Genomic DNA, 57671 nt, shown 5'->3' with positions numbered 1-57671 from the left:
ACCTCCCGGACGTGCAGGGACGGAATCGAGAGCACGCCGATGAGCGCGCCGGACGTGAACGGCTTCACGCCGGGTCCGGCGTCTGCGGCCGTTCCGGGAGCCGACGGGCCGACGGGCGCGGTGCCGTTGGCGAGGTCGCCGCGGAGTGTGGCGTAGTCGACCTGCCGGTCGCGGGTGTGCCGGACGTCGCTGAGCACGCCGACGTCCGCGACGAATCCGAGGAGCAGCGCCGCGAGGATGCTCAGCGCGGTGGCGGCCACCCGCACGCCGGGCCCGGCCGGGCGCGCGTCGCGCGCCCGGCCGGCCGGTGCCGTGGGGGGCCGGTCCGGGCCGGCGGCGGGAGCCGCGGCCCGGACGGTGGTACCGGTGGGACTGGCGGGACCCGTCATCCCACTCTCACAGCCTTCGACGTCGCGCTCCCGTCGGCGTACCCGGAGCGTTTGGCGGTGACCTTGACCGAGATCAGGTGGCCGTGGTCGGCGGAGGTGAGCAGGTACGTCGAGTGGACGGCGCCGCGGATGGCGTGCCCGTCGCGCAGCCAGACGTAGGTGTACGTGGTGGCCGCCGGGCTCCAGGAGCCGTTGCGGGCGGTGATCCGGTGTCCGGTGCGGACGGTGCCGCTCATCGTCGGGCGGACGGTGTCGTGCAGCGCCGGGCCCAGGGCCACGGTGACGCCGGGGCTGGTCGCGGTGGTCCGGCCGGTGCTGTTGGCCGCGGTCGGCCGGCAGGCCACCTTGTGCCGGTAGTCACTGGCCGTCAGGGCGCGGGTCCTCGCGGTGGAGCCGCTGATCGCGACGCCGTCGCGCAGCCACGCGTACGTCACCGACGCCGCACCGCCGAACGTCACCGAGCAGGTCACGGTCGAGCCGACCCGCACGGTGCCCGTCACCTTCGGTGCGGTGACGATCGCCGGCGGCTTGACCTTGACGGTGTAGGACGCCGTGGCGGACGTCGACGGCAGGAAAGCCGCCGTGTCGGACGGCGTGAACCGCGCGCCGAGGGTGTGGGCGCCGACCGCGAGCGTGCCGGTGGTCAGCTTGGCCGTGCCCGCGGTCACGGGGACCGGAGTGCCGAGCGCCTTGGTGCCGTCCAGGAACTGCACGGAGCCGGCCGCGCCGGCCGGGGCGACCGCCGCGGTGAGCGTGACGGGCGTGCCCTGCACGACGGGGCTCGCCGGGGACACCGCCAGGGCGGTCGTCGTCGCGGCGGCGGGCGCGGTGTTCTGGTACGTGGTGTTCGAGGTGAACCAGATCGACGTGGCGAACGTGCCGAACGTCGCCGAGCCGAACGCCGCACGGCAGGTGAGCGTGAAGTCGTACCGTCCCTGCAGGGTGGTGAAGCCCGCGGTGCCGGCGTAGTCCCGCATCGTCGAGGACAGCGGCACCACGATCCCGCCCTCGGGCGTGGTCCCGTAGGTGGCGATCGGCGAGTTGCCGACCACGTTCTGGCCCGCGGCCGGGAAGCCCGAACCGGCCACCGACACGATGAGGTTGGTGGCGTCCGACGGGCACGGACCCGCGGTGGTCAGCTGCACCCCGCTGGTGTCGGTGCCCGTCGCCGGGGACACCTCCATGGCGCCGGGCGCGTCGGCGCGGGCGGCGGCGCCGAGCGCCACGGTGCCCGCGGCGAGGAGTGCCGCGACGAAGACCGCGAGGGACCGGCGGGCGGCTGTGGGGCGGGCGGCTGTGAGCATCATGCTGGCCTTCCTCCGGTCAGTCGTCGAGCGCGATGTCGGCGGTCTGGGTGCGGCGCCGGCGGGTCTGCCACACGGCGCCGCCGCCGGCCAGCAGCAGCACCGCCGCGACCGAGCCGATCACGGCGGCGTCGGAACCGGTGGACGCCAGCGAGCCCTTGCCGCCGACCGTGGTGGACACGCCCTGGGACGAGCCGCCGCCGGTGGAACCGCCGGTGGAGCCGCCGGAGGCCGTCGCGGTGTCGGTGGGCGCGGGCGTGTCCGTGCCGGTCGGCGTGGGGGTGCCGGTGTCGGTGGGCGTGTCCGTGGGCGTGTCCGTGTCGGTGGGCGTGCCGGTCGGGGTCGGCGTACCGGTGTCCGTCGGCGTGCCGGTCGGCGTCGGCGTGCCCGTGTCCGTCGGCGTACCGGTCGGGGTGGGCGTACCGGTGTCGGTCGGCGTACCGGTCGGCGTCGGCGTGCCCGTGTCGGTGGGCGTACCGGTCGGCAGGCTCGGGTCGGTGTTCTGGTACGCGGTGTTGGACGTGAACCAGACCGAGGTGCTGAAGTCGCCGAACGTCGCGGAACCGAAGGCGGACCGGCAGGTGAGCGTGAAGTCGTACCGGCCCTGGAGGACGGTGAAGCCCGCGGTGCTGGCGTAGTCCCGCATCGTCGAGGACAGCGGCACCACGATCCCGCCCTCGGGCGTGGTCCCGTAGGTGGCGATCGGCGAGTTGCCGACCACGTTCTGGCCCGCGGCCGGGAAGCCGGAACCGGCCACCGACACGATGAGGTTGGTGGCGTCCGACGGGCAGGCCGCGGACGTCGTCAGCGTCATGCCGCTGGTGTCCGCGCCCTTCGCCGGGTCGACGGTCATGGTGCCGAGCGCGTCGGCGTGGGCGGTGGAGGCGGCCATGACGCCGGCCGCCGCGCCGCCGGCCAGCACGATGGAACCGAGTCCGGCCGCGGCCGGGCGTGACAAGCGTGGGAACAACACGATGGGTCTCTCCTCCTGCGATGCGGTCTCGGGTGACCGCGAGCGTGACGTGGGGTGGAACGGGGTGCGGGTCCGGGCGCGCGTGCGGATCTCCGGCGTGCGGCGTGCCGCACGCGCCCCGGCGTGGATCCGGCGGTCAGTCGCCGGTTTCGGCGCGGGCGCCGGCCGCCCGGCGGGCGCGCACCCACCGAACGGCCCCGAGGGCGAGCACCAGGAAGGCGACGGCGAATCCGGTCACCGACCCGGCGACGAGCGGGGAGTTGGAGTGCCGTGCGGTGGACGCGGCGGTGGTGGCGGTGCCGTCGGTGCCCGGTGCCGCAGGCCCAGTGGCGGGCGGCTGCCCGGCCGCGTTCGGTGCGGTGGCGCCGGGGGCGGCCGGCCCGCCGGTCGCGGCCGGGCCGGACGGAACCGGCGTGGCCGGCGATCCGGCCGGGTGGGAGGGGCCGGGGGCGGCGGGCGTGGCGTTCGGGTCCGGGCCCGGGTCGGTGCCGCGCGCGGTGGCCGGGTCGGCGCCGGCCGCATGCGTGCCGTCGCGGTAGGCGCCGGTGGAGGCGAACCGCAGCGAACCGGTGAAGTCCTGCTCGCCGTTGCGGTCGAAGGCGCCCTTCAGGCACGTGACGGTGAAGGTGTAGGTGCCGTGCAGCTGGGTGAAGCCGGCGGTCGTGGCGTAGTCCCGCATGGTGTAGGTCAGCGGGATCGACAGGCCTCCGCCGGGGGTCCTCGGGTACGTGGCGACCGGGGAGTTGCCGACGACGATCTGGCCGCCGCGCGGGAAGCCGGCGCCGGTGACGCGGGCGATCACGTACGTCGCGGAGCCCGGGCAGGGCGCGCCGGCGGTGAGCGTGATCGGCTGGGTGGAACTGCCGTGGCCGGGCGTGACGGTGAGCTGTCCCCCGGCAGCCGCCGCGGCGTGCGGCGCGCCCGCCCACAGCACCGCGGCGGCCAGCGCCATCGCGGTCGGGGCGGCGGCGCGCGCACGGCCCGGGCGGCGCAGGCCGAGCGTGCTGGTACGGGCGATGTTCCGGCCTGCGCCGCCGCGGCGGCGCAGGAACCTGACGAGCAGCAGGACGGCGGCGGCGAGCAGGATCAGCAGGGCGGCCAGCAGCGTCCACGGCACGGCCCAGAAGCCCGCCGAGGCGGTGGCGCGGGGCAGCACGGTCGGCCCGACGTCGCCGCGCACCGTGCCGGGGTCGGCGGTGACGGTCGTGGTGTCGCGCACCGTGAAGCGCACTCCGGTGGCGGTGGTGGTGATCACCAGCCTGCTGCCGGGCAGGAGTTCGGGGACGTCGCGGGGCTGGGCGACCTTGGCGGAGCCGCCGAACAGGTCGCGGACGCGCACCGTCTGACGGGCCGACAGCCGGACGTTGCCGGTGTTGTGCAGGGTGTACGTCACGGTGGCGGAACCGGAGCCGAAGGGGTTCGCCGTGCCGTGGGCGGAGGTGTGCAGGTTCTCGACGGCGAGCCGCGGCGTGAGCTGCCCGGCCACCCGCAGGTAGACGCGGGCGCCGACGCGCTGGTCGACCTTGACCTTGTCGCCCTTGGCGTCGGTGCGCACCCCGGACAGGGACGCGACGATGCCGCCGGTGTGGTCGCCGGGGGCGGCGTTCGCGGGGACGGCCAGCTTGAACGGCACGATGACGCGGCCCCGGCCGGGCACCGTCACCTGGTGGGTGCCGAGGGTCACCCAGGCGCCGGCGTCGGTGGACCTGCGGCCCGCGGCGAGCAGGTCGAAGCCGCCCTCGGTGGTGTTGATGGCATCGGCGGCGTAGACGCTCAGGGTCAGCGGCCGGGTGCTGTAGTTCCAGATCGCGAGGTGGTCGCCGACCGCGGCGCCGGGCGTCACCCCGTACGAGAAGTCGGGCCGCGCGTCGGGCTTCCCGGCCGTGGACGGCTGGACGCCGAAGGTGGCGCGCCCGGCCGGTCCGGCGTCGTGCGGCGCCCGGCCCGATGCCGGCGCCGGTGCGGTCCGCGGGAGGGGGCCGGCCGGGAGGGCGGGCGTGGCCGACGCGGACCCGGCGGCGGGCAGGACGGAGAGGAGGCCGGCCGCCAGGACGGCGGCGAGACGGCGTACTGAGCTCTGGATCATGTCAGGTCGTCCGATCGCGGGCAGGGCGGCGGGGCGCTGGCGGGAGGGAGGGGCGTGGAGTGCGGGCGCGCCGGACCGCGGGGTGCGGCCGGAGGTGCGCGGGGTCGGGTGTGCGTGCCGGGTGCGGGGCCGGGACGGGAGTGGCCTCCCGTCCCGGCCCCGGGGGCGGTCGCGTCAGGCGCGGCCGCCCCCGGGTCGTCCGGTCAGATGGCCGTCAGGGTGAGGGTGGCGGTGTAGGTGCCGGCCACGGTCGAGGTGGGGACGTTCAGGGCCAGGCCGGCGCCGAAGTGGGCGGTGCCCAGGCCGGAGCCGGTGGCCAGCGAACGGGAGGACTTCAGGCCCGCGGTGCCCGGGTCGCCGGGGGCGACACCGGCCGCCGCGGCGACCGGGGAGCCGGCCGTCACGGTCTGGGCCACGGACTTGTCCACGACGTTCGGGGTCCAGCCGAGGTTCTGGCCGTTGATGGCGTGGGTGCCGCCGTCGGAGAAGTCCGAGACCTGGCCGCTGACGGACCAGCCCGGGTTGCCGGCGCGGGTGTCGGTCAGGGTGACCGGGTTGATCGCGCCCGCGGTGGTCAGCAGGTCGCCGTCGGCGTTGAGCACCGGCGAGGGCAGCGTCACGTGGGGGTTGTCCACGCTGATGACCAGGGCACCGGCGTCGACGGTGGTGGTGATGTCCTCGGAGGCGGTCACGCCCGCGAAGGCACCGACCGTGTACGGGATCGCGGCCGAGTCGGAGCCGAGGTAGGCCGCGGGGTTCGCCGGGACGAAGGTCGCGGAGAACGCGTGCGCGCCCGTGCCCAGGCTGCTGGTGGCGTAGGTCGCGGTGCCGGCCGAGACCGGAACCGTGGCCAGGGTGGTGGTGGTGCCGGCCACGGTGTCCTGGAACTTCACCGAACCGGCCGCCGCGGACGGCGCGACGGTGGCGGTGAACTGCACCGGGCTGAACTGCGCGGCCGTGCCGGCGGGCGAGACGGCCAGCGCGGTGGTGGTGGGCGTGGCCGGTGCGGGGTTCACGGTGTAGGCCACGGCCGAGGAGACCGACGTGTTGAACTGGGTGCCGGCGGGGGCGAACTCCGCGGTCAGCGTGTGGCTGCCCGCGGTCAGGTTGCTCGTGGTGAGCGCCGCGGTGTCGTTGCTGACGGCCACCGGGTTGCCCAGCGCCACGCCGTTGTCCTTGAACTGGACCTGGCCGGCGGTGCCGGCCGGGCCGACGGTCGCGGTCAGGGTGACGGGCGAACCCGCGGTGACGGGGCCGGCCGGGGACACCGCAAGCGTCGTGGTGGTGTCCGTCTTCTTGCTCGGGTCGGTGTTCTGGTACGCGGTGTTCGACGTGAACCAGACGGAGGCCGGGAAGTCGCCCAGGCTGGTCGCGTTGAACGCGGTACGGCAGGTCACGGTGAACGTGTACTGGCCGGTCAGGGTGGTGAAACCGGCGGTGTTCGCGTAGTCCCGCATGGTCGAGGACAGCGGGATGACGAGGCCGCCGGTGTCCGTCTGGCCGTAGGTGGAGATCGGCGAGTTGCCGACGACGTTCTGGCCCGCGGCCGGGAAGCCCGAGCCGGTGACCGACACGATGACGTTGGTCGCGTTGGCCGGGCACGGGTCCGACGTGGTCAGGGACATGCTGGAGGTGTCGGTGCCGGTGGCCGGGGTGACGACGGCCGTACCGATCGCGGCGGCCTGCGCCGACGGGGCCACGAGCAGGCCCACGGCGGTGACGCCCACCAGGCCCGCGAGCCCGCCCACCAGGGCTCGCGAGATTCTGTTCTTCAACACTGTCGTGCTCTCCCTCGGGGAAGGAATTCGAAAGTGACGAACGTCAGGACAGGGATCAGGGGGTCTGCTGGCTGGTGTCACCGCAGTGCGCGTTCGCGGCGAAGCCGTAGGTGTTGATGACGTTGGTCTGCTGGCAGATCAGCGAGTTGGGGCCGGCGAAGACGGTGCTCCACGGCGCGGTGCCGATCTTGCTGGTGGGGATCACGTTGTAGACGTCGCGCTTCACCCCGAAGCCGCTGTTCAGCGTGGTGGGCGAGACGCCGTCGATCGTGCCGAGGATCGCGCGGCCGCGCAGGTCGGCGATCGTCTGGGAGCTCTGCGCGAGGTACTGCGCGATGGAGAACGGCGCGATGGAGTTGTCGTCCAGGACGCGGCCGTCGTGCTCCTCGACCGGGGCGCCGTTCTTGGTGTCCTTGATGCAGGGGTACACGCCGGCCACCACGTCGGCCTCGGTGATGCCCATGGTGGACTCCCAGAACGAGCGCGTGCCGGAACCCGCCTGCGGCAGGTACACGTTGAGCCCGAAGTTCGGGCCGGTGCCGACGTAGTTCGGGTCGCAGTGGTAGATCGCCTTCAGGTCGGTGAGGGCGAGCTTGCGCGGCACCGAGCTGGTGGGCGTGATCGCGTAGCTGACCGCGTCCACGGCGAACGGGACGTACGTCAGGCCCGGGGTCGCCGCGGCCAGGTTCAGGCTGGAGGACCGCGAGAAGTCCAGGCAGCCGTTGCCGGCCTGCAGCGAGTTGGTCAGCGCGGTGCGGCCGGCGCCGGAGCCGTTCGGGCGGGCGAGGGTGCAACCCGGCGTCGTGGCCGGGTCCTTGGTGGTGACGTTCGCCGAGCCGACGGCGTCGTACGAGCCGAGGACCTTGACGCCGTTGATCGTCACGACCTGGGACAGGCCGTTCATGACGCCCTGGGTGGTGTCGGAGCCCACACCGGCCAGCTGGCGGTAGGTGGGGGTGCCGGACGGGTCGGCGGAGGCGACGCTGCCGCAGACGGTGCCGGTGAGGAGACCAGCGGCGCCGATGGCGGCCACGACGATCTTTCTCATGTTCACTGGTGTTTACCCTTCGGATAAGCTCGCGCCGGGTGGTGCCCGGCAAGGAGATCGATCAGACAGTTCGTTGGCGCGGACCTGTCGGTGGTTCGGAGTCGGGCATCACCCCTTTCCGTCGTCGGCGGGCGCGGCGGGGCCCTGGCCGGTGCGGATGCGCGGCACCGCCGGCAGTCGCGTTGCCACGCGGGGCAGCAGCGAACCGGTGGCGGCCGCGACGAGACCGGTGACGAGGGCGATCAGGAGGGCGTAGCGCAGTGCGCCGAGCGCCCAGGCGGGAGTGAGCGGCAGCGGGCCGCGGGCCGCGACGGGGGTCTGGCCGCGCGTCGCCGAGGACGTCTGCCGCGGCGGGGCCGGGGCGGGCGCGGGCGTCGTGCCGCGCGTCGGCGTTCCCCCGGTCGTGCCCGTGGCGCCGGTGCCACCGGTCGCGCCGGTGCCGCCCGAGGTGCCGGAGCCGCCGGACGAACTCCCGCCGCCGGAGGAGTCGCCGCCGCTGTCGCCGGCGGCCGGCGAGGTGCCGGCCCGGGTGGCGACGGCGGTGGCCGTGGCGAGGGTCTGCCGGCGCAGGGCCTCCGGCAGCGGCGCGTATCCGTCGGGCAGGGTGCCCGACGCCACGCCGGGCTGCTGGCCGGCGCCGACCGCGTACCGCAGCAGGGTGGCGAAGTCCTGGCCCTCGGCCTTGCCGAGCTGCTCGGGCACGGTCGAGGCGTACGTGAGCAGGGTCAGCGGGTACGCGGCGGGGCTCGCGGCCCGCGGCTCGCTGCTGAGCACCCCGGCGACGCCGCTGGGCCTCATCGCCGCCAGCCCGGCCAGCAGGCTGCCGGTGGTGGGGGCGACGAAGGCGCCGGAGGCGTTCTGCAGGTTCGCGGTCACCAGCCCGTACCGCTTGGCGGTCGCGGTGTCGGTCACCGCGATCACGGCCCGCTGGCCGGCGGTCTGCGGCGGGTTCTTCTTGTACGCCGGCGGGATGGTGGTGTTGTCCCAGGTGGTGCGGGCGAGCGTGTCACCGCGCGCGACGGCCCGGGCGCCGGCGTGCATGTCCGAGGCGTAGGGGTGCTTGTCCTGGACGCACAGCGGGTTGTCGGGGTGGTCGGCGAACTGCTGGCAGAACGGGTCGTTCTTGGGGAAGTTGTCGACCGGCAGGCCGATGCCCTTGTACGAGGGGTTGACGGTCATCCCGGAGAACGCCTTGTCGCCGTACTTCCCGCTGTTGTCGGGGACGCCGGACAGGAACTCGTGGGCGGCCGGGTCGTGGCCGACCCAGTTCCACAGCTGCCAGGCCGCGTCGGACAGCGGTTCGGGCGCGATCATGTCGCCGAGCGCGCCGCCGAAGTCGAGGTCCTTGTACGTCGGGTTGTACCGCTGGAACTCGGGGTCCCTGGCCAGGTTGAACGGGTTCTTCGCGGTGCTGGGCGCGAACCGCGAGTTGCCGTCCTGGTAGGACTCGGTGAGGAGTTTGGCGACCAGGCGCGGGGTGAGGTTGAGGCTGGTGAGCCGGTTCCCGTTCTCCTTCTTCACGTTCTCGCCGGCGGTGAAGCCCGCCTGGCTCTCGATGAAGAAGCCGAAGGTCAGTCCGGAGAGGGTGACGGGCGCGTAGACCGGCCGGCGGTCCGGCGGCAGCGAGTCCGCGGTCGGCGGGCGGTTGAGGAAGACCAGGCCCGGCTTGGTGGAGGCGAGTTTGGCACGGGCGGTGTCGTCGGTGACCTCGGCGTAGCCGTAGATGGTCTTCCTGCCGGTCTGGCACAGCGCGGGCTGCCAGCGCAGCACCGCCTCCGCAACGGTCTCGTCGCCCAGGGTGCTGCGCTCGTCGGCGCCGATGGGGCAGTAGTTGCCGATCGGCTCGAACTTCAGCGGCACCACGATGCGCTGCTGCCAGTTGGTGGCGCTCAGCGGCGAGGAGCGCAGCATCCCGTTGGGCTGGGCGAGGTAGGAGTCGCCGTCGACCTCGGTGGTGCCGCGCGGCACCACGACCAGCCAGCAGGAGCGGCCCTGGGTGCCGACGTGCCCGGCGGCGACGTCGCCGCAGCCCAGACCCGGTGCCTCCAGCGCGGTCTGCATCTCGAAGTACACCTGGCCGGTGCCGTCGGCGCCGGTCCGCGCGTATGGCACCTCGTTGGAGGTGCTGACGTCGTAGAACTCGTTCCAGTTGCCCTTGGTGACGACGTCTCCGGTGACCGAGCGGAACGGCACGTAGGAGATGCCGCTGGGGGTGGGCGGGGGCATCTTCTGCGCGGGGTCGGTCAGACCGGCGTAGGTGAGCTGCCGGGTGTTGGTGTACGAGCCCGCGGCCTGGCTGCCGGTGCCGGCGCCCAGCGCGGAGGAGCCGCCGAACTGGCACTGGTCCGGGTCGGGTCCGCTTGCCGCGTCGCCCCAGCACTGCATGATCTGGAGGTAGTCGGCGGCATAGGTGGTGTCGGAGTCGGTGGTGGTCCCGCCCTTCCAGGAGATCTTCACGACCTGGTTGACCAGGTGCTGGGTCTGGGCGACCGTCACCTTCAGCCCGCTGAAGGCGTCGTGGCCGGAGACGGTGAGCGGGGAGCCGCCCGAGCCGCCGTCGGCGGCCGCGGCCGGACGCGGGTCCACACCGGTGGCGAGGGTGCCCGCGACGACCAGGGCGAACAGGGCGACGACGAGGGCGGCTGCGCGCCGCCGGGCCGCGGTGCGCGGCGTACGGGTGCTCACGGCTTCTTCCGCTTCAGGCGCTGGGTGAGCAGGGGCGGGCCGAGCGTCACGACCACCAGCAGGACCGCGGCCAGCGCCATGAGGGCGTGCTGGGTGCCGCCGCCGATGCTGCTGGACGTGGTGACGGGGACCGGGAAGGCCCCGTCGCCGCCGGCGTCGGCGCCGCCCGAGGTGCCGCCGGTGCCGTTCACCACCTGCCCGGTGTCGGGGTCGATGGACGTCGAGGCCGGCGAGTTGGCGGCGTTGGACTTGCCGCCGCCCGCGCCGCCGGTCCCGCCGGTCGATCCCGCCGTGCCCGCGCCCCCGCTCGTGCCCGCCGTGCCGTTGCCGCCACTCGTGCCTGCCGTCCCGTTCCCGCCGGACGTTCCGCCGCTCCCACCGCCACTGCCGCCGCCGACGACCGTCGGGGTCTTGTTGCCGCCGGTGCCGGTGGCGCACTGGGTGGCGCCGGCCCGGTCGCAGGGCTGCGGGTAAGGGGCGCTCTTGGCCAGGGTGTTGGAGCCGTCGGTGGAGAACGTCGGGTTGTGGCAGCCGCGGATGTCGGTGTTCTCGACGCTGACCCCGGGCACCCGGCGGATCTGTGCCAGTCCGGCCTTCACCAGGTTGACCGGCAGCGGCGAGTAGCCCAGGTCGTCCACGTGCTGCTGTCCCTGGCACAGGAAGTAGTAGGCGAAGGCCCCGAGGGTCCTGCCCTTCTGCTCGTTGAAGTTCGACTCCAGCGCGGTCGGGATGATCATGTAGCTGTAGCTCGAGAGCGGGTACGTCCGCGGGTCCTTGTACTCGTAGACGCCCTTGAGGATCTGGGTGAGGTACTGCGGCGACGAGGGGTTCTCGTTGATCTGCGCCTCGGTCAGCGCCACCGCGACGTTGTTCGCGGTCGGTTCGGTGTAGTAGCCGGCCTTGTTGAGGATCTTCGCGACCGGGAAGCCCGTGGTGTAGACGGCGTACGAGTACTCGACGTAGGTGATCGTCCCGACGTTGCCGCGCTGGGCGACGTAGCCGGAGACCCCGTTGGAGCCGGACTGGGCGACGAAGCCGCTGCCCGGCACGAGCGGGTAGTTGGAGGTGGTGCCGCAGGGCGTGTCGCGGCCGGCCCGGCCGCAGTAGGCGTTCCACAGGTCGGCGTGCTGGTCGGCCATCCAGGCGGTGAACTGGGCGGTGGTGCCCGAACCGTCGGACCGCACGACGGGCACCACCCGGCGGGCCGGCAGCAGCGCGGCCAGCGCGGGGTTGTCGGCCTTGATCGCCGGGTCGTTCCAGGTCTTGACGACCCCGGTGAAGATCTTGGTGAGGGTGTCGCCCGACAGCCGCAGGTTGGTGACCCGGCGGCCGCCGATCGTCAGGTTGTACATGAACGAGGTGCCGCCGGCCACGATCGGCATGTAGGCGTACTTGCGGGACGGCGGCGGGTCGACGACGCCCGAGTCCTTCACGCCGTAGGGGATCTCGGACACCGCGAAGTCGACCGTGCCGTTGCGGAACTGGTTGCGGCCGTCGGAGGAGCCGGTGCCGTTGTAGTTGACGGTCATCCCGTACTGCTTGACGTTCGCCCGCCACTGGTCCAGCGCGTTCTGGCTCCAGGTGGAGCCGGCGCCCGAGATCGGGACGTAGGTCGCGGCGGCCGCGCCGCTCGCGCCGGGCAGGGCGCAGCACAGCAGGGCGGCCAGCATGGCGAGGGCGGTCAGCAGGCGCGGTCGGGGGTGTGCTGGACGTGCCGGACGTGCTCCGGGCATGGCGGAATGCTCCTGGTCGGTGCGAGGGGATTCGGTGACGAGGGGGGGTGGGGCCGGGCCGCGGGCGCGCCGTCAGGGGCGCGTGCCGCCGCGCGACCGGCCACGGCGACCGTGCGGGTCGCCGCCGGCCGGAACGGGAACCGGACGCCGGTCCGGGCGCCGGCCCGGACGCTGACGCGGCTCGCGCAGGGGGCCCGTCCCGCTGCTCATGCGGGCGACGTCCCGGCGCGAGGCCTGCGCCCTGCGGCGCTGCTGGGCGCGGCTCAGCTCGCCCGGCCCGCGGCCGCCGATGATCCGCGCCACCACGAACAGCAGCAGCACGAGGGCCATCAGCAGCGCCGCGGCGCCGAAGCCGCGGGCGATCATGTTCTTCTGGGGGGACGCCACCATGAAGAAGGTGGCCAGCGGCAGCGAGGTCTGCGGGCCGCTCAGCGGCGACTTGTTGACGCTCGCGGTGTAGCCGGCGGTGAGCAGCACCGGGGAGGTCTCGCCGATCCCGCGGGCGGTGCCCAGGATCACCGCGGTGGTCAGCCCGGACCGTGCGGTGGGCAGCACCACGGTCAGCACGGTCCGCCACTGGCTGGCGCCGAGCGCGTACGAAGCCTCCCGCAGCGACCCCGGCACCAGCCGGATCACCACGTCGGAGGCCCGGATGATGATCGGCAGCATCATCAGGCTGAGCGCCAGGCCGGCCGCGAGGCCGCTCTTGTCGTAGCCGAGGATGAGGATGACCGTGGCGTAGATGAACAGGCCCGCCACGATCGACGGCAGTGCGGTCATCGCCTCGACCACGGTGCGCACCAGGCGCGCGTAGCCGCCGGGCACCTCGTTGAGGAACACCGCGCAGGCCAGCCCGAGCGGCACCGTCACGGCCAGCGCGATGGTGATCTGCTCCAGCGTGCCGATCATGGCGTGCACCACGCCGCCCTGGGTGAGGGGCTGGAGCGGGCCGGTGGTCGACAGGTCCTGCGTGAAGAAGTTCAGGTGGTCCAGGGCCCGGTGGCCGCGCCACAGCGTGTAGCTGATGACGAAGACCAGCACCACCAGCAGCAGGGTGGCCAGGCTCTGCCACAGCACGGCCACGACCCGGTCGCGCACCGCGACGGGGTTCTCGTCGAAGGAGACGAGGACGGCGTACACGCCCAGGAAGAGCAGGTAGGCGACGACGACGAAGCCGAGCGGCGCGTCGAAGGGCGCGATCCAGCCGAAGAGCAGGAACGTCAGGGCGACCGCGGCCACCGCCGCGCCGGCGACCGACAGCAGGTCGCGGGCGTGCCAGGTCGCGGTGCCGCGGCGTTCCTCGGGCCCGTCGGGGGCGGCGGGCGCGCCGGACGGCTGTCCGGGGGCGGTGTGGCCCGCACCCGCCGTGGCGGCGGGGGCCGGGTGGCCGTGCCCGGCCGTCGGGCCGTGGCCGCCGGCGGGGCCGGCCTTGTCGGGGTGGTTGTCCATGTCCTGCCCGAGGAGGTCGGTCATCTCAGGCCTCCGTCCCCGCGCCGGAGCGGCTGCGGGCCACGATCGAGGACGCGATGAAGTTGACGACGAGGGTCATCGTGAACAGGGCGAGTCCGGCGGCCATCAGCGCCGACGTCCCGAAGTGGCTCGCCGAGCCGTAGCGCAGCGCGATCAGCGCGGACACCGAGTTGGCGCCGTTCTGCAGCAGGTGCGGCTGCACCGCGAAGACCGGCGAGATGATCATGTAGACGGCGATCGTCTCGCCGAGCGCGCGGCCCAGTCCCAGCATGGTCCCGCCGATGATGCCGCCGACTCCGAAGGGCAGCACGACGGTCCGGATCATGCCCCACTTGGTGGCGCCGAGCGCGAACGCGCCCTCGCGCTCACCGCCGGGGGCCTGGGCGAACGTCTCCCGCATCACCGAGCAGGCGATCGGCGTCACCATCAGCGCCACGACGATGCCGGCGATGAAGGTGGAGGAGGTGTAGACGGTGCTGGTCGCCAGCGGGTCGTGCGGGTCGACGCCGTCGACATTGAACAGCGGTATCCAGCCGAAGTACTGGGAGATCCAGCGGGACAGCCCGACCACGTGGCCCTGCAGGAAGAACACGCCCCACAGGCCGTACACCACGCTCGGCACGGCGGCCATCAGGTCCACCAGGCTCACCAGGCCGCGCTTGATCCGCCGCGGGGCGTACTCGGAGATGTACAGGGCGGTGCCGAGCGCCAGCGGCAGTGCGATCAGGATCGCGACCATGCCGATCAGGACGGTGCCGGTGAGCACCGCGGCGATCCCGAAGTGGTGCGAGTCCGGCTCCCACTTGGCGGTCGTCAGGAACGACCACCGGGCGACGGCCAGTGCCCTCCAGGCCCGCGACGCGAGGAACACGCCGACCAGCAGCATGAGGCCCAGCACCACGCCGCCGCTGCCGCGGGCCAGGCCGCGGAAGACCCGGTCCGAGGGCGCCCCGGCGCTGTGCAGCACCCGCGGGGCGTCGGCCGGTTCGGGGGCGGTCCCGCCCGGGTGGCCCGGGCCGAGCACGGACGCGGTCATGACCGCACCGCCCGGCCCTGCGGGCCGGCTGCCAGCAGCCGCACTGTGTCGCCCTCCAGGTCCGCGCGCGTAGATCCGGTCGCGCGGGGTCCGTCGGCGGGACGGGGCAGTTGCAGCCCGCGCAGCCGGGGCCGGACGGGCATCTCGACGGTGAGCCGCGCCAGCGGCACGGCGGTCAGGAAGAGGTTCAGGTTGTGCTGCGCCTCACGCTGGCGCTGGTAGGTACGTCCCGACATCGCGGCCTGGTGCCCGCCGAGTTCCAGCCGCCACGTCCACGTGCCGGCCGTGTCGGACATCGCGAACAGCACCCGGACCTGGCCGGCCCCGACCCCTTCGCGCAGCCGCACCACGGCCGCCCCGCACAGCTCCACGCTCTCGAACACGGCTGCGCTGCGCCCCAGTTCGCGGTTGTTGGCCCCGATCAACCGCCACCCCACCCGCCCTGCCCGCTCCTCGCCCGACCGTTCCCCCCGATCCGGTCTTCGCAGGTGCGGCGCCCGGTCCGGCGACGACGCCGGGACCGGCCGGCCGGTACGTTCCCCCGCCGGCACGTACCTGCCGAGGTCCTCGGTTGACACATACAAAAAGCGCGACCGGACCATAAGGCCCATCCTCCCTTCACTCGGGCGTTAGCTCGCCAGCGGCTGTAAAGCTCCCGTAAGCGAGTTGACAGTCGCGGGTATCGAGGTTGCTGGGCTCACAGCCAGGCGAAGGCCGAACGGAGAGCAAATGAACGACGGGCGATGGCTGCACGCCAAGTAATCGCGGTCGACCGCCAGGTGACACCGCGTTCGAATGCCGCCGGTTCGTCACCTGCCGTCCACCTTTACATACGGGTAAAGCGGACCTTCGGGGAGCGCTCACGGGTGGTGCGGGGGGTACGGGAGAGCCTGCGGGGCCGCGAGACGTGAGGGTTCGGTGAAGGGATGCATGTGCTGTACGCACGTTCGGGCCCGCCCGGGGCGAACGCGGCTCGGACGCGCCCCGACGCGCGGGCGGGCCAAACTTCGGCCGCCGTTCACCGGGCGTCTCCCCGTCCGGCCGCGCGCGGATGGTGTGATCCCGAGCGATCTCCACGGTGGAGGACGAGCCAGCGCAAGGGAGAACCTCATGTCCGACCGTTCCAGCCGCACCGCGGGCCCGGCCCGGCGCGGCGCCCTCGGGACCGCGGTCTCGATGGCGCTCGTCGCCTGCGCGGTGTGCGCGTCCGGCGGCTCCGCACAGGCCGCCGCCGGCGGCAAGACGGCCCTGATTCCCGGCGACCTGCTGGTCAGCCGGGTCCACTACACCGGTACCCCCTCGATGATCACGCCCGGCGCGACCGTGCTGCCGACCGGTGCCGTCGCCGTCGCGGACGGCTCGTTCGCGCACGTGTGGGACAACGTCTCGGTCGACGCGAACTTCGGCGTCAGCGCGCCCGTCCACCTCGACCAGATCACTCCCTCCGGCACCGCCGTCACCTCCCTCGCGGTCCCCGACGGGACCCCGGGCGCGTCCAGCCGCGGGCACGACCTCCTGACGGGCAGCTTCTCCTCGAAGTCGGAACTCGCGCTCAACCTGTCCACCGGCGGCGACGCCGTCACGTTCATGGGCTACGTCGCGCCGGCGAACACCCTCGACGCCTCCAACAGCAACACCCCTGGCGTGTTCGACCCGACCAACCCCGACGCCCAGTCGGTCTACCGGGCGGTGGCCGAGCTCGACGCCAACGGCAAGTTCACCGTCACCGAGACCAACGCCTACAGCGGCGACAACGGCCGCGCGGCCGTGCTCGACGACTCGACCGGCCGGTACTACACGGCGGGCAACTCCAACAACGGCGACGGCACGGCCGTCCCCGGCACGATCTACGGCACCGGCGCCCAGCTGGTCGTCCCGGCCCACACCCCGGAGCAGGCCCAGGAGCCCGGCCAACCGACCCCGGCCGGCGGGTTCAGCGTGACCCAACTGCCCGGGAACACCAAGGCGGACAAGCTCGGCAAGGACACCAACTTCGCGGGTGTCGCGTTCCACGACGGCGTCCTCTACTACACCAAGGGTTCCGGCAGCAACGGCGTCAACACCGTCTACTTCGTCGACACCACCGGCACCGCCTGCCCGAACGGCGTCGGCACGCCCGCACCCGGCGCACCCCTGCCGACCACGGCCGACGCGTTCGACGCCGAGACCGGCCGGCCCGCCTCCAACATGTGCGTCCTGGCCGGGTTCCCGACGGCGCTCGCCAAGTCGATCAAGACCCCGGACACCGGCACCCCGGCCAACACCTCCAGCCTCGGCGCGATCTGGTTCGCCGACGCCACCACGATGTACGTCGGCGACGCGGGCAACGGCGACGACTCCTACGGCGACGGCGCCTTCACCGCGGCCGCGGCCCAGAACCTCGCCGGCATCCAGAAGTGGTCGCTGGTCGGTGGCACCTGGACCTACGACTACACGCTCAACGCCGGGCTCGGCCTGGGCGTCCCCTACACCGTCCCGGGCCTGCCCACCGGCACCAACCCGGTCACCGGCACCCCGTGGACCCCGGCCGTCGACGGCATCCGCAACTTCACCGGCAGGGTCAACGCCGACGGCACGGTCAGCCTCTACGGCGTGACCACCTCCGTCGGCGGCGTCTCCGACTACGGCGCCGACCCGAACAAGCTGGTCACCGTCACCGACGACGTCGCGGCCACGAGCCGGCCCGCCGGCGAGTCGTTCACGACGCTCGAGACGGCCGCCGCGGGCGACGTCCTGCGCGGCGTGTCCGCCACCCCGGGCACCCCCGGCACCGGCCGCTGACCCACCCGGCCCCGCCGTCCGGCGGGCGCACGCCACCACGCGCTCGCGCCCGCCGGCTCTCCCCCCGCACGGACCACGGGACACCCGCACCGTGAACACCCGGCACCCGCCCGCCACTTGTGTGACCCACGCCACACAACCGGCCTCTCGTGTGCGGCGTCGAGTATCCGTCAGGAGCCTCCCGGGGTCCGCCCCGGGGAGCCGCACACCCGAGGTCCGGGACGGAGAGCACATGAGACGACGAGGGCGGATGAGGATCAGCGCGGCGCCCGTGATCCGACGGGCGGCCGCACCGGCGGCCGTCACCCTGCTGACGGCCTCGCTGCTGACGGCGGCCGGCGCCGGCTCGCCGTCGGCGATCGCCGACACGACGCCGCCGGGCGCACCGCCCGTCGCCGTCACCACGCCCGCGGGGAAGGCGAGTTCGGGAGAGACCACCGCCCAGGTGCGCCAGGAGGTGCTCGGCGGGACGCTGTTGCGGCACCACGGCTCGCAGCAGGTGTGCCCGCGCTGCCACGCCCGGATCGTCACCGAGTCCACCGGCAGCCGCACACCGCTGCGTTCCGCCGCACCCGACGGCTACGGCCCCGCCGACCTGCAGGCCGCGTACGGGCTGCCCGCCGTCTCCACCTCCGACCGGACCATCGCGATCATCGACGCGGGCGTGTACCCGACGCTGGAGAAGGACCTCACGGTGTACCGCAGGACGTTCGGGCTGCCCGCCTGCACCACGGCCTCCGGGTGCCTGACGCTCGAGGACTACACCGGCGGCCGGCAGCCCGCCCCGCAGAAGGGGGCCCAGGGGGCCTGGGTGGAGGAGCAGGTCGCCGCCGAGACCGCGCTCGACCTGGACATGGCCTCCGCGGCCTGCCCGTCGTGCCGGCTCCTGGAGGTGTCCGTCCCGTGGCAGGACGCCCAGGACGACAACGACGTCTCCACCGGGGACTTCGCCCGCGCGGCCGGCACCGCCGTGGCCGCGGGCGCCTCGGCCGTGAGCATCAGCTACGGCTACACCGCGGACGTCCAGAACACCCACGGCAGCCGTGCGTCCGCCTTCGACCACCGGGGCGTGGCCATCACCGCCTCCACCGGCGACGAGGGCTTCAACGGCGGCATCCACCAGTCGTGGCCGTCCGATCTGCCGTCCGTGATCAGCGTCGGCGGCATCACCCTGCCCGCGAGCGGTGCGCGGACCGCCTGGTACGCGGCCGGGAGCGGCTGCGAGACCGCGTTCCCCGCCGCGACCGGCCAGCCCGCCGCGGTCACGGCGGCCTGCGGCGGCCACCGGGCCGCGGCCGACGTCTCCGCCGACGCCGACCCCGCCACGGGCGTGGCGGTCCGCGACACCTACGCGCCCAGCACCGGTGAGCCCGGCGACTGGCTGGTGATCGGCGGCACGAGCGCGTCCGCGCCGTACGTGGCCGGGCTCTACGCCCGCGCCGGGCACCAGTCCGCGGTCGACGGGCCGAAGGGCCTCTACCGCGCCCCCGCCGCCGACTTCACCGACATCGTGAGCGGCGACAACGAGGCCTACCACCAGTGCGCCTCCTACCCCGGTGTCAGCCCCGCGCTGTGCACCGCCGGCCCCGGCTGGGACGGGCCCACCGGCCGCGGCGTCCCGCACGGCCTCGGCGCCTTCTGACACCCGGCGATCGCCCAACAACCCGGTCCCGTCCCCCGGTTCCGGGACCTCACGACTTCGCGATGTGAAGAGGTACGTCATGCGATTCACCCTCCGGGCGGCGACCGTCGGCGCGGCGGCCGCGGCACTCCTGCTCGGCGCCTCGGCCGTGGCCGGCGCCACCATCGGCAGCGGGACGGCCGGCGGCCGGCCCGCCGCACAGCCCCGTTCCGGCGCACCCACCGTGCGCCCCTGCACCATGGACGACGTGTCGTTCTACTTCGGCGGCCTCACCGCCGGGCTGAGCCGGCGCAGCTTCGACGTGACGCTGCTCGCCCACGACGGCATCACGTGCACCCTCAAGGACACCCCGCTGATCACCGTCGCCGGTCCCGCCGGCACGGCCAGGCCGATCCCGGTCTCGGTCAACGGCCGCGGCGGCACGCTCGTCCTCCGCCCGGACTCGCCCCTGCACACGACCGCGATCTACAGCGCCCCCGACACGACCGAGGACACCATCCACGTCAGCACGCTGACGCTGTCCATGCCCGATCGCACCTCCCGCAGCACCTACTTCGCCGTCCCCGGCGTGAGCGACATCTACAAGTCGGGCGTCTCCTTCACCTCCTGGACCACCGGCATCGGGCTCGGCGAGGGCGAAGAGGCCTACTGACGAGCCGCCCGTCGCCGCACGAGGACACCGCACGACACCGGCCCTGCCAGGGCGCGTTCGCGCTCCAGCGGCAGGGCCGGCCGGCTCCTCACCTCCCGCGCCCGTGGCGAAAACCCGTGCGCCCCGGGCGCGGGAGTGGTGGTAGAGGTACGGCATGGAGTTCTTCTGCTATCACCGCGACCGGCCCGGCTCCGTGGACCTGCGCGACGCGCTGCTGGAGGAGCACTGGTCCTACATGGACCGGTTCGCGGACGGCATGATCGCGCGCGGGCCGACGCTCGACGGCGACCGGGACCTGCCGACGGGCAGCGTGCACATCGTGGACGTCGCCGGTCCCGCCGCGGCGCGGACCTTCGCGTTCGAGGAACCCTGCTACCAGGCCGGGGTGTTCCGGGACGTCATGGTGCGCCGCTGGCGGAACCTGCTGGGCCGCACCATGTGGGACTTCGGCGGCGGCCGCTCGGGCGGTGACCGGTTCCTGGTCCTGGGCCTCGGCGAGGGCCGAGGCGCCGATCTGGAACTGCCGGGCCGGCAGGACGAGTTGATCGCCTACGGCCCGCTGCTGTCCGACGACGGCACCGCCTGGCTCGGAACCGCCGCGCTGCTCCGCGCCGCGGACCCGGAGACCGCGCGCGCCGTGCTGACGACCGGCGCGTACGCCGAGGTGGAGGTCCACGCCTGGCAGTTCGGCGGCCGGCAGTGACGGCCGCGCGACTGGTGTGAGCGGCGGCGTCAGGCGACGGCACCCGCGTCAGCATCGGCGTCAGGCGACCGGCACCCTCGTCAGCAGCCCGGTGACGCGGTCGCGGACCGCGTCGCGGCCCTGCTCGCCGGTGCGCACCAGGCGCTCGGGGGCATCCGGGTCGCGGGTCAGGATGTGGAGGCGGCCGTCGGTGCGGACCAGCACGAGGTCGGTGCTCTCGCCGGCGATCTCCGCGGAGCCCTGGGCCGTGTACTGGGTGACGGTGACCAGCGCCGAGCGCTCGGCGCCGGACAGGAGGGCGTCCCCGTCCACCTCGCCCCCGCCGTCCGGGGAGGAGCCCTTGGGGAGCCACTCGGTGAGCATCTCCAGGGCGTGGTCCATGGTGTAGAGGCCGATCTGGTGGACGCCGAGGGCGTCGATGCGCACCATCATGCAGATCCGCTCGGGCTGCGGGAGCAGCAGGATCCGCCACGGCTCACCGGACTCGGTGCCGGTGGCCCGGGCGTCCAGCACCATGCGGGCGCGCTGCTGGAACGCCACGGCGATCCCGAGGTCCCCGCGCACCTGCACCTGCTCGCTGGAGGACCCGGCGAGCAGCAGCTCGCGGGCCGCGAGCGACCGGACCGCCTCGGCCAGCACCTCGTCCGAGGGGCGGGCCTCCAGGAAGTCCACGATGGCGTCGACCGCGGTGAGTTCGGCGATCGTGTAGGCGCCGAGGAGCACCGGTCCGGTGTTGACGAGATGGACCACGGCGGACACCAGCCCCTCGGGGAGCGTGGCCTCGCCGGGGTTCATGGACCCGGGTCCGTGGGCGTGCTGCTCGTCACTCATCGCTGCTGCCTTCCGTCCGCAGGGGCCACGACTCCCGGCCGGGTGGGCGCAGCGCCGTGCCGAGCACGTCCGCGGCGATCCGCGACGGCGTCTCGGTGACCCACACCTCGGAGTTGCCGAACAGCCCGCGCCCGCCGTGCCGGGTGAGCGCCTGGCCCAGCTCGCCGGCCAGGTCCTGGCGGTCGGGGGGCGCGAAGCGGGCCGCGAGGTCCCGGGACACCGCGGTCGTGTCGTCGTCCTCCTCGATGCGCCGCAGCGCGGCGGTCAGCGACCGGGCGACCGGCGGCGTCAGGGAGGTGTCCATGGACAGCACCGGCGCGAGGTACATGGGACGCCGCTCGGTCATCCGCGACAGGCCCCAGGGGCCGACGTTGCTGCGGGTGACCCGGTAGACGACGTAGTCCCACAGGTGCTTCACGTCGTCGGGACCGGGCAGCTTGCGCGAGCCGAAGGCGGCGGGGGTCTTCTCCAGCTGCACCCAGGTGCCCTGCGCGGTGCGGCCGTGCAGCTTCTCCCGGACCACGTGCCCGTGCATGCCGATGTCGGGGTACCGCTTCTTGTCGATGTCGCGGTGGTGGCTGGAGATCCGCTGCCGGCTGACCTTGGGGAAGTTCCACGTGTCGTAGAGCACGGGGTCGTCGACCAGCACGTGGCCGCCGCACAGGACGTCGTGCAGCTGCGGGACCTGGAGTCCGTGCTGTTCCAGGTCCGACAGGATGGACGCCTCTTCGGGGCTGAGCCTGCTCGCCGCGGCCACCAGGCCCCTGCGGTACGCGCCGGCCCGCGCGGTGATCTTGATCATGAGGCGGACGCGCTCCCGCGTCAGTTCCGCCTGCCGGGCGCGTAGGTCATCGGGGGCCGCCGCTCCGGTCCGGCCAGGGCGCGTGAACCCCACGAGAGGGTGCTTGCGATCCACCCGGCCAGTACAGCACAGGCAGCCGGGACCCGCTCGCGGACGCTCGCAGGACGCGGACTCCGCCGCAGGTCAGCGCGGCGCGCCCGCGTCCCGGGGCGGTGGTGGCGGTGGCCGGGACCCGCGCGGGCACGGACGGGCACCCGCACCGATGACAACGTTTTCTCGCCGCACTCATGGACAGCCGTCAGGGCGTGTGTTGTCATGCCACGGGCGCCTTGTACAACGATGGAAAGGCCGCGGGCGGGTCGCGGCCGGCGCCCCAGCACGAGCAGCACCAGTACCAGTACCAGCACGACTCACGCCGGGGCCGGACGGCCCTGCTTCAGAACGGAGTTGTCCGTGAGAAGAAGTCCAGCCGCGCGTGCGGGGCGGGCCCTGCGGCGGCGCATGGCGACGGTCGCCGTCGTCGGCAGCCTCGCGGCCATGACCCTGGGCGGCGCGGGACAGGTGTCGGCGGCGTCCTCCGCCACCGCCCACCCGCAGGGCCGGACGGTGACGTCCGGCAACGCGCGCTTCGAGGTCCTGTCCCCCACCCTCATCCGCACCGAGTACGCGCAGAGCGGGCAGTTCACCGACGCCGCGACGTTCAACGCGATCGGCCGCGACGGCTTCTCGCCGCCGTCCTACACCACGAGCACTTCCGACGGCTGGCTGACGGTCACCACGTCCGCGATGACCCTGCGGTACCAGGTGGGTTCGGGCCCGTTCTCCGCGCAGAACCTGTCGGTACGGCTGACGGCCGGCGGATCGCCGGTGACCGCGACGCCGTGGCAGGAGCTGACCTGCTCGGTGGGCGCGCTGTGCGAGGCCGAGCAACTGCCCGTCAGCGGCGTGAGCGTGGCCACCGACCACACCGGCTACACCGGTTCCGGCTTCGTGGCCGGCTTCCAGGGGGCGGGCGCGTCGATGTCGGCGGGCGTCGACGTCCCGGCCGCCGGGACCTACCAGTTCGACACGCGCTACGCCAACGCCCAGGGCGGCGACGGGCAGAACACGACGCGCAGCCTGACGCTGACCGTGGACGGCGGCGCCCCCCGCACCGTGAGCCTGCCGTCCACCGGCGACTGGAACTCCTGGAGCCTGGCGACGAGTTCGGTGCAGCTGAGCGCCGGCCACCACACCCTCAAGCTGGCCAGGACCGCGGCGGACTCCGGCAACGTCAACGTCGACAGCGTCGCCGTGGTCACCCCGGGCGCGGCCTTCCCGGCCACCTCGACCACCGCGATCACGGACTGCCGCTACGGCGTGAGCTGCGAGGCTGAGGCCGCGCGCGTGACGGGTTCCGCGAAGTCGGCGACCGACCACGGCGGTTACTCCGGCGCCGGGTTCGTCGCCGAGCTGAACCAGGGGTCGAGCATGTCGGCCCACCTGGTGGGCGTGCCCGCCGACGGGACGTACGCGCTGCAGGTCCGGTACGCCAACGCGCTGGGCGGGGACGGCCTGAACCAGACCCGGACCGCGACGGTGACCGCGGGCGGCACCAGCCGCACCCTCGCGCTGCCGGCGACGGGCGGTTGGGACACCTGGCAGACCGCGTCGGTGCCGGTGGACCTCACCGCGGGCGCGGACGACGTGACGCTCAGCTGCCCGGACGCGGCGAGCTGCCACATCAACCTCGACACCCTCGCGGTGACGGACGCGGGTGCGGCGGCCCCGCAGCCGCACCTCGCGCTCGGCGGCTACCGGCGCAGCCTGGACGGGGTCAACGGCGACAACGGCTCCCCGGTGACCACACCCGGCCTGCTCTACAAGGACGGCTGGTACCTGCTCGACGACACCACCTCCGCGCTGTACGACACCGGCACCCGCCACGTCACCCAGCGCACCACGGGCGGCACGCCGTACCAGGACGGCTACGTCTTCGGCTACGGCCACGACTACAAGCAGGGCCTGTCCGACCTGGCGAAGCTCACCGGCCCGGCGGAGCTGCTGCCCGAGTGGGCCTACGGCGTCTGGTACTCGGAGTACTTCGACCGCACGGCCGCCGACTACGAGAACACGATCCTGCCCGCGTTCCGCGCCGAAGGCGTGCCGCTGGACGTGCTGGTGACCGACACCGACTTCAAGTCGCCGGACACCTGGAACGGCTGGGAGATCGACCCGGGCAAGTTCCCCGACCCGAAGGCGTTCTTCGCCTGGGCGCACGCACAGGGGCTGCACGACACCCTCAACATCCACCCGAGCATCCTCGCCTCCGACCCGCAGTTCGCGCAGGCGCAGGCGACGGCCAAGGGCAAGCTGCAGAAGGGCGGTTGCTCGGGCGACTGCTACACCTTCGACTGGGGCGACCCCGACCAGCTCAAGGCGTACATGGACCTGCACCAGACGATGGACCAGCAGGGCAACGACTTCTGGTGGCTGGACTGGTGCTGCGACAGCTCCCAGTCCTCGCTGCCGGGCGTGACCCCCGACGCGTGGATCAACCAGCAGTACGCCACCGACGCCGACCAGGCCGTCGGCCGCGGCTTCGTGATCTCGCGGGCCTACGGGTCGCTGCAGGCCGGCGGGTACAGCGGCCAGGCGGGGCTGCCCACCGGCCCCTGGGCCGACAAGCGCACCACGATCCACTTCACCGGCGACACCTCCTCCACGTGGGGCACGATCAAGGCCGAGGTCGGCTACACGCCGGGCGAGGCGGCCGCCACCGGCATGTCGGCGATCAGCCACGACATCGGCGGCCACAACGACACGACGGGGCTGACCGGTTCGGAGACGTACACCTCCGGCGGCACCACGCAGCACACCCACAAGCTGCCCGACGACATGTACGCCCGCTGGGTCCAGTTGGGCACCTTCCAGCCGATCGACCGGCTGCACAGCAACCACAGCGACCGGCTGCCCTGGCAGTACGGGACGGCGGCCCGCGCCTCCGCCGACGCGTTCCTCAACCTGCGCGAGAACCTGGTGCCGTACACCTACTCGCTGGCCCAGCAGGCCAACGCCACCGGTGTGCCGGTCACGCGGCCGATGTACCTGGAGTACCCGGACGAGGCGCAGGCGTACACGACCGCCGGCAGCGAGTACTTCTACGGCCCGGACATGCTGGTCGCGCCGGTCACGACGCCCGGCACCACGGCGAGCACGTCGGTGTGGTTCCCGCCGGGCACCCAGTGGACCGACTACTTCACCGGGAAGACGTACGCCGGGGGCACCACCCAGACCATCACCTCGGGCCTGGACACGATGCCGGTGTTCGTCCGGGCGGGCGCGGTCGTCCCGACCCGCACCGTCAACGCCGCGGCGCAGGACAAGGCGCCGCTGACGCAGGCCACGCTGACCGTCACCGCGGGCGCGAGCGGTGGGACGACGCTGTACGAGGACGACGGGAAGCCGGCGACGGGCCCTGGCCACAGCGCCACGACCGCGATCCGGTACCGGCAGAGCGCCGCCGGGTCCACGCTGACCATCGGCGCGGCCTCCGGGGGCTTCGAGGGGCAGGTCACGTCACGGCGCTGGACCGTCGCGCTGGTCGGCGCCGACGCCCCGGCGTCCGTCTCGGCGGGCGGCGGCGAACTGTCGCCGGACGACTACCGCTACGACGCGGCGACGCGGACGCTGACCGTCACGCTCCCGCCGCGCAACCCGCACCGCGGGGTGACGCTCACCTTCCGCTGAGCGGCCGCCCCATGCCGGGCGACCGGAACGGAAGGGGCCCGTGCGCATCCCGCGCACGGGCCCCTTCCGCCGTCCGGCCGGGCTGCGGCCGGGATCCTCCGGCCGCGGGTCAGCTCGGCGACAGGCGGTACAGCACGGCGCCGCCCGCATCCAGCGGAACGTTCAGGACGGCCGGGTCGCCCACCGCGCGGTAGCCGCCGTCGGACGGCACGAAGCGGGAGACCGCCGCCACGTTCGCCGCGTTGGTGCCCACCTGAACGGTTGCGGCGGCGTCGGGGTCGCGGTTGGCGACCAGCAGGTAGCGCGTGCCGTCGTCCTGCGCGGCCCTGAAGAGCCCCAGCACGGCGGCGCCGCCCGTGGCCGAGGTGAGGTGATCGCCGGGCGTGAAGGCCACCGCGCTCGGCGGCAGCGGCGTGTCGTTGGCGTGCTGCACGGACTCCGAGACCAGCGGCTTGAGTTGACGGCCGACCGGCTGCACCCAGTGGCGGTTGAGCGCCCGCGCCGCGCCGTAGAGCGGGGTGCGCTTGCCCTCGACGTCGATCAGGGCCCCGGTGAAGCCCTCGCCGCGTGCCGGGTCCGGCGTCCAGTAGGTGAAGTACTGGATGCCCTTGCAGCCGTAGGCGAGGCTGATGTTGACCTGCCAGGCCAGTTGCGACGCGGTCGGCACCCGGTGGCCGTTGTAGCCCACGGACTGGATGTAGGTCCACGCCGGCAGCCCCGACCTGAGCGACGCGTCGCGGAAGATCGCCCAGTTGTCGAAGTAGTTGAGGTCGATGCCGTCGCTGAGGATCGGGTAGCGGTCGAAGGAGATCAGCGGCGGCTGCACGGTGTCGATGTACGCCTGCACGAACGCCGCGTAGCCGGCACCGTTGCCCGGCCAGAGATTGGAGTACGGCATCAGGTCCGGCGCCAGCCGGCGCACGATGCCGGTCAGCGCGCCCACCGTCGGGAACCGCGACTGGGCGGGCTCGTCGAAGACGTTGAACCCGGCGAGCGAGGGGTGGTTGGCGTAACTGCCCAGCGCCGCCTGGACCCAGGAGGTCGCGTCGGCCGTGGTCAGCGAGGACGGCACGCTGCGGTCGTCGGTGACCGACATGTAGTGCGCGATCGCCTCGATGCGCGGGTCGCCGGCGATCAGCACCTTCAGACCGGTCTGGTCGGCCATCTTCAGCGCCCAGCCGCCGCTCTGCTCGTCGAACTGGTAGTTGCCGGTGATCAGGAAGGTGAACCCGGCGTCGCTGATCTCCTGGTAGCGCGCCGGCGTGGTCTCGAACGGGTGCGGCGGCCAGAACAGGCCGATCGGGAAGTCCGGCCCACCGGTGAGCGGCAGGTCCGCACTGCTCACCGCGGAGGACGCGGGCGCGGATCCGGACGCGGACGCGGGTACCGCCCCGGTGGGCGCCGAGCCGGGTGCGGCGGCCGCCGCGCGGCCGGCGGCCAGCCCGCCGGCGGCGAGCGCCCCGGCACCCAGCCCGGCCGCCTGCAGCAGCGTGCGGCGGTTCAGCGGGCGCGGTGAGCCGGAAGTCGGGGGAATCTGCTCTGACATGGCCTACTCCGATCGTTGGGTATGCCTGAACGACGAGGGGTGGCTTGCGACTTCAGATCCGATCAGGGACGCCGGCGTGTGGGGCATCGGCGAGGCGGTGCGAAGCGCACCGGGGTGCGCGCAGTCCGGCGGCGAGGGGCGGAGCCCCGTGGGGCTTCCGCGGCCCGGGCCGCCGCGGGCGGGCCGCACACATGCTCGCAGACGGTGGTGATTCAAACAACCATGGTGCGCACGGTTGATGAATGAATCATGCAGAGTGCGGTTGCCCGCAGGAGGACGGGGCGCGCCGTGGCCCCATGACGGTGCGATGCCTGCGCCACCGTTCGCCCCGGCCGAGCGCGCGGTTCCCCGCGCCCCCTGCGGGCGGGTGTCAACGGGGGCGGCGGGGCTTGGTGATGTGGCGGGCGGGGATGTGGCCGGTCAGGGCCATGGAGGCGCTCGCGCGGGGGTAGGTCAGCTGGGCCACGCGCACGTAGAGGCAGTCGATGAGCACCAGGACCGAGTGGCGGGCGCCGATACTACCCGAGCGGAAGCTGGTCTCGCCGGTCGTGGCGATGAGCCGGATCTCGGCCGCGCGGGCCAGCGGCGACCTGGGGTCGGCGGTGATCGCCACCGTGGTGGCGCCGCGTTCCCCGGCCAGTTCGAAGGGCTCGATGGTCTCCCGCGTCGAGCCGGAGTGGGAGATGCCGATCGCCGCGTCGGCCGGGGTGAGCAGCGCCGCGGACGTGGTCGCGGCGTGCACCTCGTTCCATCCGCGCACCGCGCAACCGATGCCGAAGAGCCGCAGCTCGGTCTCCACCGCGACCGCTCCGCTGCCGCCGACGCCGTACACGTCGATCCGCCGCGCGCGGGCCACGGCCTGGGCGGCGCGCTCCAGGGCCGCGAGGTCGACGGTCTCCAGCGTGCGCTGGACCGCGCCCAGGTCCGCCTGGCCGACGACGTTGACGACCCGCTCCAGGTCGTCGTCGGGCGAGATGTCCGGCCCGATCTCGGAGGTGCCCCAGGTGGACTCCGCGCCGCGCGCCCCCTCGCGGGCCAGCTCGATCTGCAGGTGCTGGTAGGAGTCGAGGCCCACCGCGCGGCAGAACCGGGTGACCGTCGGCTGGGACGTGCCGGTGCGCCGGCCGAGCTCCGCGGCCGAGCAGCCGATCACCGAGCCCGGGTCGGCGAGGACCAGTTCGGCCACCTTGCGCAGCGAGCCGGTCAGGCGCGGCAGTTCGGCCCGGATCAGCGCGGTGACGTCGCTCCGCGCTGCCCCGTGGCCGAAGCCCTTCGCATCCATACGGCTGCTCCCTGGTCCTCGTGACGTGGTCGGCCCGTGCCCGCCGGCCCGTGCCCGCCGGCCCGCGCACCGGCCCGAGCTCCGCGGCCGGCGGCCGGCGGCCGGCGGCCGTCACCCCGTGCTCGTCGGCCTGAGCGTGGCGCGATTATGCCATTCAGATCGCACCAGATCTACCAATTCCACCATTCATCCAACGCCGACCCGGCACCGGTTCGGGCCGCGCGGGACCGCCGTGTGGGAGGCGGGCGTCTGGGCAGGTGCAGGGGACGGAGCGGTCGGACGGACAGCCCGGGTGCCCGCCGCCCACGGCACCGCCGCCCGCGGACGAGGAGGCGACGCAATGGCCGACGCGATTCCGGCGACGATGCGGGCGTGGGTGGCCCGTGCCGATCATCCGGGCACGGTCGAACCCGTGGAGCTGCCGGTCCCGGAGCCGGCCGCGGACGAGGTGCTGGTCGAGGTGCGCGCGTGCGGGGTGTGCCGCACCGATCTGCACGTCCGCGACCAGGACCTGCCGCCGCACCGGCAGCAGGTGGTGCCCGGGCACGAGGCGGTCGGCGTCGTGGTGGCGGGCGGCGAGCAGGCCGGCGCGCTGCCGCCCGGCACCCTCGTCGGCGTCCCGTGGCTGCGCACCACCTGCGGGGTCTGCCGCTACTGCACGAGCGGGCGGGAGAACCTGTGCCCGGACTCGACGTACACCGGCTGGGACGCCGACGGCGGCTACGCCGAGTACACGACGGTGCCCGCGGCGTACGCGTACCCGCTGCCGACCGGCTTCCCCGACGAGCAGCTGGCGCCGCTGCTGTGCGCGGGGATCATCGGCTACCGGGCGCTGCGGCGCGCGGATCTGCCCGAGGGCGGGCGGCTGGGCGTCTACGGTTTCGGCGGCTCCGCGCACCTGACGGCCCAGCTCGCCCTGGCCCAGGGCGCGGAGGTGCACGTGTACACCCGCGCCCCCGCGGCCCGGCAGCTCGCCCTGGACCTGGGCGCCGCCTCGGCCGCGGACTCGGGGGACGCACCGCCGGGGTCGCTGGACTCCGCGATCCTCTTCGCTCCCGCGGGGGACCTGGTGCCGGTGGTGCTGAAGGCGCTGGACGGCGGCGGGACGCTCAGCATCGCCGGCATCCACCTGTCCGCGATCCCGCCGCTGGACTACCGGCGCCATCTGTTCCGGGAGCGGACGGTGCGCAGCGTGACGGCCAACACCCGCCAGGACGGGCGGGAGTTCCTGGCCGCGGCGGCCCGCCACCGGGTCACGCCGACGGTGGCGGTGTACCCGTTCGCCCGGGCCGCGACCGCGCTGGACGACCTGGCCGCGGACCGGGTCAACGGCGCGGCGGTGCTGCGCATGTCCGGACCGGACTGAGGCCCCGCAGCGAGGCACGGGGGCGAGGTACAGGAGCGAGGCACCGGACCGACACGGAGTGACGCGCGGCCGCGCCGGGACCGCGGCACCCGTGGAGCTCACGCGGCCGGCGGCGCGGTGCTCTTCCTGACCACGAGGCTGGTGGCGAGTTCCATGCGGGTCGTGGTGGCCACCCCCGCCTGAAGCCGCAGCAGCATCTCGGACGCCGCCTCGGCCATCTTCCGCAGCGGCTGGTGCACGGTGGTCAGCGCGGGCCGTGACCACTTGGCGACGGCGACGTCGTCGTAGCCGACCACCGACAGGTCCTCGGGCGTGCGCAGGCCGAGGGTGCTGGCCGCCTCCAGCACGCCGATGGCCTGGAGGTCGCTGCCGGCGAAGATCGCGGTCGGCCGGCCGGGACCGCGCAGCATGGCCAGGGCCAGGTCGTAGCCGCCCTCGACGTGGAAGTCGCCGTGCGCGATGTGCCGCGGGTCGACGGCCAGTCCGGCGGTGGCCATCGCCGAGCGGAACCCGTCGAGCCGGGCCAGCGAGCACATCATGTCCTCGGGGCCGGTGATGATCCCGATCCGCCGGTGGCCGCACTCGATGAGGTGGCGGGTGGCGGCGAGGCCGCCGGACCAGTTCGCCGAGCCGACGGAGGGCACGTCGGGCTCCGGATCACCGGCCGGGTCGATGATCACGAACGGGATCGAACGGGCTCTGAGCTGCTGCTTGTACTCCTGCGGGAGGGCGGAGAACATCAGGATCACGCCCAGCGGGCGGCGGCGCAGCACGCCCTCGATCCATTCGGGTCCTGGCGCGTGGCGGGTGCCGCTCTCGGTGAGCACGACGCTGGCGCCGCTGTCCCGGGCGACCTTCTCGACGCCGAGTATCAGCTCCATCGCCCAGATCGCGTCCAGCTCGTGGAACACGATCTCGATCAGGGGTGCTTCGGGGGCCGATCGCGAAGTGCGGCGGTAGCCGTGCGCATCCAGCAGTCGTTCGATCTTCCGCCGGGTGGGCGGCGCCACGTCCTGTCTGCCGTTGAGCACCTTCGAAACTGTCGGAACCGAGACCCCCGCAGTTTCGGCGATCTGAGCCAGGGTCACCTTGGCCGGTCGCTGCTCGTCATCCATGGGACGGCAGCGTACGGCACACCTGCAGGTAACGCTTAGATAACCCGCTCCGCGGCCCTTGACCCCTCCACGACCGGACCTTAGCGTCACAGCGCGCAGCAAATTTCGGCGACGAGGCCGAAAACTTTCGGAAAGGCTGGACGATGAAGAAGCGCGCTTGGCTCTCCCGCGCCGCTGCTGGCAGCGTGGTCCTCGCACTCGGTCTGTCCCTTGCCGCCTGCGGCGGCAGCAGCTCCGGCAGCGGCGGCTCCGGCACCTTCAAGGTTCTTGTTTACGGTGACGCGAGCAACAAGGTCGAAACCCAGATCGTCGACACGTTCAACAAGACGTCGAAGGTCAAGGCGGTCCTGCAGACCATCCCCGGTGCGGACTACCAGCAGAAGCTGCAGACGATCATCAACACGAAGCAGGCGCCCGACGTCTTCTTCAACTGGGGCGGCGGCAGCATCGCGCCCTTCGTCAAGGCCGGCCTGCTCATGCCGCTCGACGACTTCATCGCCAAGGACCCGGGCCTGAAGTCCAACTTCCTGCCGTCCGTGTTCAACAGCGCGGTGGTGGACGGCAAGTCGTACGGCATACCGATGCGCGGCACCCAGCCGGTCCTGCTCTTCAACAACCAGAAGGTCCTGCAGGACGCGGGGCTCACCGCGCCGAAGACCTGGGACGACCTGCTCAACGCGGTCAAGGTCCTCAAGGCCAAGCACATCACCCCGATCGCGCTCGGCGGCGGCGACCAGTGGCCGACACTGATGTGGTACGAGTACATGTACGACCGCATCGCGGGCCCGGGCCTGTTCGAGAAGGCCATGGGCGGCGACAAGTCCGCCTGGGACAGCGCGGACAGCCGCAAGGCCCTGGCCCAGCTCAAGCAGCTGGTCGACGCCGGCGCCTTCGGCAGCAACTTCGACTCGGTCAAGTACACCGACGGCGGTTCCGTCGCCCTCGTCGCACAGGCCAAGGCCGGCTTCGAGCTGATGGGCTCCTGGTACTACTCGCAGCAGCAGCAGGACAACCCGGACTTCGCCAAGACGGGCCTCGGCTACACCGCCTTCCCGACCGTGACCGGCGGCACGGGCGACCCGAACGACGTCGTCGGCAACACCAACAACTTCTACTCGGTGCTGAAGAAGACCAAGTACCCGGACGCGGTGGCCCAGTTCCTCAAGCTCCAGTACTCGGACGAGTTCGTGAAGGCGCAGATGGCCATCGGCAACCTGCCCACCACCACGAACACCCAGAACTTCCTGGACACCTCGGCCAGCCCGGCGTACTCGAAGTTCCAGTACGACCTGGTCAAGGCGGCTCCCTCGTTCCAGCTCTCGTGGGACCAGGCGTACCCGCAGACGGCCAGCCAGGCCATGCACACCGCGGTCCAGGAGTTCTTCGACGGCAAGACCGACGCCGACGGATTCATCAAGGCCATGCAGGCCCTGCCGACGTCCTGAACCGGGAACCGACCATGACCACCACCACCTCTGCTGACTCCGCCGAGCTCAGGGTGGCAAGGCGCCGGTCCGTTCGCCGGTCCGGCCCCACCGTGGCCCGCCCAGGCTTTGCCTGGGCGGCGCCCGCCACCCTGTTCTTCCTCCTGTTCGCCGTCCTCCCGCTGATCCTGGTCGCGGTGCTGTCCTTCACGAGCTGGGACGGCCTGGGCGCGCCCCAGTACGCCGGCCTGGACAACTGGAAGGCGCTGGTCCACGACCACACGATGATCCAGAGCCTCTGGCTCAGCGTGCTGATCACGGTCCTCGGCGTCGCCGTCCAGACCCCGCTGAGCATCCTGCTCGGCGTGTGGGCGGCGGGCCGCCAGCGCAACCGCGCGATCCTGTCCGCCATCTACTTCGTGCCGCTGCTGCTGTCGGCGACCGCGGTGTCCATCCTGTGGCGGGCCCTGCTCGACCCGAACTTCGGTGTGCCGGCACAGGCCAAGTGGCTGTTCGGGGACGGCAACCTGTTCGGCAAGCAGGCCAGCGCCATCGGGGTGCTGGTGTTCGTGGGCGCCTGGCAGTACACGCCGTTCCACACCCTGATCTACCAGGGCGCGGCCCGTGCCATCCCCCAAGTGCTGTACCAGGCGGCGCAGATCGACGGCGCCGGCAGGTTCCGGCAGTTCTGGCACATCACCCTGCCGCAGCTCCGCAACACCATGATCACCTCGATGATCCTCATGGTGGTGGGCGGCCTGACCACGTTCGACACCGTGCTGATCCTGACCCAGGGCGGCCCGGGCACCGACACCACCATCAGCGCCTACTACATGTACGAACAGGCCTTCAAGAGCTTCGACTTCGGCGGCGGTTCGGCCATCGCCCTGGTCCTCGTGCTCGCCGCCACGATCATCTCCCTCATCGTGGTCAAGGTCTCCGGCTACGACAAGATGCGCAGCTCGTCGGAGGGCCTGTGATGAAGAGGCGTCCCAACTACCTCGCGGGACTCGGGTCCCTGGTCTGGCTGTTCCTGATCGGCCTGCCGCTGTACGTGATGCTGGCCGCCACCCTGCAGAGCCGCTCGGACTACGCGGCGAACGGCCCGCTGGCGTTCCCGAAGCACCTCACGCTGGACAACTACACGCAGGACTTCTCGAACGGCTTCGGCCACTTCTTCCTGAACACCGTGCTGGTCACCCTCGCGGTCGTCGTGATCGTCCTGCTGGTGGTGCCGCCGCTGTCGTACTCCATCGTGCGCAGCCGCGGACGGATCACCACCGGGGTGTTCCGGCTGTTCCTGCTGGGCCTGGCCATCCCGGCCCAGGCCGTGATCGTGCCGATGTTCTACGTGATCAGCAAGGCCGGCCTCTACGACAACCTCATCGGCGTGATCCTGCCGACCGCGGCCTTCTCGCTGCCGGTCTGCGCCCTGGTGCTCACCGGCGTGATGCGCGACATCACGTCCGACCTCTACGAGGCCATGGCGATGGACGGCGCCTCGCCGTCGCGGGTGTTCTTCCAGCTGGTGCTGCCGCTGTCCAAGGGCGGGCTGTCGACCATCGTGGTCTTCTCCGCGCTCCAGGCCTGGAACGGCTTCCTCTTCCCGCTGGTGCTGACCCAGTCCGACTCGTCGAAGGTCATCACGCTGGGCCTCTTCAACTTCCAGACCGAGCACGGCATCGACATCCCCGGCCTGCTGGCCGCGGTCGTGCTGTCGATGCTGCCCATCTTCATCGTCTACCTGTTCGCCCGCCGTGCCCTGGTCCAGGGGCTGATGGGCGTCGGAGGAAAGTGACCGACACCGTGGTCGAAGAGACAGATTCCGCTGCCGCCGCGTGGCGCGATCCCGCCGTGCGGCCCGAGGCCCGGGCGACCGCGCTGATCGCGGAGATGACCCTCCAGGAGAAGGTCGCCCAGCTGTTCGGGGTGTGGGTGGGAGCGTCCGCCGAGGGCGGTGAGGTCGCCCCGCACCAGCACGAGATGGAGGATGAGGTCATCCTGGAGGACCTGCTGCCGCAGGGCCTCGGACAGCTCACCCGGTCCTTCGGCACGGCCCCCGTGGACCCCGCGCTCGGTGCGCTCTCGCTGGTGCGCACCCAGCGCAGGATCGCCGCGACGAACCGTTTCGGCATACCGGCGGTGGCGCACGAGGAGTGCCTGGCCGGCTTCGCCACCTGGGGCGCCACCGCCTACCCCGTGCCGCTGTCGTGGGGTGCCACCTTCAACCCCGGCCTCGTCCGCGGCATGGCCGAGCGCATCGGCCGCGACATGCGCGCGGTCGGCGTCCACCAGGGCCTGGCCCCGGTGCTCGACGTGGTGCGCGACGCCCGCTGGGGACGCGTCGAGGAGACCATCGGCGAGGACCCGTACCTGGTCGGCACCGTGGGCACCGCCTACATCCAGGGGCTGGAGTCCACCGGGATCGTCGCCACCCTCAAGCACTTCGCCGGCTACTCCGCGTCCCGCGCCGGCCGCAACCTCGCGCCGGTCGGCATGGGCACCCGCGAGCGCGCCGACGTGATCCTGCTGCCCTTCGAGATGGCGGTCCGCGAGAGCGGCGCGCGCTCGGTGATGCACGCCTACACCGACACCGACGGCGTGCCCTCCGCCGCCGACGAGCGCCTGCTGACCGGGTTGCTCCGGGAGACGTGGGGCTTCGAGGGCACCGTCGTCGCCGACTACTTCGGCATCGCCTTCCTCAAGACCCTGCACGGCGTGGCCGGCACCTTCGGCGAGGCGGCCGGCGCCGCGCTGGCCGCCGGCGTGGACGTCGAGCTGCCGACCGTGAAGACCTTCGGCGAGCCGCTGCTGAAGGCCCTCGCCGACGGCAGGATCGACGAGGCGCTGGTGGACCGCGCGCTGCACCGCGTCCTGACGCAGAAGGCCCAACTCGGCCTGCTCGACGCCGGATGGGACCCCGTGCCGTCCGCGCTGGCCGGCGCCGGCGAGGACCCCGGGGAACTGCGCGGCACGCTGTCCCTGGACACCGAGGGCAACCGCGCGATGGCCCGGGAGGTCGCCGAGCAGAGCGTCGTGCTGCTCCGCAACGACGGCGTCCTGCCGCTGGACCGGCCCGCGAGGATCGCGCTGATCGGCCCCAACGGCGACCGTCCGAGCGCGGTGCTGGGCTGCTACGCGTTCCCCGTCCACGTCGGGGAGAAGCACCCCGAGGTGCCGATCGGCATCGAACTGCCCACGCTGCGCGAGGTGCTGGCGGCCGAGTTCCCCGGCAGCGAGATCACCGTGGCCGAGGGGTGCGACGTCGACGGCCTCGCCACGGACGGGTTCGCCGAGGCGGTGGCGGCGGCCCGCGCGTCCGACGTGGTCGTGCTCGCGCTCGGTGACCGGGCCGGGCTGTTCGGCCGCGGCACCAGCGGCGAGGGCTGCGACGCCGAGTCGCTGGCGCTGCCCGGCGTGCAGCAGCACCTGCTGGACACCCTGCTGGAGACGGGCACGCCCGTGGTGGTGACGCTGCTGGCGGGGCGCCCGTACGCGCTCGGCCGGGCGGCCGGCGAGGCGGCCGCGATCGTGCAGTCGTTCTTCCCCGGCGAGGAGGGGACCGCGGCGATCGCCGGCATCCTCAGCGGCCGCGTCAACCCGTCGGGCCGGCTGCCGGTCAGCGTCCCGCGCCGACCCGGCGTCCAGCCGACCACGTATCTGGCGGCCCGCCTCGGGCAGGTCACCGACGTCTCCAACATCGACCCGACCCCGGCCTTCGGGTTCGGCCACGGCCTGTCGTACACCACGTTCCAGTGGACCGCGCTGGACGTGGAGGCGCTGCAGGTGGAGACCGACGGCGAGGTGCGGATGGCGTTCACCGTGCGCAACACCGGCGAGCGCGCGGGCACCGAGGTCGTCCAGGTGTACCTGCACGACCCGGTCGCCTCGGTGGTCCAGCCGGTGCAGCGGCTCGTCGCCTACCAGCGGGTGGACCTCGCCCCTGGCGAGTCGGCCCGCGTCCGGCTCGCCGTGCCGGCCGACCTCGCGTCGTTCACCGGACTCGACGGCCATCGCGTCGTCGAGCCCGGCGACCTGGAGCTGCGGCTCGGCGCGTCGTCGACGGACCTGCGGCTGACGGTCAGCTGCACGCTCACCGGCCCGGCCCGCCGTGTCGACCACACGCGCCGCATGCACGCGGAGTTCGCCACGGAGGTCCGGCAGGGCGGCGGCCGCGCCTGAGCCGGAGGGCGAGGGCCCTCACTCCCGAGGCCTCCCGTGCCTCCCGGGCCGGGGATCCGCCGTCAGGCGGGTCCCCGGCCTCCGGCCGTTCCCCGGTGGCCGCACGACCGGGCGCACGCCCCCGGGCGGGGCGTACGCTGCAACCGGACCCCGCCCGGACCCGGCCCGTCGGAGGCGATCGCCCTGATCACGCTCGACCTGCACCCGATCTTCCGCAACAACCGCGACATCGACCTCGCGCTGCGCGAGACCCTCTTCCGCGCGGCCCGCACCGGCGAGGACGTCATCGAGATCATCCCCGGCAAGGGCACCGGCCAGCTCAAGAAGCGCGTGCTGGCCTTCCTCGCGCAGAAGCACATCAAGAAGCTCTACCTCCGCGTCGAGACGGACGCGACCAACACGGGCCGCGTCCTGGTGCGCCTGAAGTAGCCGCGCCCGCCGCGGTATGCGGGCGGTCCGCACGAGCCGCACCCCGAACGATCGGAAAGCCCGCCGAACGGCCCGCGGGGGGAGCCGTCGGGCCGCACACGAACGCCGGCGGCGGGTGCGCGGGGACGGACCCCGCGGCCCCTTCACCAAAGCGAGCCCTCTCCCACGCACGCCACACCCGCGGCGCCGGGCACCCGGCACCCCGACCGGCACCCGCTGCCGGGCCGGAGGCCCCGGCTGCCCGGCCGGAACCCGGCCCCTCGTCCGGCGGGGGCCCTGGGCACAGCTCTCGCCGTGACCCCGTCCGGCCGGAGACCGGCGCGGCTGCGGGGGCCGTCAGCCGGAGAGGCGGGCGAAGTGGTGCCCGGCGGCGAGCATGCCGGGGAGGGCGGCGGCGATGCCCTCCGCGGTGCCGCCCTCGGGGTGGTTCATGTGGCAGATGACGATCGCGCCGCGCGGCGCCGCCGCGACGGTGGTGCGGACCTCGGCCGGGGTGAAGGTGGCACCGCCGTCGCCGTTGACCGAGAACGCCACCGGCCGCTCGCCGAGGTCGGCGACGATCCGCGCGGCGACGTCGTCGCAGTACGCGGTGCCGGGCCGGAAGTGCCGCGGCGGGGCGCCCAGCAAGCGGGTCAGCTTGAGGTGGTTGCCCGCGACCTCGTCGAAGACCTCGCCCGCGTCGCGGGTGCCGGCGATGCCGTACGCGGAGCGCCCGGAGACCGACAGCGGCCGGTGCCTGGTGCCGTGGTTGCCGATCTCGAACAGCGGATCGGCCGCGAGCTGCCGGAAGACCGCCGGATTCGCGTCGATCCAGCGGGAGTTGAGGAACAGCGTGGCCGGGGTCCGGTACCGGCGCAGCACCGCGACGAGTTCCTGGTCGTAGCCGCTGCCGCCCCGGCCGCCGCACGCGTCGAACGTCAGCGCCGTCCGGGGGCTGCCGGCCGGCAGGGTGCGCAGCACACCAGGAGCGTCGAACCCCCAGCTGCGCGGCCTGCGATGGCCGTACCGCGCGACGATCTCCGCCCGGGTGACGGGCAGTTCGGCGATCGCGTGCCGCCGTGCTCCCGCGCCCCGGGTGGGTGCGGCGGACGCGCCGGCCCGTCCCGGCGGGGTGGCCGGCGCCCCCGTGCCCGTCCCTGCCGGGTGCCCCGGTCCCGCACATCCGGCCAGCACGCTTCCCCCCACCGCAGCCAGCACCACGCGGCGGCTGAGCGACATCCTCGCCTCCCTCGCTCCGGCCCCCGCCCGCTGCGACGGCCCTCACCGGGGAAGAGGGGCCGGGCGGCCGCCGCGTTCCCTCGCCGGCCGCGCGGTCGCATGACCCGGGGCGGCGCGCTCACGGGGTGGGGTGGTAGGGATGGCGGGGCGGCGTCGCGGTGGCGCCGGGCAAGGATCCGGGAGGTGCCCGTGCGGGCCGTGGTGTTCGAGGAGTTCGGCGGTCCGGCGCGGGTGCGCGAGGTGCCCGACCCGGTGCCGCCGCGCGAGGGCGCGGTCGTGCGGGTCGAGGCGACGGGGCTGTGCCGCAGCGACTGGCACGGCTGGATGGGGCACGACGCGGACGTGACCCTGCCGCACGTGCCGGGCCACGAGCTGGCCGGCGTCGTCGAGGCCGTGGGGCCCGGCGTGACGCGGTGGGCGCCGGGCGCCCGGGTGACCGTGCCGTTCGTGTGCGCCTGTGGCCGCTGCCCGGCCTGCGCCCGCGGCGACCAGCAGGTGTGCGAGCGTCAGCAGCAGCCGGGCTTCACGCACTGGGGCTCGTTCGCGCAGTACGTGGCGATCCACCGGGCGGACCTCAACCTCGTCGGGCTCCCCGACGGCATGGCCGACACGACGGCCGCCGCGCTCGGCTGCCGGTTCGCCACCGCGTACCGCGCGGTCGTCGCGCAGGGCCGGGTCCGTCCGGGCGAGTGGGTCGCCGTGCACGGCTGCGGCGGGGTCGGGCTCTCGGCGGTGATGATCGCGGTGGCCTCCGGCGCGCGGGTCGTCGCGGTGGACACCTCGGAGGCCGCGCTCCGGCGGGCCGCCGAACTCGGCGCCGCGGTGTGCCTCGACGCCGGCCGGGCGGAGGGCGGCACGGCGGGGGGCGGTACGGCCGCCGCGGTGCGCGAGGCCACCGAGGGCGGCGCGCACGTGTCGCTGGACGCGCTCGGCTCGGCCGCGACGTGCGCGGCCTCGGTGGCGGGGCTGCGGTCCCGCGGCCGCCACGTCCAGGTCGGCCTGCTCCCCGGCGGCGCGACGGCCGTGCCCATGGACCGGGTCGTCGCCCTCGAACTCGAACTCCTGGGCAGCCACGGCATGCCCGCGCACGCGTACCCGGAGATGATGCGCCAGGTCGCGGCCGGAGTGCTGCGCCCCGACCTGCTGCTGGGCGAGGTGATCGCGCTCGACGCGGCGCCCGCGGCGCTGGCCGCGCTGAGCGACGGCTCCCCCTCCGGCATCACCGTCATCGAGCCGCAGCGCTGAGGCGTCCGGTCCGCGCCGGCCTCACGGCCCCTCGGGCTCCCGGCCGCCCCCGCCTCACGGCCCCTTCTGCCACTCCCACTCGGGCGCGAGCCGGCAGGCCATCCAGTGCGTCCGCGCCCACCGCTCCCACACGCGGGCCTGGACGCCCACCGCGTTGACGGTGAAGCGCTGGCATTCGGCGCAGTCCTCGCGGGGCTTGGGTTCGCTGCCGTGGTCGTCGAGGTGGTGGGTGGCCCAGCCGTAGAGGAACGCACCCGGATTGGGCGTGGCCGCGTCCCGGAAACGCGCCTCCAGTTCGCCACACCGGGCACAGTGCAGCACCTCAACACCTCTGCTCACGCCACGAGACTACGGCGTCGCGGCCGGACTCGGGCGCGTTTCTCCCCAGCGCCCTCGAACGGACGGCCGAGCCGGACGGTTCGGCGCGGGGCCCGAAGTCGGTCACCGCGCACACGCGTTCCCCAACGGACAGCGTACGCACAGGGATTGACAGTGCTCAGGCGATACGGCCAAACTCCCCGGGAGAGCGCTCTCCCGATCAACTCCCCGCACAGTCCGCGCCGTTCGCACCCCTCGCGGTGATCACACGGCGCACCGGCGTACCGGCGCTTCCGGCGCGGTCCGTGCGCGGAGCCTCCCCCCAGCCGCTGCCGTGACGCCGCCGCCCGCCGGGCGGCGGCGCGCCCGCGCGACAGCGGCATCACACCCGTGGAGCTGCAGATGAGCATCCTGTCCCACCTGCAACGCAGTATCAGACGGCACCGACCGCTCACCGCGGTCGTGGCCGTCATGGCGCTGGCGCTCGGCGGCGCCCTGAGCGCCACGACCGGGACCGCGCGGGCGGCCGACACCCTGCTGTCGCAGGGCAAGACCGCCACCGCCTCGTCCACCGAGAACGCCGGCACCCCCGCCTCGGCCGCCGTCGACGGCAACACCGGCACCCGCTGGTCGTCCGCCGCCGCCGACCCCCAGTGGCTGCAGGTCGACCTCGGCGCGTCGGCCACCATCAGCTCCGTCACCCTCAACTGGGAGACGGCCTACGGCACCGCCTTCAAGATCCAGACGTCCGCCGACGGCACCACCTGGACCGACGTCTACTCCACCACCACCGGGAGCGGCGGCGTGCAGACGCTCGCCGTAAACGGTTCCGGGCGCTATGTCCGGATGTACGGCACGGCCCGCGCCACCGGATACGGCTACTCCCTCTGGGAGTTCCAGGTCTACGGCACCACCGGCGGCGGCAGCACTCCCCCGTCGGGATCCCTGCTGTCGCAGGGCAAGACCGCCACCGCCTCGTCCACCGAGAACGCCGGCACCCCCGCCTCGGCCGCTTGTTTTTTTAGTGACGGTGGCGGCGGCACCGGCCCGATCCAGGGCGGCGGCGACCTCGGCCCCAACGTCAAGGTCTTCGACCCGTCGACGCCCAACATCCAGGCGCAGTTGGACCAGATCTTCTCGCAGCAGGAGAGCAACCAGTTCGGCGACGCCCGGTACCAGGTCTTCTTCAAGCCCGGCACCTACAACGGGCTCAACGACCAGGTGGGCTTCTACACCTCGGTCTCCGGCCTCGGCAAGAACCCCGACGACGTGCAGATCAACGGTGACATCACCGTCGACGCCGGGTGGTTCAACGGCAACGCCACCCAGAACTTCTGGCGTTCGGTGGAGAACCTCGCCATCACCCCGTCCAACGGCACCGACCGGTGGGCCGTCGCGCAGGCCGCGCCGTTCCGCCGGATCCACGTCAAGGGCGGCCTGAACCTCGCGCCGAACGGCTACGGCTGGGCCAGCGGCGGCTACATCGCCGACAGCAAGATCGACGGCACCGTCGGCCCGTACTCGCAGCAGCAGTGGTACACCCGGGACAGCTCGGTCGGCGGGTGGACCAACGGCGTGTGGAACATGGTGTTCTCCGGCGTCCAGGGCGCGCCCGCGCAGGGCTTCCCGAACCCGGTGTACACCACGCTCGCCACGACTCCCGAGTCGCGCGAGAAGCCGTACATGTACCTCGACAGCAGCGGCAACTACCAGGTGTTCGTGCCGAACCTGCGCACGAACGCGAGCGGCGTCTCGTGGCCGAACACCCCGGGCACCTCGCTCCCGCTCAGCCAGTTCTACGTGGCCAAGCCGGGCGTGTCCGCGGCGACCATCAACGCGGCTCTCGCCCAGGGCCTGAACCTGCTGTTCACCCCCGGCATCTACCACGTGGACCAGCCGATCAACGTGACCCGCGCCAACACCGTTGTGCTGGGCCTGGGTTACGCCACGGTCGTGCCGGACAACGGCGTGGACGCGATGAAGGTCGCGGACGTCGACGGCGTCCGGCTGGCCGGCTTCCTGATCGACGCGGGCACCGGCAAGTCGCCGCAGCTGCTGCAGGTGGGCGCGCCGGGCTCCTCGGCCGGCCACTCGGGCAACCCCACCACGATCCAGGACGTGTTCGCCCGGATCGGCGGCGCGGGCCCGGGTCAGGCGTCCACCGCGTTCGAGATCAACAGCAACGACGTGATCATCGACCACACGTGGCTGTGGCGCGCCGACCACGGCGCGGGCGTCGGGTGGACCACCAACCCGGCGGACGAGGGCCTGAAGGTCAACGGCAACAACGTGCTGGCGACCGGCCTGTTCGTCGAGCACTTCGAGAAGTACGACGTGGAGTGGGCGGGCCAGAACGGCAGGACGATCTTCTTCCAGAACGAGATCGCCTACGACCCGCCGAACCAGGCGGCGATCCAGAACGGCAGCGTCCGCGGCTACGCCGCGTACAAGGTCGACGACAACGTGACCACGCACGAGGGCTGGGGGCTCGGCAGCTACTGCAACTTCACCGCGGATCCGACGATCGTCCAGGACCACGGGTTCGAGGCGCCGACGACGGCGGGCGTGAAGTTCCACGACCTGCTCGTCGTGTCGCTCGGCGGCATGGGCCAGTACGCGCACGTCATCAACAACACCGGCCCGGGGACGTCCGGTACGTCCACGGTGCCGTCGACCGTGACGTCGTACCCGTAGGCCGCACGACGGCCGCGGGCACGGCCCGCGGCTGAACCGGGGGTCGCCGTCGCGCACCGCGGGGCGGCGGCCCCCAGGGGGGTCCGGCCCGATCGCCGACCGGCCGGGCCCTCCGCACATGACCGCGGCCCCGCCGTTCCCGGCAGCGGGGCCGCGGCTCGTGGCCTCCTGACATGACGTCGGGCACCACGAGTTCCTCGCAGTCCGACGGGAGCGGTGGCGCCCGCCCGGGCTGTCGCTGTCATCTTGCATCCCGGAGGGCCGTGCGGTCAGCCCGCTCGGCGAGGTCGGGCGTTCCCCGGCCCACCGGAGACGGCGGGCCGCCGGCGTCGACGGCGAGGGCGGCGGAGGCGGCGTCCAGGGCGAGCGGCCGGCAGTCCTCGCAGGTGCCGCGAGGTCCCGCCGCCGGCGCCCCCGTCCGCTCAGTGGCCGTGCGGACCCCCGTGCCCTCCTCCTGCGGCGGGCACCCGGCCGCGCGGGACGAGGACCAGCGCGATGAGGGCGGCGCCCGCCGCCGCCCCCGCGCAGGCCGCATAGGCGTGGGCGTAGCCGGCCGGCACGCCGTGCTCGATTCCGCTCGCCGCGATGGTGGAGACGACGGCGACACCGATCGAACCACCCACCTCGTGGAAGGTGTTGAGGGCGCCTGAGGCCAGCCCCGACTCGTGGGCGGGCACCAGCGCGAGCCCGATGGTGAACGCGGTGACGAAGACCGCGCCGATTCCGAACGCCGCCACCGAGAGCGACGGCACGACGGTGGACCAGACCCCGGTGCCCGCGTTCGTCCGGGCCAGCGGGATCAGCCCGGCGGCCGTGACGGCCATCCCGGCCGCGGCCACCGACCGGGCGCCCACAGCGCCCAGGAGGCGCCCGGCGAGGTGCGCCCCGGCGGCGGTCGCGACGGCGACCGGCAGGAACGCCAGGCCGGTGCCGAGCGCGCTGTATCCGCGGTCGCGCTGGAGATGCACCGAGCTGAGGAAGAACGCCGCGATGAGCAGTCCGGTCGCGACCAGGATCAGGAACGCGCCGGCCACCACCGGCCGGCGGGTGAGCAGCCGCACGTCGATGAGCGGCGCCCTCGACGCCCGCTCGGTGAGGGCGAAGGCCGCGTAGAGGACGACGGCGAGGCCGAGCGGGACCAGCGCCCCCGCCGAGGCCCATCCCCCGTCGCCGGCCGCGACCAGGCCCTTGATGAGCGCCGCGGTGCCGCCGGTGACGAGGACGGCGCCAGGCAGATCGAGGCGGGCGGGCCGCGGAGGCACGGCCGCGACCAGGGACGGCAGCAGGGCCAGTACCAGCACGCCCACCGGGACGTTGACGTAGAAGATCCAGTTCCAGCCGGGGCCGCTGGTCAGCAGCCCGCCGAGCAGCACTCCCGCGGCCGAGCCGGCGCCGCCGATGGCGGCCCAGACCCCGAGCGCGCGCTGCCGCTGCGGTCCCTCGAAGGTCGAGGTGACCAGGGACAGGGCGGACGGGGACAGCAGGGCGGCGCCCACACCCTGGGCGACGCGGGCGGTCAGCAGGGTGCCGGCGCTGCCGGCGAGTCCCGCGGTCAGCGACGCGCCGGTGAAGAGCACGAGGCCGGCGACGAAGGTGCGGCGCGCGCCGAGGGCGTCCGCCAGGCGCCCGCCGAGCAGCATCAGGCCGCCGAAGGCCAGCGTGTAGGAGGTGACGACCCAGGTCAGGGCGGTGCGGCCGAGGTGCAGGTCGGCGCCGATGTCGGGCAGCGCCACGTTCACCACGGTCACGTCCAGGACCAGCATGAACTGGGCCAGGCAGAGCACGGTGAGCGCGGCCCAGCGGTACCGGCCGGGCGGCCTGTCGCGTTGCGGTACGGGGCTCGTGCTGAGCGTGGAGTCGGTCATAACTGAACTGTACGGCACAGTACAGATGAACTCAACGGTTCAGTTCAGGTCGGTTGACTAGACTGCCGCACGTGAACGACGACACCGCACCCGCCGGCGAGCGGCACGTCCCCGCCGGCCCCAGGGCCGAGCGCAAGCGCGAGGCGATCCTGGCCGCGGCCCGCACCCGGTTCCTGCGGGACGGCTTCGACGCGAGCGTGGACCAGATCGCGGCCGAGGCCGGCGTCTCGAAGGTGACCGTCTACAACCACTTCGGCACCAAGCAGTCGCTGTTCGTCGAGGTCATCAAGGGGGCTCTGGACGCACCGCTGGGCGACACCCTGGCCGGCGCCATGGAACGGCTGGCCGAGAGCGACGATCTGCGCGCCGCCTTCACCGAGGCCGCCCACGCCTGGGTGCGCGAGATCCGCTCGAACCCCGACGTGCTGGCGCTGCGCACCCTGATCGCCCGCGAGGCGCACCGCGTGCCCGAACTGGAGCAGGCCTGGCGGCGTGGCGGACCCGAACTGCACCATCCCGAGGCGCGCGACGCGCTGGAGAAGCTGACGGCGACCGGGCGCCTCGCCATCCCCGACCCGGAGGTGGCGATCATCCAGCTGTACTCGCTGCTGGTCTTCCCGCACCTGGTGTTCCACGCCTACGGCACCGCGGTGGACGACGCGTTCGCCGACCGGCTGATCGTGGACGGCGTCGACATGTTCCTGTCGTACTACAGCCCGCCGGCCGGCTGATCCGGCACGGCGGGCGAACGGCCCCGGCGGTGCCCACGGTTGGGGCCCGGGTTCAGCGGGGCTTGCGGGCCTCGAACAGGGTCCGCGTCGAGTAGGTCACGAACGCCCCCTCGGACTCGATGAGTTCGTGCATGGCGTGCAGGCGCTCGCGGTACTCGGCCACGGTGAAGCCCGGAACCATCCAGATCACCTTGCGCAGGAAGTACACCACCGCGCCGATGTCCAGGAACTCCGTCCGCAGGGACTCGGTCCGCAGGTCCGCGATCTCCAGGCCGGCGGCCTCGGCACCGGCCCGCTCGTGGTCGGGGTGGCGGGCGTTCCTCGCCGCGCCCGGCTGCGGGCCGAGGAAGTACTCGACGATCTCCACGCAACTGGCCGGGCCGACGTGCTGGGCGAAGTACGTGCCCCCGGGCCGCAGCACCCGGGCGATCTCGTCCCACCACACCGTCACCGGGTGGCGGCTGCTCACCAGGTCGAACGCCTCGTCGCCGAACGGCAGCGGCGGCTCGTCCGGATCCGCGACCACCACGGCGCCCCTGGGGTGCAGCAGCCGCGTCGCCTTGGCCAGGTTCGGCGGCCAGGACTCGGTGGCCGCCATCAGCGGCGGCAGCGCGGGCACCCCGGCGAGCACCTCGCCGCCGCCGGTCTGCACGTCCAGCGCCGCGGACACGCCCGCGAGCCGCTCCCCCAGCGAGCGCTGGTAGCCCCAGGAAGGCCGCTGCTCGGACGCGCGGCCGTCCAGCCAGGAGAAGTCCCAGCCGTCCACCGACACGGAGTCCGCCTCGGCCACGAGTTCGTCGAAGGATCGCGTCATGATCACAGCCTGGCAGGCACGACGCGCCCCGCGCCAGAGATTTTCACCGGCTCCCCGCACCGTCGAGAGGCCCGGGACGGAACGCACGCGGGCCCGGCGGACGGGGGTCGCACCCCCGCCGGCCGGGCCGGCGCTCTCAGCGGTCCGGTCAGCTCGCGGTGCAGGTCAGGGTCGGGACCGCGCCCGAACCCGTGCCCTGGAACCCGAAGCTGGTGCTCGCCGAGGCCCCGAGGGACCCGTTGTACGAGGCGTTGGCGGCGGTCACCGACGCGCCCGACTGCGTGACGGTGGCGTTCCACGCGTTGGTGATCTTCTGGCCGCCCGGGTACGTCCAGCCGACCGTCCAGCCGTGGATCGGCGAACCACCGCTGGTCACGGTCACGTTCGCGGTGAATCCACTGCCCCAGTCGTTGCTCACCGCGTACGTGGCCGAACACCCTCCACCGGGCGGCGGGTTGCCACCGCCGGAGGCCGTGGTGGCGGTGACGGCCGGCGAGGCCGCCGAGACGTTGCCCGCCGCGTCGTGCGCCTTGACCGTGTAGGCGTAGGCCGTCGAGGCGCTCAGGCCGGTGTCGGTGAAGGACGTACCGGTGACCGATCCGGCCAACTGGCCGCCCCGGTACACGTCATAGCCGGTGACGCCGACGTTGTCCGTGGACGGCGCCCATGCCAGGGAGACCGAGGACGCGGTCGTGCCGGAGACCGTCGGCGTGCCGGGCACCGACGGCGCCTGCGTGTCGCCGCCCGTGTTCCCGCCGCCCGTCGAGGCGCTGAACGAGAAGCTGTTGGTGCCCAGCCCCTGACCGCCCTGCCAGACCTCGAACCCGGCCTCGGCGTCGATCAGGTAGTGCGCGGTGTTCACCGACCCGCGGCCCACCGCGTCGTCGATGAGCGCCTTCACGTCGAGCCCGTTGACCGAGGTGGCGCCACCCTGCAGGACGTAGGAGATGATCTTCCAGGAGGTCTGGTTACCGGTCCAGACATCCCAGTTGTGCCCGGCCGCCGACGAGGTGCCCGTCTTGCCGCCGAACGGCTGCACTCCGCCACGGCTGTTGAGCCAGATCATGATCTCGGTGCCGTCCGGCTGGCCGGTCGTCGTCGGCGTGGAGTTGATCCACAGGTCGTACGCCACGTCGTAGGCCCCAGAACCGACCTGAGTGGTGCTCCAGGAGCTGGTGGCGCTGCCCAACCGGCTGATCTGGATGGGCAGTCCGCTGTTCGGGGTACAGGCGCCCCAGTGGCAACCCTTGTAGATCGACGGGTACGTGGCCGGCGCGCCGCTCGTCGGCAGGCCGAAGTTCGCCGTGTCCAGCGACCACGCGGTGGCTCCGTTGTACGTGACGCACTGCTGGGCCGTGGAGTTCCACTCGTTCGCCTGGATCGTGTAGTCCCCGGCGGAGATGGTGCCCTGCGGGTCGCAGGTGGTCGTGGCCGCGTGCGCGGACTGCGTCGCCGTGAGCGGCAGCAGCAGCGCGGCCACCGCGGTCAGCACCGCGGCGGCCGGGCGGAGCCTCGGGCGCGGCAGGCGGGGGCGGGCGAGAAGGCGTTTCACTGCGGTGGTCCCTTCACCGTGCGTGTGGGGGGATGGGCCGGTTCACGGGAGCGAATGGGAGCGCTCCCACTCGACGCCGCAACACATGAAGCCAGTACGCCCACGCGCCGTCAAGGGTCCGCGTCGCCTTCATGACCTGAACACAGCCCAGCAGAGGCCGAGTTGGGCTGTCACGCGGTCCGCGGACCAGGCAAAAGACCGTGACGAGGCAGCCGGGCCGCGGACACCGCGTCCTGCCCGGCCCGACGCTGGCGGCCTGTCGTCGAGGCTCGAACGCTCCCGCCCGCGGGACACCCCACCGCCCACCCGAGCACGCCAAGGGATGAACCGGACGCGCGGGCTCCGGGCCCGAACCCACCTCCCCCGCGAGCCCCGGGGGGCCCGGGACTTCACCGCGTCGGCCTCAGTTGTCGGCGATGGCCTCGAACGCCGCGGACAGGGTCTCGCTCTCGTCGTCCGGGACCCAGCGGTCGATCGCCGAGACCAGGTCACGCCGCTCGTGGAACAGGTACTGGTACGCCTGCGCCAGCGCACCGTCGACCGTCAGCACGTGCGTGTCCGAGGGATGCCGTCCCACCAGCGCGCGGTCGAGGATCCCCTGGATCAGGTCGCCCTCCTGCCGGTCCCGCTCCACGACGTTCTCCGGCGCCCCGTGACGCAGCAGCACCTTGCGGACGGTGGCCTCCTTCGCCGCGTTGTGCCGGGCGAAGGCGTCGGCGAGCGGACGAAGATCCTCCGGCTGGTTGGCCTCGCGCATCCGCACGTCCTCGACCATCGCCAGCAGCACGCCGCCTGACGTGGCCAGGCTCGCGCCCAGGCCCGTCGGCACCTTCCGCGCGTCGCGCGCGGCCTGGGCCACGCCGACCTCGGTGGCGCCGCCCCGCCGCGGCGGTGCGGGCGTGCCGCCCGACGCGGGACCGCCGCCGTCGGGAGCGCGTCCCGACCGGCCCCGGTGCGGCCAGTGGAACCTGCCGTGGCGGGAACTGCCGGGCTCGGCCGTGTCCGGCGGCGCGGTCGCCTCGGGGAACGCGGCGGTGCGGTCGGGGCCCGGTCCCCCGCCGGACTTTCTGGGGTCGCTCGCTTCGCTCATGCCACCCGCTCCTCTCCTCGCTGGGGTCCTGGGTCCTGAGCCGTCACGGCCGCTCGCCGGCGTCGGGCGGGCGCCCCACCGGCTCGGCCTCGGTCATCCACGGATCGTCCTCGTCGGGCACCTCGTGCACCGCCGCCTCCTCCGCGGACGCGGCCCCTCCGTCGATCCCGATGTCGTCGCCGTACAGGCCGTCCTGCCGCGCGTGCGCGCCCTCGTCCGGCGCGACCAGCCGCCCCGACCTGCGATCGCCGGTCTCCCCGTCCAGCAGTTCGCCGTCGGTGTCACTGGCGTCACCGAGCCCGTCCCCGGGCCACGGCGCCGGATCGGGCGACTCGCGCCGCAGCCGCCGGTCCAGCGACTCGCCGGTACGCTGCTCTCCCGCGGTGGTGCCGGTGTCCTCGACGACCAGCGGGCGGTCGGGCGGCGAGTAGCCCTCGTCGAGCGCGTCGTCCAGACCGCGGTCCAGCAGAGTGTCCTCCGGTTCGAGCGGCCCCGCGTCCTCGCGGATCTCGCTGCCGTCCGGCTGGTAGACGTCGTCTCCCATGCCGCCTCCCTCACCGGGGTACGTCATGCTCGTACACCCGCTTCGTTCGGTATCGCCCGGTCATCGGTGGCTACGGACATCTCGTCCTCTTCCGTCGCGGAACGCGCCCACCTCCATCATGCGCGCTTTGTCACTATCCGCGCCTGTTTGCACCCCTCTCGGGGCTCCGCCATCCGCACCGACGGGGTGCCGCCGGGGCTTGCTCCGGCCGCCTGCCGCGCCGTCGCGGCTTGTCGCGTTGGGGGCACCTCCCGGCCGAAGGCTGGGGGACCCCGCGCCCCCTGCGGCATCCGGGGTGCCCGGCGCTGCGCGCTGCCGTCTGCCGGTCTCGTCGTGGCTTGTCGCGCAGTTCCCCGCGCCCCCTGCGGGGCTCGTCCAGCCCCCTGAGCGCCGTCGCCGTCGCACGGTTCGCGGTGGTTGCTCGCGCAGTTCCCCGCGCCCCTGGCGGTGCACGTCGGGGGTGGGATCAGGGGCCACTCCGGGAGTGTCTCCTCGAGCTTTGCATGGCGGCTTTTTCCGAAGAGGCGGGCCGGGGCCTTGCAAAGCTCTGCGGGGACACACCCGGATCGTCCCCTTCCGGCCCGTCCCCGTCTGCGGGAGGACATTGGCCGTGCCCCATTTCCCCCGCCGCACGGTGGATCAGCGGGAGGGGGTGGGGAGGAAGTGCTCCCCGCAGAGAAATGTGCGCGGCCCCCGGGTGCCGATACGTACGAACCCGTATGCACATTTCCGAGGAGACGCTTCCGGAGCGCCCCCGACCCCACGAACAAAGGGCACGCACACCAGGGGCGCGAGGAACTGCGCGAACAACCACGACGAGACCGGCAGACGGCAACGCACCGCAAGCGGCAGGACGAGCCCCACAGGGGCGCGGGGAACTGCGCCACAAGCCACGACGAGACCCGCAGACGGCAGCGCGCAGCGCGGGGCACCCCGGAGCCCGAACACACCACCGGCCGGTGGATGACGAGCAAGCCCCGGGTGCAACCCGCCGGCTGCAAAGGTGGGACCGGGGACCCCTGAGTGGAACGGATACCGCCGATCGGGCGGAGCGCAACAACTCCGCGGGGGAAGAAGGGTGCGCGCGGGAAGGACTGGGGACGTGCCCCCCGACCCGAGGACGCGCGGCCAGGACGAACCCGCCGCCCACGACCGCCGCTGGCCGGCACTCGCCGTGTGCCTCGCGGCCGGCTTCATGACCTTGCTGGACGTCAGCATCGTGAACGTGGCCGTCCCGTCCATCAGGACGGGGCTGGACGCGTCGCAGAGCGGCCTGCAGTGGGTGCTGTCCGGCTACGCCCTGATGTGCGGCCTGCTGCTGGTGCCGGCCGGCCGCCTGGGGGACGTCCGCAGCCGCCGGGCGGTCTTCCTCACGGGGCTCGCGCTGTTCACCGCGATGAGCGCGCTCGCGGGCGCCGCGCAGAGCGAGGGTTGGCTGGTGGCCGCCCGCCTCGTGCAGGGCGTCGCCGGCGGCATCCTCGTGCCGCAGGTCTCCGGTTTCATCCAGCAGATGTTCCGCGGCTCCGAGCGCGGGCGCGCGTTCGGGTTGCTGGGGGCGACGATCGGGGTGTCGACGGCGGTGGGGCCGCTGCTGGGCGGCCTGCTGATCGAGGCCTTCGGGACGCAGGAGGGATGGCGGTGGGTGTTCTATGTCAACCTGCCGATCGGGCTGGCCGCGCTGCCGCTCGCGCACCGGCTGCTGCCCGGCCCGGAGCCCCGGCAGGGCGGCCGCGGGCGCAGCGATCTCGACCCGGTCGGTGTGGTGCTGCTCGGCACCGGCACCGCGGTCCTGCTGCTTCCGTTCATGGAGCAGGAGGAGTGGCACGGGCCGCAGAAGTGGCTGCTGATTCCGCTGGCGCTGCTGGTGCTCGCCGGCTTCACGGCCTGGGAACGGCACTACGCCAGGGAGCGTGACCCGCTGGTCGACCTGCGGTTGTTCCGGCAGCGTTCGTACGGGCTGGGGGTCCTGCTGTCCCTACTGTACTTCGCCGGATTCACCGCGGTGTTCTTCATCCTGACGCTGTACCTGCAGAACGGCCTGCACTACAGCGCCCTGCAGGCGGGCCTGTCGATCGTCCCGTTCGCGCTCGGCTCGGTCGCGACCGCGGCGGTCGGCGGGCGGATCGTGGGACGGTTCGGGCGGCCGCTGGTGGCGACCGGGCTGGCGACCGTCGTCGTGGGGCTGCTGGCGACCGCGCTGGCGGTGCACCTCGACACGGGCCGCTCGGCGGGGCTGGCGACCGCGGCGCCGCTGCTGCTCGCGGGCCTGGGCAGCGGGCTGGTCGTGGCGCCCAACCAGACGCTGACGCTGAGCGAGGTGCCGGTGGCCAGGGCCGGAAGCGCCGGCGGGGTGCTGCAGACGGCGCAGCGCATCGGCTCGGCGGCGGGGATCGCCGCCGTGGGCTCGGTGTTCTTCAACGGCGTCGGCACCGTGCGGCCGGACTGGGCGGGCGGGTTCCAGGTGGGCCTGCTGAGTGCGACCGCGCTGGCGGCGCTGGCCCTGGGAGTGGCGCTCACCGACATCGGCCGGGGCACCGGCGAGGCGGAGCCGGCGGGGACGCCGGTGCCGCAGGAGGGTGCGGGCGTCGGGCAGGGCTGAGGTGCATCCGGCCGTCAGCGCACGCCGCGGGGGCGGAACTGGATGCTGATCCGGCCGCCGACCGCGGCCCGGGTCTTGGGGATGGCGTGGTCCCAGGTCCGCTGGCAGGAGCCGCCCATGACGATCAGGTCGCCGTGGCCGAGGGGCTGGCGGAGGGTCGCGCCCCCGCCGAAGCGCGGTCGCAGCAGCAGCGGCCGCGGCTCGCCCAGGGAGAGGATCGCGACCATCGTGTCCTGGCTGTCGCCCCGCCCGATGCGGTCGCCGTGCCAGGCGACGCTGTCGCGGCCGTCGCGGTAGTAGCACAGGCCCGCGGTGACGAAGGGTTCGCCGAGTTCGCCGGCGTAGTGCGCGGAGAGCCTCGCGCGGGCCTCGTCGAGCACCGGGGCGGGCAGCGGGTCCTCGGCGTCGTAGTGGGCGAGCAGCCTGGGCACGTCCACCACGTTGTCGTACATGCGGCGGCGCTCGGCGCGCCAGGGGACGTGGTCGGCCAGGTCCTGGAAGAGGTCGTCGGCGCCGCTGAGCCAGCCGGGCAGCGTGTCGATCCAGGCTCCGCGGCTCAGGGGCGTGCGGCGCACCCCGGCGAGGTCGCCGAGGCCGATCTCCCCGGCGTCGAAGATGGACGCCTGCTGGTGGTGCATGCGTGCCAGAGTAACGCATCTTCGTACACCCATTCGATTGTGGATAACTTTCGACCCCGTCTTTCCGGAAGTGGTTGGATCAGGGCAGGGATGCACACGGGGGCGCGACGCGGTCCCACCGACCGATGGAGAGACGATGAGCAAGGCCCGGAAGGCGGACACGGACCAGCGGCCGGCGGCGTGGGAGGCCGACAGCCACGACGTCATCCGCGTGCACGGCGCGCGCGAGAACAACCTCAAGGACGTCAGCATCGAACTCCCCAAACGCCGGCTGACGGTGTTCACCGGCGTCTCGGGGTCGGGCAAGAGCTCTCTGGTGTTCGACACCATCGCCGCCGAGTCGCAGCGGCTGATCAACGAGACGTACAGCGCCTTCGTCCAGGGGTTCATGCCGACGCTGGCCAGGCCCGAGGTCGACGTGCTGGACGGGCTGACCACCGCCATCACCGTCGACCAGCGGCGGATGGGCGGTGATCCTCGCTCCACCGTCGGCACAGCCACCGACGCCAACGCGATGCTGCGCATCCTGTTCAGCCGGCTCGGCAGCCCGCACATCGGCCCGCCGAGCGCCTACGCGTTCAACGTCCCGTCGGTGAAGGCCAGCGGCGCCATCACCGTGGAGCGCGGGGACAAGAAGGCGGTCCGGGCGACCTTCAGCCGCACCGGCGGGATGTGCCCCCGTTGCGAGGGGCGCGGCACGGTCTCCGACGTCGACCTCAGCCAGTTCTACGACGCGTCCAGGTCGCTCAACGAGGACGCGATCACCGTCCCCGGCTACAAGGGCGGCGGCTGGAACTACCGCCTCTACACCGAGTCCGGCTTCTACGACCCGGACAAACCGATCAGCTCCTTCACCAAGAAGGAACTGCACGACTTCCTCTACCACGAGCCGCTCCGGATGAAGATCGCCGGGATCAACATGACCTACGAGGGTCTGATCCCGCGCATCCAGAAGTCGATGCTCTCCAAGGACCCGGAGGCCATGCAGCCGCACATCCGGGAGTTCGTGGAGCGTGCGGTCGCCTTCACCGCGTGCCCGGAGTGCGACGGGACCCGGCTCAGCGAGGGCGCCAGGTCGTCGAAGATCGACGGGATCAGCATCGCCGACGCCTGCGCCATGCAGATCAGCGATCTGTCCGCATGGGTGCGCGGCCTCGACGACTCCTCGGTCGCCCCGCTGCTCACCGCCCTGCAGCAGACCCTCGACTCCTTTGTGGAGATCGGCCTCGGCTATCTCTCCCTCGACCGGCCGGCGGGCACCCTGTCGGGCGGCGAGGCGCAGCGCACCAAGATGATCCGGCACCTGGGCTCCTCCCTCACCGACGTGACCTACGTCTTCGACGAGCCGACCATCGGCCTGCACCCGCACGACATCGAGCGGATGAACCGGCTGCTGCTGCAACTGCGGGACAAGGGCAACACGGTGCTCGTGGTCGAGCACAAGCCGGAGACCATCGCGATCGCCGACCACGTGGTGGACCTCGGTCCCGGCGCGGGGACCGCCGGCGGCGCGGTGTGCTTCGAGGGCACCGTCGAGGGGCTGCGCGCCGGCGGGACGCTCACCGGCCGGCACCTGGACGACCGTTCCTCCCTCAAGGCGTCGGTCCGGACCCCGAAGGGTGCCCTGGAGGTGCGGGGCGCGAGCACCAACAACCTCCAGGACGTCGACGTGGACATCCCGCTCGGCGTGCTGACGGTGCTCACGGGCGTGGCCGGCTCCGGCAAGAGCTCGCTCATCACGGGCTCGGTCTCCGGTCGCGACGGGGTGGTGACCGTCGACCAGACCCCGATCCGCGGCTCGCGGCGCAGCAACCCGGCCACCTACACCGGCCTGCTCGAACCGATCCGGAAGGCCTTCGCGAAGGCCAACGGGGTCAAGCCCGCACTGTTCAGCGCCAACTCCGAGGGCGCCTGCCCCAACTGCAACGGCGCGGGTGTGGTCTACACCGACCTCGGGATGATGGCCGGGGTCTCCACGACCTGTGAGGAGTGCGAGGGAAGGCGGTTCGACGCCTCGGTACTCGAGTACCACCTGGGCGGCCGGGACATCAGCGAGGTGCTGGCGATGCCCGTCGACGAGGCACGTGAGTTCTTCTCCGGCGGCGAGGCACACACGCCGGCGGCGCAGCGCGTCCTCGACCGGCTCGCCGACGTCGGCCTCGGCTACCTCACTCTCGGGCAGCCGCTCACCACGCTGTCCGGGGGCGAGCGGCAGCGCCTCAAGCTGGCGACCCACATGGGTGAGAAGGGCGGCGTGTACATCCTGGACGAGCCGACGACCGGCCTGCACCTCGCGGACGTCGAGCAGCTGCTGGCGCTGCTCGACCGGCTGGTCGACGCGGGCAAGTCGGTGATCGTCATCGAACACCACCAGGCGGTGATGGCGCACGCCGACTGGATAGTCGACCTGGGTCCGGGTGCGGGCCACGACGGCGGCCGCATCGTCTTCGAGGGCACCCCCGCCGACCTCGTCGCCGCCCGCTCCACGCTCACCGGCGAACACCTGGCGCAGTACGTCGGCGCCTGAGCCGCGGCCCGTCCCGTCCCCGGCCGTGTCGGGGGCGGGATCGGCCGGCGGGACGGAGGATGGGGGCATGCTCTTCGCCGAGGTCGCCCGGGTGTCAGGGGAGATCGCGCGGACGTCCGCGCGGTCACGCAAGACCGAGCTGCTCGCCGAGTTCTTCCGCGCGGCGGAGCCCGCCGACGTGCCCATCGCCATCGCGTACCTGGCCGGCCGGCTGCCGCAGGGCAGGCTCGGCGTGGGCTGGGCGGCCCTGCGCGACCGAGCCGCGCCCGCCGCCGAGGCCACCCTCACGGTGCGGGACGTGGACGCGGCGCTCACTGCGGTCAGCGAGGTGTCGGGCACCGGCGCCCAGGCGGGGCGCCGAGCGTTGCTGCAGGACCTGTTCGGCGCGGCCACCGAGCGCGAGCAGCAGTACCTGCTGGGCCTGGTCACCGGCGAGGTGCGCCAGGGAGCGCTGGACGCGGCCGCCGCGGAAGGGCTCGCCGCGGCGACCGAGGCTCCACCGGCGGCCGTGCGGCGGGCGGTGATGCTCACCGGGGCGCTGGAACCGGTGGCACAGGCGCTGCTGGCACGCGGGCCCGAAGCGCTTGAGGAGTTCGCCCTGACCGTGGGCCGGCCGCTGCTGCCGATGCTGGCCTCCAGCGCCAAGTCCGTCGAGGAGGCGGTCGCCAAGGCCGGGCCGTGCGCGGTGGAGGAGAAGCTCGACGGCATCCGGGTACAGGTGCACGGCGACCACGGCTCCGTCGGGATCTACACCCGCACCCTCGACGACGTCACCGAGCGGCTGCCGGAGATCGCCAGGACCGCCGCGAGCCTGGCCGCGGACCGCTTCATCCTCGACGGCGAGGTGCTGGCCTTCGACGAGGCAGGACGGCCGCGACCGTTCCAGGAGACCGCCGGCCGGGTCGGCTCCCGCGTGGACGTCGCGGCGGCCGCCGAGGCGATGCCGGTGCACGCCGTGTTCTTCGACGTCCTGTCGGTGGACGGCCGCGACCTGCTCGACCTTCCCTACACCGAGCGGCACGAGGCGCTGGAACGGCTGGTCCCCGAAGCACTACGGGTCCGGCGAGCGGTGGTGGCGGACCCCGGCGACGGGACGCAGGTGAGCGCGGCGGCGGAGTTCTTCCGGCACGCGCTGGAACGGGGGCACGAGGGCGTGGTGGTCAAGTCGTCGGACGCGCCGTACGCGGCGGGCCGGCGTGGCGCGTCGTGGCTCAAGGTGAAGCCGGTGCACACGCTCGACCTGGTCGTCCTCGCCGTGGAACGCGGTCACGGCCGCCGCACCGGCAAGCTCTCCAACCTCCACCTGGGGGCACGCGCGGAGGACGGCTCGTTCGTCATGCTCGGCAAGACGTTCAAGGGCCTCACCGACGCCATGCTGGACTGGCAGACCGAACGGCTGGGCGCCCTGGCGGTCGAGGACGACGGCTACACCGTGACGGTACGGCCGGAGATGGTCGTGGAGATCGCGTACGACGGCGTGCAGACGTCACCGCGCTACCCGGCCGGCCTCACCCTCCGTTTCGCGCGGGTGGTGCGCTACCGGGGGGACAAGTCCGCGGCCGAGGCCGACACGGTGGACGCGGTGCGGGCCGCGCACGGCGGCGGCTGAGCGACGGGTGCCGTCAGGTGGCCGCGGGCGACTCCAGCCGCAGCTTCACCTCTTCCTCCTGGTCCCCCGAGGCGGTCCCGATCACCCGCACGGAGAACGCCTCCGCGAGGCCTTCGCGCAACCGGTCGACGGCGTGGTAGCCGCCCTGTGCGGTGACCACGACGGGTTCGGTCAGCCGGCTCGGGCCGGGCAGACCCAAGGTGCGGGACACGTCGAACGTCGCCGACCAGACGATGGGCCGCCCGTTCTCCGCGTCCGACGGCTTGTCCTGCGGCTCGCGATCGGACGGGAAGCTGGCGTGCAGGGCGGCGAGCACGGCGTGCGCGTCCTCCTTGCAGCAGCTGTCGAGCGTGACGGCCACCTCGGCGGCGGTGCCGGCGGGGAGATCCTGCTGGGTGCTCACGACGGTTCCTTCCGGTTCGGGCCGGGCGCCGGTGCGGGCTCATCGGTTCCGGTCGTGCGGACGTATGGCTATGGTCAGCGCATTTCCGCACGGCGGCCGGAGAAACCCCGAGGTCACCCCGATGGCGGCGGGCCGTCCGGTCGATCCCTACCATCGGGGGTATGGCCCGTCGCTCCGCTCGCCCGTCCGTCCCCGCTGTGTGCCCGTGCGGGCTCGGCGCTCCCTACGCCGAGTGCTGCGGCGCGTTCCACGCGGGGCGCGCGGCCGCGCCGACCGCGGAGCGGCTCATGCGGTCCCGATACGCCGCGTTCGCCGTCGGGGACGGCGAGTACCTGCTGCGCACGTGGCACTCCTCGACGCGGCCGGCCGAGCTCCGACTCGACGACAGCCTCCGCTGGACCGGTCTCGACGTTCTCGCCACGTCGGGCGGCACAGCGTTCCACACCGCGGGGACGGTCGAGTTCGTCGCGCACTACCGCGGGGCCGGCGAAGCCGGCGAGCAGCGGGAGAACAGTCGCTTCGTCCGCGAGGACGGCGCGTGGGTCTACGTGGACGCCCTCCCCTAGCCCTCCCTCTGCGAGGCCCACACGCTGCTGTCCACCGGCCAACGGGGTGCCCCCGGGGCTTGTCGGGTTGGGCATCCGTCCTGCCCCTTGCGGTGCGTCGCCGTCGCACCGGCCGGTGGGTGGGTTCGGCCTACGGGGTGCCCCCGGGGCTTGTCGGCCGTCCACCGGCCGGTGGTGGGTTGTTCGCGCAGTTCCCCGCGCCCCCGGTGTGCGTGCCCTTTGTCCGTGGGGTCGGGGGCGCTCCGGAAGCGTCTCCTCGGAAATGTGCATAC

43 protein-coding genes (1 of these 43 running past the window's edge) are annotated in these 57671 nt (G+C 73.3%); 18 read left to right on the top strand and 25 right to left on the bottom strand.

The genetic code is table 11. The annotated features are described in order from the left end of the window. From BMW99_RS27070 to BMW99_RS27020, 11 genes are all read right to left on the bottom strand, one after another. Nucleotides 1–389: the beginning of a sortase gene (locus BMW99_RS27070; protein ID WP_079176192.1), read on the bottom strand. Its footprint begins 595 nt before the window's first position; only the first 389 of its 984 coding nucleotides appear in the window; its start codon is at nt 387–389; the stop codon falls past the left edge of the window. After that, complete coding sequence (locus BMW99_RS27065) at nt 386–1696, bottom strand: Ig-like domain-containing protein (RefSeq protein ID WP_069465502.1); 1311 nt, start codon at nt 1694–1696, stop codon at nt 386–388. Before BMW99_RS27065 ends, BMW99_RS27070 begins: the two co-directional genes overlap by 4 nt. A 16-nt stretch (nt 1697–1712) precedes the next feature. After that, entirely contained in the window at nt 1713–2666 is a 954-nt protein-coding gene (locus tag BMW99_RS40305) for an LPXTG cell wall anchor domain-containing protein (protein ID WP_143080570.1), read from the bottom strand. Nucleotides 2667–2802: 136 nt separating this feature from the next. Further along, nucleotides 2803–4752 carry a hypothetical protein gene (locus BMW99_RS27055; RefSeq protein WP_075017712.1) on the bottom strand — a complete coding sequence of 650 codons (1950 nt, stop codon included), beginning with the start codon at nt 4750–4752 and terminating at the stop codon, nt 2803–2805. Between the two features lie 203 nt (nt 4753–4955). Beyond that, nucleotides 4956–6530, bottom strand: a complete 1575-nt coding sequence (locus BMW99_RS27050) for an Ig-like domain-containing protein (protein WP_143080569.1) — start codon at nt 6528–6530, stop codon at nt 4956–4958. A 55-nt stretch (nt 6531–6585) separates the two neighbouring features. Next, nucleotides 6586–7578 (bottom strand): hypothetical protein, encoded by a 993-nt coding sequence (locus tag BMW99_RS27045; RefSeq protein ID WP_069466990.1) that lies wholly within the window; start codon nt 7576–7578, stop codon nt 6586–6588. A gap of 108 nt (nt 7579–7686) precedes the next feature. Continuing rightward, on the bottom strand, nt 7687–10263 hold the full coding sequence (locus tag BMW99_RS27040) for a type 2 periplasmic-binding domain-containing protein (protein ID WP_075017711.1): 2577 nt from the start codon (nt 10261–10263) through the stop codon (nt 7687–7689). Beyond that, complete coding sequence (pstS, locus tag BMW99_RS27035; RefSeq protein ID WP_218159317.1) at nt 10260–11996, bottom strand: phosphate ABC transporter substrate-binding protein PstS; 1737 nt, start codon at nt 11994–11996, stop codon at nt 10260–10262. The genes BMW99_RS27040 and pstS overlap by 4 nt, the downstream gene beginning before the upstream one ends. A gap of 72 nt (nt 11997–12068) precedes the next feature. After that, nucleotides 12069–13469, bottom strand: coding sequence for a phosphate ABC transporter permease PstA (gene pstA / locus BMW99_RS27030; protein WP_075017709.1), 1401 nt, complete (start codon nt 13467–13469; stop codon nt 12069–12071). 1 nt (nt 13470) lies between these two features. Further along, nucleotides 13471–14502 carry a phosphate ABC transporter permease subunit PstC gene (gene pstC, locus BMW99_RS27025; RefSeq protein ID WP_079139152.1) on the bottom strand — a complete coding sequence of 344 codons (1032 nt, stop codon included), beginning with the start codon at nt 14500–14502 and terminating at the stop codon, nt 13471–13473. Further along, nucleotides 14499–14939 carry a hypothetical protein gene (locus BMW99_RS27020; protein WP_075017708.1) on the bottom strand — a complete coding sequence of 147 codons (441 nt, stop codon included), beginning with the start codon at nt 14937–14939 and terminating at the stop codon, nt 14499–14501. The genes pstC and BMW99_RS27020 overlap by 4 nt, the downstream gene beginning before the upstream one ends. A 673-nt stretch (nt 14940–15612) precedes the next feature. Here BMW99_RS27020 and BMW99_RS27015 point away from each other — a divergent pair. The 4 genes from BMW99_RS27015 to BMW99_RS27000 all read left to right on the top strand — a co-directional run bounded on the left by BMW99_RS27015 (nt 15613) and on the right by BMW99_RS27000 (nt 20280). After that, nucleotides 15613–17283 carry a hypothetical protein gene (locus tag BMW99_RS27015; RefSeq protein WP_218159316.1) on the top strand — a complete coding sequence of 557 codons (1671 nt, stop codon included), beginning with the start codon at nt 15613–15615 and terminating at the stop codon, nt 17281–17283. A 232-nt stretch (nt 17284–17515) separates the two neighbouring features. Continuing rightward, a complete protein-coding gene (locus BMW99_RS27010; RefSeq protein ID WP_143080568.1) occupies nt 17516–18925 on the top strand; it encodes a S8/S53 family peptidase in 1410 nt (469 codons plus the stop codon). 79 nt (nt 18926–19004) lie between these two features. Continuing rightward, on the top strand, nt 19005–19577 hold the full coding sequence (locus tag BMW99_RS27005; RefSeq protein WP_075017706.1) for a hypothetical protein: 573 nt from the start codon (nt 19005–19007) through the stop codon (nt 19575–19577). Between the two features lie 154 nt (nt 19578–19731). Continuing rightward, nucleotides 19732–20280 carry a YciI family protein gene (locus tag BMW99_RS27000; protein WP_069462309.1) on the top strand — a complete coding sequence of 183 codons (549 nt, stop codon included), beginning with the start codon at nt 19732–19734 and terminating at the stop codon, nt 20278–20280. Nucleotides 20281–20340: 60 nt separating this feature from the next. Here the strand turns inward: BMW99_RS27000 and BMW99_RS26995 are convergent, their stop codons facing one another. Further along, on the bottom strand, nt 20341–21111 hold the full coding sequence (locus BMW99_RS26995) for a hypothetical protein (protein ID WP_069462308.1): 771 nt from the start codon (nt 21109–21111) through the stop codon (nt 20341–20343). Next, nucleotides 21104–21913: a hypothetical protein gene (locus tag BMW99_RS26990; protein WP_069462307.1), complete on the bottom strand. Its 810-nt coding sequence runs from the start codon at nt 21911–21913 to the stop codon at nt 21104–21106. Before BMW99_RS26990 ends, BMW99_RS26995 begins: the two co-directional genes overlap by 8 nt. A 537-nt stretch (nt 21914–22450) precedes the next feature. Between BMW99_RS26990 and BMW99_RS26985 the strand changes: the two genes are divergently transcribed. Then, nucleotides 22451–25642: a TIM-barrel domain-containing protein gene (locus BMW99_RS26985; RefSeq protein ID WP_069462311.1), complete on the top strand. Its 3192-nt coding sequence runs from the start codon at nt 22451–22453 to the stop codon at nt 25640–25642. 109 nt (nt 25643–25751) lie between these two features. On the opposite strand, the gene BMW99_RS26980 is transcribed toward BMW99_RS26985, so the two are convergent. Next, complete coding sequence (locus BMW99_RS26980; RefSeq protein ID WP_069462306.1) at nt 25752–27188, bottom strand: hypothetical protein; 1437 nt, start codon at nt 27186–27188, stop codon at nt 25752–25754. A gap of 370 nt (nt 27189–27558) precedes the next feature. Beyond that, on the bottom strand, nt 27559–28470 hold the full coding sequence (locus tag BMW99_RS26975) for a MurR/RpiR family transcriptional regulator (RefSeq protein WP_075017705.1): 912 nt from the start codon (nt 28468–28470) through the stop codon (nt 27559–27561). A gap of 364 nt (nt 28471–28834) precedes the next feature. Between BMW99_RS26975 and BMW99_RS26970 the strand changes: the two genes are divergently transcribed. Next, nucleotides 28835–29836 carry a zinc-binding alcohol dehydrogenase family protein gene (locus BMW99_RS26970; RefSeq protein WP_218108433.1) on the top strand — a complete coding sequence of 334 codons (1002 nt, stop codon included), beginning with the start codon at nt 28835–28837 and terminating at the stop codon, nt 29834–29836. 98 nt (nt 29837–29934) lie between these two features. On the opposite strand, the gene BMW99_RS26965 is transcribed toward BMW99_RS26970, so the two are convergent. Next, nucleotides 29935–30951 carry a LacI family DNA-binding transcriptional regulator gene (locus BMW99_RS26965; RefSeq protein WP_069464586.1) on the bottom strand — a complete coding sequence of 339 codons (1017 nt, stop codon included), beginning with the start codon at nt 30949–30951 and terminating at the stop codon, nt 29935–29937. Between the two features lie 143 nt (nt 30952–31094). On the opposite strand from BMW99_RS26965, the gene BMW99_RS26960 reads away from it, so the two are divergent. Genes BMW99_RS26960 through BMW99_RS42270 form a run of 5 tightly spaced genes read left to right on the top strand, consistent with a single transcriptional unit; the run spans nt 31095 to nt 36986 of the window. Beyond that, nucleotides 31095–32396, top strand: coding sequence for an ABC transporter substrate-binding protein (locus BMW99_RS26960; RefSeq protein WP_069464587.1), 1302 nt, complete (start codon nt 31095–31097; stop codon nt 32394–32396). 14 nt (nt 32397–32410) lie between these two features. After that, entirely contained in the window at nt 32411–33355 is a 945-nt protein-coding gene (locus BMW99_RS26955; RefSeq protein ID WP_079138587.1) for a carbohydrate ABC transporter permease, read from the top strand. Beyond that, on the top strand, nt 33355–34173 hold the full coding sequence (locus BMW99_RS26950) for a carbohydrate ABC transporter permease (protein WP_069464588.1): 819 nt from the start codon (nt 33355–33357) through the stop codon (nt 34171–34173). Before BMW99_RS26955 ends, BMW99_RS26950 begins: the two co-directional genes overlap by 1 nt. Next, nucleotides 34170–36557 (top strand): beta-xylosidase/alpha-l-arabinosidase, encoded by a 2388-nt coding sequence (locus tag BMW99_RS26945; protein ID WP_069464589.1) that lies wholly within the window; start codon nt 34170–34172, stop codon nt 36555–36557. Before BMW99_RS26950 ends, BMW99_RS26945 begins: the two co-directional genes overlap by 4 nt. A 36-nt stretch (nt 36558–36593) precedes the next feature. Further along, complete coding sequence (locus tag BMW99_RS42270; RefSeq protein WP_245791636.1) at nt 36594–36986, top strand: Smr/MutS family protein; 393 nt, start codon at nt 36594–36596, stop codon at nt 36984–36986. A gap of 336 nt (nt 36987–37322) precedes the next feature. Here BMW99_RS42270 and BMW99_RS26935 read toward each other — a convergent pair whose 3' ends face one another. Beyond that, a complete protein-coding gene (locus BMW99_RS26935; RefSeq protein ID WP_075017704.1) occupies nt 37323–38204 on the bottom strand; it encodes a polysaccharide deacetylase family protein in 882 nt (293 codons plus the stop codon). Between the two features lie 189 nt (nt 38205–38393). Between BMW99_RS26935 and BMW99_RS26930 the strand changes: the two genes are divergently transcribed. After that, a complete protein-coding gene (locus BMW99_RS26930) occupies nt 38394–39449 on the top strand; it encodes a zinc-dependent alcohol dehydrogenase family protein (protein ID WP_075017722.1) in 1056 nt (351 codons plus the stop codon). Between the two features lie 54 nt (nt 39450–39503). Here BMW99_RS26930 and BMW99_RS26925 read toward each other — a convergent pair whose 3' ends face one another. Further along, nucleotides 39504–39788: a hypothetical protein gene (locus BMW99_RS26925; RefSeq protein ID WP_141726619.1), complete on the bottom strand. Its 285-nt coding sequence runs from the start codon at nt 39786–39788 to the stop codon at nt 39504–39506. Nucleotides 39789–40169: 381 nt separating this feature from the next. Between BMW99_RS26925 and BMW99_RS26920 the strand changes: the two genes are divergently transcribed. Beyond that, nucleotides 40170–42461 (top strand): discoidin domain-containing protein, encoded by a 2292-nt coding sequence (locus BMW99_RS26920; RefSeq protein ID WP_407640323.1) that lies wholly within the window; start codon nt 40170–40172, stop codon nt 42459–42461. Between the two features lie 422 nt (nt 42462–42883). Here the strand turns inward: BMW99_RS26920 and BMW99_RS26915 are convergent, their stop codons facing one another. Next, complete coding sequence (locus BMW99_RS26915) at nt 42884–44326, bottom strand: DHA2 family efflux MFS transporter permease subunit (protein ID WP_069464495.1); 1443 nt, start codon at nt 44324–44326, stop codon at nt 42884–42886. A gap of 71 nt (nt 44327–44397) precedes the next feature. Between BMW99_RS26915 and BMW99_RS26910 the strand changes: the two genes are divergently transcribed. Continuing rightward, nucleotides 44398–45057 carry a TetR/AcrR family transcriptional regulator gene (locus BMW99_RS26910; protein WP_069464496.1) on the top strand — a complete coding sequence of 220 codons (660 nt, stop codon included), beginning with the start codon at nt 44398–44400 and terminating at the stop codon, nt 45055–45057. Nucleotides 45058–45109: 52 nt separating this feature from the next. Here BMW99_RS26910 and BMW99_RS26905 read toward each other — a convergent pair whose 3' ends face one another. The 4 genes from BMW99_RS26905 to BMW99_RS26890 all read right to left on the bottom strand — a co-directional run bounded on the left by BMW99_RS26905 (nt 45110) and on the right by BMW99_RS26890 (nt 49057). Further along, on the bottom strand, nt 45110–45871 hold the full coding sequence (locus BMW99_RS26905; protein ID WP_075017720.1) for a class I SAM-dependent methyltransferase: 762 nt from the start codon (nt 45869–45871) through the stop codon (nt 45110–45112). Nucleotides 45872–46019: 148 nt separating this feature from the next. Continuing rightward, nucleotides 46020–47423: a GH12 family glycosyl hydrolase domain-containing protein gene (locus tag BMW99_RS42715; RefSeq protein ID WP_322899827.1), complete on the bottom strand. Its 1404-nt coding sequence runs from the start codon at nt 47421–47423 to the stop codon at nt 46020–46022. Nucleotides 47424–47826: 403 nt separating this feature from the next. After that, the gene (locus BMW99_RS26895; protein WP_069466929.1) at nt 47827–48513 is read right to left on the bottom strand and encodes a hypothetical protein; all 687 of its coding nucleotides are present in this window, start codon (nt 48511–48513) and stop codon (nt 47827–47829) included. Nucleotides 48514–48556: 43 nt separating this feature from the next. Beyond that, entirely contained in the window at nt 48557–49057 is a 501-nt protein-coding gene (locus BMW99_RS26890) for a DUF5709 domain-containing protein (protein ID WP_245791635.1), read from the bottom strand. Nucleotides 49058–50159: 1102 nt separating this feature from the next. Here BMW99_RS26890 and BMW99_RS26885 point away from each other — a divergent pair. After that, nucleotides 50160–51656 carry an MFS transporter gene (locus BMW99_RS26885; protein WP_245791634.1) on the top strand — a complete coding sequence of 499 codons (1497 nt, stop codon included), beginning with the start codon at nt 50160–50162 and terminating at the stop codon, nt 51654–51656. Nucleotides 51657–51670: 14 nt separating this feature from the next. Here BMW99_RS26885 and BMW99_RS26880 read toward each other — a convergent pair whose 3' ends face one another. Next, nucleotides 51671–52294 carry an alpha-ketoglutarate-dependent dioxygenase AlkB gene (locus BMW99_RS26880; RefSeq protein ID WP_069465188.1) on the bottom strand — a complete coding sequence of 208 codons (624 nt, stop codon included), beginning with the start codon at nt 52292–52294 and terminating at the stop codon, nt 51671–51673. A 136-nt stretch (nt 52295–52430) separates the two neighbouring features. Here BMW99_RS26880 and BMW99_RS26875 point away from each other — a divergent pair, with 136 nt between their 5' ends. Together BMW99_RS26875 and BMW99_RS26870 are read left to right on the top strand one after the other, a co-directional pair. Next, nucleotides 52431–54821, top strand: a complete 2391-nt coding sequence (locus tag BMW99_RS26875; RefSeq protein WP_069465189.1) for an ATP-binding cassette domain-containing protein — start codon at nt 52431–52433, stop codon at nt 54819–54821. A 67-nt stretch (nt 54822–54888) separates the two neighbouring features. Further along, a complete protein-coding gene (locus BMW99_RS26870; protein ID WP_069465190.1) occupies nt 54889–56430 on the top strand; it encodes an ATP-dependent DNA ligase in 1542 nt (513 codons plus the stop codon). Nucleotides 56431–56443: 13 nt separating this feature from the next. Here the strand turns inward: BMW99_RS26870 and BMW99_RS26865 are convergent, their stop codons facing one another. Then, nucleotides 56444–56833: a hypothetical protein gene (locus tag BMW99_RS26865; RefSeq protein ID WP_069465191.1), complete on the bottom strand. Its 390-nt coding sequence runs from the start codon at nt 56831–56833 to the stop codon at nt 56444–56446. Between the two features lie 161 nt (nt 56834–56994). Between BMW99_RS26865 and BMW99_RS26860 the strand changes: the two genes are divergently transcribed. Then, the gene (locus BMW99_RS26860) at nt 56995–57399 is read left to right on the top strand and encodes a YchJ family protein (RefSeq protein ID WP_075017703.1); all 405 of its coding nucleotides are present in this window, start codon (nt 56995–56997) and stop codon (nt 57397–57399) included. Nucleotides 57400–57671: the final 272 nt, after the last annotated feature.

It is taken from the genome of Actinacidiphila rubida, from assembly GCF_900110255.1.
Taxonomy (GTDB): domain Bacteria; phylum Actinomycetota; class Actinomycetes; order Streptomycetales; family Streptomycetaceae; genus Actinacidiphila; species Actinacidiphila rubida.
The sequence above is the reverse complement of the archived record's forward strand: the minus strand, read 5'-3'. Positions and strand labels throughout refer to the sequence as shown.

Coding starts and splice junctions, on each gene's coding strand:
- BMW99_RS27065 (WP_069465502.1), bottom strand. CDS start 1,696: ATGATGCTCACAGCCGCCCGCCCCACAGCCGCCCGCCGGTCCCTCGCG.
- BMW99_RS27055 (WP_075017712.1), bottom strand. CDS start 4,752: ATGATCCAGAGCTCAGTACGCCGTCTCGCCGCCGTCCTGGCGGCCGGC.
- BMW99_RS27045 (WP_069466990.1), bottom strand. CDS start 7,578: ATGAGAAAGATCGTCGTGGCCGCCATCGGCGCCGCTGGTCTCCTCACC.
- pstS (WP_218159317.1), bottom strand. CDS start 11,996: ATGCCCGGAGCACGTCCGGCACGTCCAGCACACCCCCGACCGCGCCTG.
- pstA (WP_075017709.1), bottom strand. CDS start 13,469: ATGACCGACCTCCTCGGGCAGGACATGGACAACCACCCCGACAAGGCC.
- pstC (WP_079139152.1), bottom strand. CDS start 14,502: ATGACCGCGTCCGTGCTCGGCCCGGGCCACCCGGGCGGGACCGCCCCC.
- BMW99_RS27015 (WP_218159316.1), top strand. CDS start 15,613: ATGTCCGACCGTTCCAGCCGCACCGCGGGCCCGGCCCGGCGCGGCGCC.
- BMW99_RS27010 (WP_143080568.1), top strand. CDS start 17,516: ATGAGACGACGAGGGCGGATGAGGATCAGCGCGGCGCCCGTGATCCGA.
- BMW99_RS27005 (WP_075017706.1), top strand. CDS start 19,005: ATGCGATTCACCCTCCGGGCGGCGACCGTCGGCGCGGCGGCCGCGGCA.
- BMW99_RS27000 (WP_069462309.1), top strand. CDS start 19,732: ATGGAGTTCTTCTGCTATCACCGCGACCGGCCCGGCTCCGTGGACCTG.
- BMW99_RS26995 (WP_069462308.1), bottom strand. CDS start 21,111: ATGAGTGACGAGCAGCACGCCCACGGACCCGGGTCCATGAACCCCGGC.
- BMW99_RS26990 (WP_069462307.1), bottom strand. CDS start 21,913: ATGATCAAGATCACCGCGCGGGCCGGCGCGTACCGCAGGGGCCTGGTG.
- BMW99_RS26985 (WP_069462311.1), top strand. CDS start 22,451: ATGACCCTGGGCGGCGCGGGACAGGTGTCGGCGGCGTCCTCCGCCACC.
- BMW99_RS26980 (WP_069462306.1), bottom strand. CDS start 27,188: ATGTCAGAGCAGATTCCCCCGACTTCCGGCTCACCGCGCCCGCTGAAC.
- BMW99_RS26975 (WP_075017705.1), bottom strand. CDS start 28,470: ATGGATGCGAAGGGCTTCGGCCACGGGGCAGCGCGGAGCGACGTCACC.
- BMW99_RS26970 (WP_218108433.1), top strand. CDS start 28,835: ATGCGGGCGTGGGTGGCCCGTGCCGATCATCCGGGCACGGTCGAACCC.
- BMW99_RS26965 (WP_069464586.1), bottom strand. CDS start 30,951: ATGGATGACGAGCAGCGACCGGCCAAGGTGACCCTGGCTCAGATCGCC.
- BMW99_RS26960 (WP_069464587.1), top strand. CDS start 31,095: ATGAAGAAGCGCGCTTGGCTCTCCCGCGCCGCTGCTGGCAGCGTGGTC.
- BMW99_RS26955 (WP_079138587.1), top strand. CDS start 32,411: ATGACCACCACCACCTCTGCTGACTCCGCCGAGCTCAGGGTGGCAAGG.
- BMW99_RS26950 (WP_069464588.1), top strand. CDS start 33,355: ATGAAGAGGCGTCCCAACTACCTCGCGGGACTCGGGTCCCTGGTCTGG.
- BMW99_RS26935 (WP_075017704.1), bottom strand. CDS start 38,204: ATGTCGCTCAGCCGCCGCGTGGTGCTGGCTGCGGTGGGGGGAAGCGTG.
- BMW99_RS26920 (WP_407640323.1), top strand. CDS start 40,170: ATGAGCATCCTGTCCCACCTGCAACGCAGTATCAGACGGCACCGACCG.
- BMW99_RS26915 (WP_069464495.1), bottom strand. CDS start 44,326: ATGACCGACTCCACGCTCAGCACGAGCCCCGTACCGCAACGCGACAGG.
- BMW99_RS26905 (WP_075017720.1), bottom strand. CDS start 45,871: ATGACGCGATCCTTCGACGAACTCGTGGCCGAGGCGGACTCCGTGTCG.
- BMW99_RS26895 (WP_069466929.1), bottom strand. CDS start 48,513: ATGAGCGAAGCGAGCGACCCCAGAAAGTCCGGCGGGGGACCGGGCCCC.
- BMW99_RS26890 (WP_245791635.1), bottom strand. CDS start 49,057: ATGGGAGACGACGTCTACCAGCCGGACGGCAGCGAGATCCGCGAGGAC.
- BMW99_RS26880 (WP_069465188.1), bottom strand. CDS start 52,294: ATGCACCACCAGCAGGCGTCCATCTTCGACGCCGGGGAGATCGGCCTC.
- BMW99_RS26875 (WP_069465189.1), top strand. CDS start 52,431: ATGAGCAAGGCCCGGAAGGCGGACACGGACCAGCGGCCGGCGGCGTGG.
- BMW99_RS26870 (WP_069465190.1), top strand. CDS start 54,889: ATGCTCTTCGCCGAGGTCGCCCGGGTGTCAGGGGAGATCGCGCGGACG.
- BMW99_RS26860 (WP_075017703.1), top strand. CDS start 56,995: ATGGCCCGTCGCTCCGCTCGCCCGTCCGTCCCCGCTGTGTGCCCGTGC.